Origin of the sequence: Novosphingobium sp. PC22D (assembly GCF_002556635.1) — a bacterium.
In the GTDB taxonomy this organism is placed as follows: Bacteria; Pseudomonadota; Alphaproteobacteria; order Sphingomonadales; family Sphingomonadaceae; genus Novosphingobium.
The window spans coordinates 1-57,671 of record NZ_MWMO01000021.1 but is presented as its reverse complement, the minus strand read 5'-3'; the positions used below and the strand labels follow the sequence as shown (position 1 = coordinate 57,671).

Here is a 57,671-nt window from a genome sequence, read left to right as displayed (position 1 = left end):
CGTCGACCGAGGCTTACGCCACCTCGCGATCGCCGTAACGTGCTGGAATCGCGCTGACTCATGCAACCGCGCGCATTTGCGTGGGTTATATGCGTCATGAAGCACGATAGCGACCACATCCAGGATCATTGCCGGAGCGGTGCCACCTGCTTTGTCATGCCTGCGGTCGTCGCGCTGCTCGCGGCCTTCATCGCGATTTTCCTCGCCCCCTTCGCCAGCGAAGACACCGCCATCGCGGGGGAAACGCACAGCGCCGCCCCGCTCGAGCGCGCCGGCTAGCCGCCGGTGCCCGGCAAGCCGTCCTCTTCCAATGACCAGCCGCCCGCCGTGGCGACGTAGAGCCGCGCGACATTCTGGTATTGCCGGGTACGCGTCTCGATCAGCGCCAGTTCGGCGCGTTGCGAGGTTCGGCTGGCATCGACCACCTGCAGAATGCCGCTGTACCCGACCTCGAAGCTGCGCCGCGACAAGTGCAGCGAGCGCGCCGCGACGTCCTGCGAGCGCTTGCGCGCGGCGAGTTCCCGGCTGTCGCTCTCGAGCGCGGAGAGCAGCGTCGAGACTTGTCCGAAGGCTTCGACCACAACTTGCCGGTACTGCGCCGCGATCGCGCGCGCTTCGGCCTCGGCGCCGCGCTTCTCCGCGCGCCGCGTTCCGCCATCGAAGATCGGCGCGGTGAGGCCCGCGAACAGATCGAAGGCATTGTACTTGGTGTCGAAGACCTTCTCGGCTTCCGAGGTCGATTGCGTGACAGACGCGCCAAGCGTCACGTCGGGATAGAGTTCCGCCGTCGCCACGCCGATCGCCGCTGTGGCGGCATGGAGACGCGCCTCGGCCTCGAGAATGTCGGGACGCTTGCGCACGAGTTCGGAGGGGACGGCCACCGGAATGCGGGCGGGAAGCGTGAAGTCCGCAAGCGAGAATCCGGTATCGCCGAGTTCGGCGGGTGAAATCCCGAGCAGCACCGCCAGCATCGCGCGCGCTTCGGCGAGTTGCCATTCGAGCGCGGGAATTCCGGCGCGGTCGCTCTCGAGCTGGCCCTGCGCGGTCAGCACTTCGACCGTGGTCCCGTCGCCCGCCCTGCGTCGCGATTCGGTGAGCGAAACGTTGCGCTCGTCCTCGGCGATGAGCTTGCGCTCGGTCGCGATACGGTCATTGAGCGCGGCGATGGCGAGGACTTGCGCCACGACGCGGCCGGCGATCACGAGATGCGCGGTCTGCGTTTCGCGCATCTGCGCTTGCGCTTCGGCCGCGGCCTGTTCGAGCGCGCGGCGGTTGCGGCCGAACAGGTCGAGATCGTAAGTCACGCCCGCGCCGACGGTGTAGAGGTCGAATTCGGGATTGCCGATGCCGCCGCTGCCGAAGCGGTCGCCAAGCCCGAAGGCCTGAAGGTTGAACTTCTGGTACTCGCCGCGCGCGTCGGCGGTGACTTGTGGCAGGCGCCGGCCAGACACCGCGGCGATGCGCTCGCGCGCCTTCGCGAGCGTGGCGCGGCTGGCGGCGAGGCTGTGGTTGCCCGCGATCGCCCGTGCGACCAGATCGTCGAGCCGAGGCGAACCGAACGCCCGCCACCACTCCGCCTCGGGCCCTTCGCCGAGCACCGCGCGCGTGCCGCCGTCGCTGGCATAGCCCGACTGCGGCGGCGGCGCGGCCGGCCGCTCGAAATCGGGACCCATCGTGCAGCCAGTCGCGGCGATCGCGAGCAGGAGCGGCAGAGACTTGTTCATCGCGTCATTCCCCAAGGTGCATGGGCGGTTCGTTCACCGCACCGCCTTTCCTGGTCCGCATGAGCAGGATCAGCGGCAGCATGGCGAGGGCGATCAGAAACACGAGGTGGTAGATCCTGACGTCTCCCACCATCGCCGATTGCCTCGCGATCTCGGCGTTCATTCTCGCGAGCGCCTCGACCGAGTTGAAGTCGAAATCGGGCATCGCGTAGCCGATCGCCGGATTGTCCGGCCGCACCGCCTCGACGAGGCGCTGCCGCGAGTTCGCGGCATAGTGGACATAGAAGAACTGCAGCGCCGAAATGCCGATGGCGTTGCCGACATTGCGGGTGAGCGAGTACATCGCCGCGCCCTCGTTGCGCAGGCGCTGCGGCAGCGTCGAGAAGACGATCACCGACAGCGGCACGAACATCAGCCCGCCGCCGACACCTTGGACGAAGCCGGCCACCAGAAGGCCCCACTCGTCGACGTAGAGGTCCATCCGCGAATACATCAGCATGCTGTATCCGGTGATGGCGAGACCGGCGATCAGGATCATGCGGATGTCGACGTAGCTGACCAGCCGGGTCACGAGCAGCATTGAAACCAGCGTCCCGATCGCGCGGGGCAAGCCGACGAGGCCAGTGTGGAAGGCAGAGTAGCCGAGAAGCGTTTGCGTCATGACCACGACCATCGGGATCGTGGCGAAGGCGACGACCCCGATCAGCATGCTGAAAATCGAGCCGATCGCGAAGTTGCGGTCCTTGAACAGCTCGGGCCGGATGAAGGTGTCCTTGGCGGTGAACATGTGCACGAGCGTCAGGTAGAAGCAGATCCCGGCGACGAGGGCATAGAGCTGTATTTCGAGCGAATCGAACCAGTCGAGATGCTCGCCGCGATCGAGCATGAGCTGGAAAGCGGCCAGCGCGATCGAGATCGTAGCGAAGCCGAACATGTCGAACTTGCTCGAACTCGTCTCGTCGCTCGAGGGCAGGAACACCAGCATGCCGAGAAACGAGAGGACGCCGAACGGCAGGTTGATGAAGAACACCCAGCGCCACGAGAGCGCATCGGTGAGATAGCCGCCGAGCGTCGGGCCGATGACCGGGCCCGCCATCGAGCCGAGCGCGAAGATCGCCATGGCCTTGGCATGTTCCTCGGGCGGGTTGATGTCGAGCAGGATGGCCTGGCTCAGCGGGATCAGCGCCGCGCCACACGAGCCCTGGAGGAAGCGCGCCAGCACGATCGTCTGCAGGTCCGTCGCCATGCCGCACAGTGCCGAGGCCAGGGTGAAGCCGCCGACCGAGACCACCATCACCAGCTTGCGGCCGAAGCGCCCGGCGAGCCAGCCGCTGAGCGGGGTCGCGATCGCGCCGGCGACGAGATAGGACGTCAGCACCCACAGGACCTGTTCCTGCGAGGCCGAGAGGCTCGCTTGCATATGCGGCAGCGCGACGTTGGCGATGGTGATGTCCACCGCGACCATCATCGACGCGAGCATCGACGGGACGGTGATCAGGAACCGGCGCAGGGGGGTGGGGTATTCGCTCACGTTGCCAGGTCTTGCTCAGCCCGGTGCCGCCGCCGCGACGGCGCGGGTCATTTCCCCGCCGGCGCGGCTGCGACCGTGTCGGGCCCGAACAAGTGACGCTCGTGACCGGTGTCGACTTCGACTTGCGCGGATAGGCCCGCGCTCATCGGCAGGCCGGACGGAACCTCCGCGATGGCGATCTGGACCGGCAGGCGCTGGACTACCTTGACCCAGTTGCCGGTGGCGTTCTCGGCCGGAAGCACCGAGAAGCTCGATCCGGTGCCCGGACTGAAGCTTTCGACCCGCCCCTTGAGGACGTGGTCGGGGAAGGCGTCCACCTTGACCTCGGCGGGCTGGCCGACGCGCATGTAGCGAAGCTGGTCTTCCTTGAAATTGGCCTGGACCCAGAACCGCAGGCCGGTGAGCATGAAAACGGGCTTGCCCGGCGAGACATAGCTGCCGACCTGCAACTGGTTGACGCGCGTGACGATGCCGTCCTTGGGCGCGCGCACCTCGGCGTCGCCAAGCTTGATCTTTGCCTGCGCGAGCCGCGCCGCCGCGGCGCGCACGCCGGGTTCCGCGTCGATCCCGCCGCCGGCCATCTTGGCGAGCTGCGCGCGCAGGCCCTCGGCCTTCGCCTGCGCGGCGGCGATCGCATCGCGCGCAGTGCGCACTTCGGTCTGCGCCGCGTCGTACTGGGCGCGGCTGGCGATGCCCTCATCGAGCAGCGAACGCTGGCGCTTCGCGTCGTTGCGGGCAAGATCGTAGCGCGCCCGCGCCGCGCTGATCTGCGACTGCGCTTCCTTGTAGTCGGCTTCGAGCGAGGCCACGTCGCTGCGTGCTTCGACCAGTTCGGCCTCGGCGAGCGCGACTTCGTTGCGCAGCGTATCGGCCTTGATGCGGAACAGCAGGTCGCCCCGCTTCACCCGCTGGTTTTCCTCGACCGCGATCTCGACGACCGTACCGGCGACATTGGGGCTGATCGCGACCATCCCGGTCTGGAGCGAGGCATTGTCGGTCGATTCGATGCGTCCGCCCGTGAGGTAGAAATAGAGCGCGACGGCGATCACGAGCGCCGGGCCGCCGATCATCAGCACGAGGCGAATGCGTCTCCGCTGGGCGGTGATCCGCGAGGATCGTGCGGTTTCGGCCTTGATCGGGCTTTCGGCGTTCATCAAGCTTCCTGCAAAACTTTGTATCACGCCGATACTAAGCATGGCTACTATCGGCAATAGGAAAGCCTGGAATGACCCATACCGAACCCTCTTCGCGCGTCATCGAGCTGGAAGGCGTGCACAACTTTCGCGATTTCGGCGGCTATCGGGTCGCCGGCGGCGGCCGGTTGCGGCGCGGCATCCTGTGGCGCTCTGGCCAGCACAGCAAGGCGAGCGAGGCGGACCTCGCGGCGATCGACGCGCTCGGTCTGAGTTCGGTGTTCGATCTGAGGACCGATCGCGAGCGCGCGAGCCATCCCTGCCGCCGTCCGGCGGGCTTTTCGGCGACGATCCACCACGCACAGGACCCAGGCGAGCGGCACGCGCCGCATATCGATTCGGCGAAGGGCCTTGGCGGCGAGGGCCCCGAATCGGTGCGGCGCCGCATCGTCGAGGTCTACGGCGTCATCGCCTTCCGGCCCGAGCTACAGGCGATGGTCGGCAAGCACCTTGTCGAACTGTCCGAAGATCGCGGCCCCTCGCTGGTGAACTGCATGGCGGGGAAGGACCGGACAGGCATCGCGGTCGCGATCGTCCAGCTCGCCGCGGGGGTGCATCGCGACGATATCTTCGAGGACTTCATGCTGACCAACACGGCCGGCAATTCCGAAGCGCGCGTGGCGGCGGGGATGGAGACGATTCGGGCAATCTCGCCCGATGCCGACGAAGCGGCGATGCGCGTGCTTATGGGCGTGGAACCGCAATATCTCGAAGCGGCCTTCGCCGCGATCGAGGAGCGGCATGGTTCGACCGATGCCTTCCTGGAAGCCGGCCTCGGGTTCGGCGCGGCTCGCCGCGAACGGTTGCGAGAAGCGCTCGTCGAGAGTTGACCTCCGGGCCCCAACGACGCGAACCGCGTGGCCGGCTCGCCACGTCCGTGCCGAGCGAATCGGCGCGATCTCAGCTCAGGAAAGCCCTTACGTCGGTCATGAAGCGGTCGAACTGGTCGTGGTGCAGCCAGTGCCCGGCGCCTTCGTACTCGATCAGCGTGGCATCGCGAAAGTTGTCGAGCCGGCCGTCACCCGCCGGGCTCGCGGCGAAGCTGTCCTTGCCCCACAGGAGCAGCACCGGGCAGGCGATATCGCGCCACAGCGCGGTCTTCTCCTCGTAGGGAATGTCGGTCGCGTTCCAGACGTTGAGGTAGTTGTCGAACTTCCACGCCCAGGTGCCGTCCTCGTTGCGGCTGGCGCCATGAATGGTGAGGTGGCGCGCCTGCTCGTCGGTGAGGAAGCTATTTTCCGCCTTCATCCGCTCGTAGGCGGCGCGCAGCGTGTCGTAACGGCGCGGCACGCGCCCCGAAGCGGCGCGCTTGCCCGCGATCCATTCGCGCAGGCGGTCCGCCGTCGGACCCGCCTGCATCGGATGATCCTGCGGCGGCCCAAGTCCCTCGATGTTCACCAGCTTGGCGACCTTGTCGGGATAGAGCCCGGTAAAGCGCGTCGCGATGTTGCCGCCTAGCGAGTGCGATACGATCGTCACCTGCTCGTAGCCGAGCGTGTGCACGAGCTGGGCGAAGTCATAGACGAAGGCGTCCATGCCGTAATGGCCCTCGGGCGACCACTGGCTGTCGCCGTGGCCGCGCAGGTCGGGGGCGATCACGTGCCAGTCGCGGCGCAGCTCGTCGGCGACCCAGTCCCAGCTCCGGCAATGATCGCGCCCGCCGTGCTGGAGGATCAGTGGCGGCGCGTCGGTATTGCCCCAGTCGACGTAATGGAGGTTGAGCCGCTGCGAGACGAAGCGGTTCGAGGTCGGTCCGGCGAGGTCTTTCATGGCCCCGCACCTGCACCCGCCCGGCGCAAAGTTCAATCCGCCGCTTGATCGCGCGCGCGCGGGAGCGAAGATTGCCGCTCAAGGCCTCGTTTTCGGGAACGAATAAATTCCATCGGCGCGTTCGACTTGGCAAAACGGGGCTGCGCGCTCTATCTCGCCTCGCGGAAGGAACTGGAAAAATGGCGACACATACCACCCGCATGCTCATCATCGGCTCTGGCCCGGCGGGGCTGACCGCGGCGATCTATGGCGCGCGCGCGGGCATGGAACCGATCGTGGTGCAGGGTCTGCAGCCGGGCGGCCAGCTTACCATCACGACCGACGTCGAGAACTATCCCGGCTTCCGCGACGTGATCCAGGGCCCGTGGCTGATGCAGGAAATGCAGGCCCAGGCCGAGCACGTTGGCACCCGGATGATGTGGGACACGATCGTCGAGGTCGATCTGTCGGGCCCCAAGTTCCGCGCGATCGGCGACGGCGGCGACATCTACGAAGGCGATACGCTGGTGATCGCGACCGGCGCGCAGGCCAAGTGGCTGGGCGTGCCTGGCGAGCAGGAGCTTTCGGGCAAGGGCGTCTCGGCCTGCGCCACCTGCGACGGCTTCTTCTATCGCGGCAAGAAGGTCGTGGTGATCGGCGGCGGCAACACCGCGGTCGAGGAAGCGCTCTACCTCACCAATCACTCGGACGACGTGACCCTGATCCACCGCCGCGATTCGCTGCGTTCTGAAAAGATCCTTGCGGACCGGCTCATGGCCAATCCCAAGATTTCGGTCCTGTGGAACAAGCGGGTCGAGCGCTTCGTCGGTGATTCCACGACCGGCGAGCTGCGCGCGCTGGCGCTGATCGACACCGAGACCGGCGCGGAGAGCGAGATCGAGACCGACGGCGCCTTCGTCGCGATCGGCCACGCGCCCGCGACCGAACTGTTCAAGGGCAAGCTCGAGATGGACGCCTCGGGCTATCTGATCGTCGAGCCGGGCACGCCGCGCACCGCGATCCCCGGCGTCTTCGCTTGCGGAGACGTGATGGATCACACCTATCGCCAGGCCGTGACGGCGGCGGGCGTGGGTTGCATGGCCGCGCTGGACGCCGAGCGCTACCTCGCCGAAAAGGAGTTCGCCGAGGCCGCCAGGGAAGCCGCCGAATAGGCGCTTTTCAGCCGCGCAGGACCCTCAGCGCCTGTTCGAACAGCCAGTCGCGCGCGTGCGGCTCGACGTAGCTGTGCGTTGCGCCCGGGCATAGGCGGATGTCGGCGCCGGGTTCGGTCCAGGCCGAGAGGAATGCCTGCCCGGTGCGGTCGCGCTCGGCGACGAGGTAGACGACCGGCGCCGGAAACCGCGCGATTCCAGCGTTCATCTCTCCGACCAGCGAGGAGGGCGGGGACGCGGGCCTCGCCGCCGCGAACAGGCTGCGCACGAGCCCGCCAAGCGAGACTTTGCCGGTGAGCAGCCGCTTTATCGCGGCCGCGTCGGCAAGCCGCCCGCGATAATGGCGGCGCACGTCCTGCGGTGCGGGCGCTTCGCCGTCCTCGTCGAAGGTCCACGGATTGGAAAGGATCAGCGCGTCGAGCCCGGCACCGCCCGCGAGCATCAGTGCGCTCGCCGCGTCGCAGTTGCCCATGGCCACCACGCGCCCGAGCACCGGGCACTGCGCGCGGAACGCGCCGAGCGCCGCGGCGATGTCGGGCGCGCTGGCGCGGAAGCCGGCGTTGCGCCCCTCGCTGTCACCGGTGCCGCGCCGGTCGAAACGAAACACGGGAAAGCCCGAGGCGGCGAGGCGCGCGGCGAACTCAGACTGTCCGCCCCACGCGCCCGAGCGCAGCTCGTTGCCCCCGGTAACGAGCAGCAGTCCCGCCGGGCCGTCGCCCTCGTCGATCGTGCCGACGAGCTGCGCGCCCTCGCAATCGAAGGTGACGTGCCGCCGCGTCATCGCATGATCGCTTCGGCAACGATGCGGGCGAGGGCGTCGGCCTGCGCATCGCTCTCGCCCGGCTCGGCGCGCAGCCAAAGCCCGGGACCGCCGATGTCGGATTGCTCGATCACGCGGGCCGCATCGTCGGCGGGCTCCTCGATCGTCTCGAAGTCGCGGAAGAACGCTGCGCCGAGCCGGTGGCCCGAAAGCTCGATACCCTCGGCGAGCGCCTGCGCGCGGATCGTCTCGGTCGTCTCCTCGCGGCCCGCCTCGCGCGAGGCGAGGATGCGCGCGCGGATCATCTGGCGCAGCAGGCCCGAAGGCCGCGCGGGGGCGTAGTGCAAGCGGGGGAGTTCGGCGGGGGTGAACAGGCATCCGCCGCGCACGCCGAGCGCATGGCTCGCCGCGAAGGTCTCGGCGGCGGCCGCCATTGCGCGGGACCATCCTTCCGGCGTCTGCACGTCGAGCGCGCGCAGGCTCTCGTTGGTGCCGGGAAGATCGGGCAGCATGGTGTCGATCCCCGCTGCGTCGAGCCGGCGCATGACCTCGACGGTGAAGCGGCGCATCCGGTTCGCCTCGTCGAACAGCGCCGGAACGATCAGCAGGCGCAGCGCGCGCCTGCGGTCGCAGGCAAGCGCGTATTCGCCAGCCTTGCCGCCGTCGTCCGAGGGGCAGGGCCAGCGCAGCGGGGTCATGCCGGGTGCATCACGCGTGGGCGCGCTTGGCCTCGATGAACGCGAGCAGCGCACCGTAGGTCTCGAGCATCTCGCCCTCGATCTCGTCGTCCTCGATGAAGATATCGAGCCGGTCCTCGATCTCCGTGAGCAGGCCGGCGACCGCCATCGAATCCAGTTCGGGCAAATGACCGAACAGACCGGTATCGGCGTCGAATCCGTCCGCGCGGCCCGGCTTCAGGCCGAGCACGTCGGTCAGGATTGCGCGCAGGATCTGGTCGGTTTCGTCAGCCATTAACCCCTCGGATTTGCGGCAATGCGGCGTGGGGCATGGCGTCTAGCCCCGCTTGACCGTCGCGGCAAGGCGTCGCAGGCCGAATTTCGCCATGTCCGGCCAGTTGCGCGGAGCCGCCGGACGCAGCAGCGAGAGCCGGTAGCGCGGGCGCACGGCCTCCATCCAGTCGCGCTTGTAGGGATCGTCACCAGTACCGAAGTCGACCGTTTCGACCCGGTCCTCGTCGATGACGTGGCGAAACAGCGCCGCGCTCAGCACCGAGCCCGGGGAGAGGGGCCGCGCGCTTTCGCGATGGGCGAGCTTGTGAATCCAGGCGACCCCGGCTTCGATGGTCCACATTTGCGCCGCGACCGCGCGGCCATCCGCGCGGGCGATGCCGAGGCGCAGCCGTCCCGCGGCGCCCTCGGCCTCGGCGAAAGCGCGCAGGAAGTCGGGGCTGCCTTCCTCGGGCTTCCAGCTTTCCGCGTAGATCTGCTCGTAGTCGGCCCAGACAGCGGCATCGAAGCGCGTGAGCACGCGCGTTTCGACCTTGCCCGACTTGCGCTTGAGCGTCGTGCGCAGCTTGCCGGGGCGACCTGCGAGATAGTCGGCATATGTGCGGCCGGCGACCTCGAGGTAGTGGTTGACGTCGCACGGCTCGCGCACGACGAACCAGCCCTCCGCGCGGAAAGCCTCGGCGAGCCGGGTGGCGCAGCCATCTTCGTCGGGCAGGCCCGCGAGAGTCATCCGCTCCGTACGCGAGGCGAGATCGGACGCGAGCGTGCGCAGCAGCTCGGTCGAGCGCGCGCCCGGCATCAGGATCGGGCGAAAGCGGAAGGTGTACCAGTTGGCGAGCGCCGCGAGCCCGTCGCCCTGCCGCGCGAGCGGCAGCGCGGCCATGGCATCGCCGTCGCGGGCGACCGCCAGCAGGGGGTCAAGGCCGCAGTGGCGCGCGAGCAGGCGCCACCACGCGATCCGGTCGAACGGCCCCGCCTGCGAGGCGCGCGCGAGCAGGTCGCCAAGCACGGGGTCGCATTGCACTTCCTTAAGATCGGTATGATATTCGATCTCGACCAATCGCCATTTCCCCGAGACTTGCGGAGACCTCCACGGTAAATGTCCGGCGCGCCCGATCATCCGACCCGTCCGATCGACCATCTCCCGTTGCTGGGAGCCGATCGGGACCCGGCGCTCGTGCTGCGCTCGCACACGCTTAGCTACCAGGACTTAAGATCGCGTGTCGCTCTGCTGGCGGGCTGGCTGGCGCGCGAAGTGCCCGAGAAGGGCGCGCGCATCGCGACCTGGGCGGCCAAGGGCGAGCTGACCTGCCTGATGCCCCTGGCGGCGGCGCGCGCGGGGCTGGTGCATGTGCCGGTGAACCCGCTGCTCAAGCGCGCGCAGGTCGCGCATATCCTCGCCGACAGCGGCGCGGCGATGCTGGCGGGTACACCCGCGCGGCTCAAGACGCTGGAGGCGGGCGACGTGCCGGGCGGCTGCGCGGTGATCGAGGAGGAAGCCGCGATCGCAGCGGCCCATGAGGCGGGGGACGAGTGCGGTCCATCCGGGGCCGATCCCGACGATCTCGCCGCGATCCTCTACACCAGCGGTTCGACCGGGCGACCCAAGGGCGTCATGCTCAGCCATGCCAACCTGTGGCTCGGGGCCGAGAGCGTCGCCGGCTATCTTGGCCTCGAGAGCGACGACCGCACGCTTGCGGTGCTGCCGTTCGCGTTCGACTATGGACAGAACCAGCTCTTCTCGACCTGGTACGCGGGCGGCTGCGTCGTGCCGCTCGACTATCTCGTGCCGCGCGATCTAGTAAAGGCGGTCGGGCGTCACGCGATCACCACGCTCGCGGCGGTGCCGCCGCTGTGGGTACAGGTCTGCGAACTCGACTGGGCGCCCGATGTCGCGGCGAACCTGCGCCGCCTTACCAACAGCGGCGGCGCGCTCACCACCGACCTGGTGCGAAAGCTGCGCGCGGTGTTTCCCGAGGCGCGGCTTTTCGCGATGTACGGGCTGACCGAGGCGTTCCGTTCGACATATCTCGATCCCGCGCTGATAGATAGTCACCCGACCTCGATGGGAAAGGCCATTCCGCACGCGGAAGTCCTTGTTATCAATGATATGGGTCATATAGCTCAGAACGATCAGGAAGGTGAACTGGTGCATTGCGGCCCGCTTGTCGCGCAAGGGTACTGGCAGGACCCGGGGCGCACCGTCGAGCGCTTCCGCCCCGCGCCGTCCGGCTCCCGTTACGGCGGCACTGCGGTCTGGTCGGGCGACCGCGTGAGGCGCTCCGCCGAGGGCCTGCTCTACTTTGTCGGCCGGCGCGACGCGATGATCAAGTCGGCGGGCAATCGTATCAGCCCGCAGGAGATCGAGGAGGCCGCGCTCGCGACCGGCCTCGTCGCCGAGGCGGTGGCGCTCGGCGTGCCGGACGACCGGCTGGGGCAGGCGGTCCATCTCGTCGTCCGGGGCCACCCCGATGGTTCGGACCGATCCGATGAGTTGCAGCGTAACCTCATGCAGCAGTTACCGAATTTCATGCAGCCCACGCTCATCCACTGGCGTGATGCCATGCCTATCGGACCCAACGGCAAGATCGACCGGACCGGGCTCCAGGCGGAGCTTGCGGTGTGAAGCCGCTCGGTCCGATTCCCGAAGGGTACGCGGCGATCGAAGGCGTGCTCGCGGTGGACGGCCGCAAGGTCACCGAACTCGTCGAGGAGGCGGGCGGTACGCCGCTGTTCGTCTACGCTGGCGGTCTCGTGCGTCGGCGGATCGCCTCGCTGCGCGCGGCGCTTCCCGAATGCGTGGCACTGCATTACGCGGTCAAGGCCAATCCCTTCAGCCCCTTGCTGACCCTGATGGACGGCCTGGTCGACGGCTTCGACATCGCCTCGGGCGGCGAACTGGCGATCGTGCGTGATGCCGGGATCGATCCGGGGCGCGTCAGCTTTGCCGGGCCGGGCAAGCGCGACAGCGAATTGGAGGCGGCGATCGCTGCCGGGGTCACGCTCAACCTGGAATCGGAAAACGAGGCGTCGCGCGCGCTGGCGATCGCCGACGGGCTTGGCGTGGCTCCCCGGCTCGCGATCCGGGTCAATCCCGATTTCGATCTCAAGGGCTCGGGCATGAAGATGGGCGGCGGCGCCAAGCCCTTCGGCATCGATGCCGAGCGCGTTCCCGCGCTGGCACGGCGGCTGGTCGAGGCCGGGGCCGAGTGGCGCGGCTTCCACATCTTCGCCGGCAGCCAGGCGCTCGATGCCGACGCCATCGCCGAGACTCAGGCACAGACCCTTGCGTTAGCCGCGCGGCTAACGCGCGAGAGCGGTGTTCCGCTGCCGCGATGCAACCTCGGCGGCGGCTTCGGCATCCCCTATTTTCCGGGCGACACGCCGCTCGACCTCGGCATGGTTGGCGCGAGGCTGGGCGAGGCGATGGACGCGCTGCCGCCAGAACTGGCCGAGACCGCGTTCTGCGTCGAACTGGGCCGCTATCTGGTCGGCGAGGCGGGCGTCTATCTCGCCCGGATCGTCGACCGCAAGGTGAGCCACGGCGAGGTCTTCCTTGTCACCGACGGTGGCCTTCACCACCAGCTCGCGGCGTCGGGAAACTTCGGCACGGTGGTGCGCCGCAACTATCCCAGCGCGATCGCCACGCGCTTCGGCGCCGGGCCCGAGGAAGCCGCCACCATCGTCGGGTGCCTGTGTACGCCGCTCGACCGGCTCGCCGACAAGGGCGGCTTCCCGCAGGCCGACGTGGGAGACCTCGTGGCCGTGTTCTGTGCCGGGGCCTATGGGGCCAGCGCCAGCCCCGCCGCGTTTCTCGGCCAAGGCCCCGCGCGCGAAATGCTCGTTTGAAATCTTCTTAAACAATCAGGGGGATGGCCGTCCCGATCTGGGACCGTGACCAAGTTTGCCAGTCAAGGCTAACGCATTGTTCACCCTTTTTGGCGATAGCGCAGGCTGGCTTTCGCCTGCGTTCGCAGCAGTTCGGCTATCGCGACCCGGATTGCGGCGCCAGGCGCGGAAAAGGATGTGCCGATGCCCAAGTCCCGTTTCCTCCGCTTTCTGGGCGGAACCGCGCTGGCCAGCCTCGCGCTGACCGGCTGCGCGGGCGGGGCGAATGGCCCCGAGCTTCCACCCGCCGCGTTCGTCGCGATGCAGGAGGGCCCCGGCGAGGAATACGTGATCGGCCCGCTCGATGAGCTTACGATCTTCGTCTGGCGCAATCCCGAACTCGGCGCGAAAGTGCAGGTCCGCCCGGACGGGCGCATCACCACGCCGCTGATCACCGACATGCCGGCGGTCGGCAAGACGCCCTCGATGCTTGCCGAGGACATCCGCCTGCAGCTCTCGCAATATATCGAGGAGCCGCTGGTCTCGGTGATCGTCAACAAGTTCGCGGGCACCTTCAGCCAGCAGATCCGCGTCGTCGGCGCGACCGAGAAGCCCGCCTCGATCCCTTACCGCGCGAACATGACCGTGCTCGACGCGATGATCGCGGTGGGCGGCCTGTCCGAATTCGCGGCGGGCAACAAGGCGCGGCTGATCCGTTTCGACAAGGAAAGCGGCAAGCAGCGCGAATTCGCGCTCCGGCTCGGCGACTTGCTCAAGAAGGGAGACAGCTCCGCGAACGTGATGCTCACTCCGGGCGACGTGATCATCATCCCCGAAAGCATGTTCTAAGGACGCCGCCGCTCACATGAACATGCTCTACGAAGAACTGCTTTCGGCCATCCACAGCGTCTGGCACCGGCGCTGGCTGGCGCTTGCGGTAGCCTGGGCGGTTTGCCTGCTCGGCTGGCTGGTCGTTGCGCTGATCCCCAACAGCTACGAATCGCGCGCGCGGCTCTTCGTTCAGCTCGACGATGCGCTGGCCGAACAGGTCGGCATCGGCGTCGCCGACCGCAAGCGCGACATCGAACGCATCCGCCAGACGCTGACGAGCGCGGTTAACCTCGAGAAGATCGTCCGCTCGACGCCGATCGGCGACACGGTGGAGAACCCCAAGCAGCTCGAAAGCAAGGTTCTGGCGCTCGCCGAGAACATCAAGATCGTCAGCCAGCAGGACAACCTGTTCGAGATCACCGCGGTTTCGAGCGATCCGTCGTTCTCCGACGCGGAGAACGCGAAGATCGCACAGCAGATCGCCCAGAAGCTGATCGACATCTTCCGCGAGGAAAACCTCGCCGGAAACCGCGGCGAGATGAGCGAGACCATCGAGTTCGTGAACCAGCAGCTCAAGCAGCGCGAGACGCAGCTCGAGCAGGCGGAGCAGCGCCGCCTCGCCTTCGAGGCGCAGCATCCCGAGCTGGCGCAGGGAGCGGCGGCCAATGCCCAGCGGCTGGAAGGGTCGCGCTCCGAGCTGCGTGGTGTCGAAGCCGATCTTGCCGCCGCGCAGAGCGCGCTCGCGGCGATCGATGGCCAGCTTGCGGGCACGCCGCAGTCGCTTCCGGGCGGGACCACCGGCAGCGCCAGCGCCTCGCTGGCCAAGGCACAGGCCGACCTCGCCGGAATGCGCGCGCGCGGCCTGACCGACAATCACCCCGACGTGATCAGCACCAAGAACCAGATTCAGGGCCTTCGTGCCGCGGCCGAGCGCGAGCAGCAATCGGGCGGCGGGGTGCCCAACCCGGCCTACACCTCGCTCCAGTCGATCCGTGCCGAGCGCCAGGCCAACGTCCAGGCGCTCACCTCGCGCAAGGCCTCGCTCCAGTCGGAGGTGGCGAACCTTTCGGCGATGGCGATCGACAATCCCGAGGCGTCCGCCGAGTACCAGCGGATCAATCGCGACTACGACGTGCTGCGCCGACAGTACGACAAGCTCCTGCAGGATCGCGAGGAGCTCAAATTGCGCGGCGAGATCAAGACCGAGCGCGAGGCGGTGAAGTTCGAGGTGGTCGATCCGCCGACGACGCCGCGCACGCCCGTCGCCCCCAATCGCCCGCTGTTGCTGTTCGGCGTGCTCGTTGCCGGAATCGGCGCCGGCGCGGGCGCGGCTTTCGCGCTGGGCAAGGTGCGCTCGACCTTCGCGACGACCGCCGGGCTCGAGCGCGCGACCGGCCTGCCGGTGCTCGGTGCGATCTCGCAGACGATGACCGACGCCGCGCGGGCGCTGCGACGGCGCCGGCTGAAGTATTTCTACGGCGCGAGCGCCGCGCTCGGATGCCTGTTCGTCGTGCTGCTCGCCGTCGAATTCGTTCAGCGCGGCATGGTGGCCTGAGGAGGGGCGGATGACCAATCACAGCAAGATCCCGCTCCCCGATCAGGAACCGGAGAAGAGCGACACCGAACCCGGCAAGGCCGAGGGATCGGGTACGCTGTTCGAGCGCGCCGTAAAGCACTTCGACATCAAGAGCTTCACCGCGCCGCCGATCCCCAAGGATCGCATTCCGCCCACGCGCCGCAAGCTGCGCGAGGCATCCTCTCCGGCGAAGCCCGCCCCGCAGGCTGACCTCCCGGCCGAGGCTGACGCGGCGAAGGATGACGCGGACGGCGGATACGGCATGACGCCGAGGGCCGATTCCGGCGCGGAGGCTCCGGCGGACGCGCAGCCGCCGCGCGCCAAGCCGTCGGTCGTGGTCGGGCTCGACAAGGTGGAGCCGGTCCGCTTTTCCGGCCCGCACCATCCGGTCGATCGCGCGCATCTGCGCGAGCAGGGGCTGATCGTGCCCGAAGGCTCGGTTACCGCGCTGCTCGAGGAATTCCGCATCGTGAAGCGCCAGCTTCTCGTCCAGGCGGCCGACCTGCGGCGCCAGCAGGCGGGCGCGGCGGCGCAGCGAATCCTGATCTGTTCGCCCCATCCGGGCGAGGGCAAGACCTTCTGCTCGGTCAATCTCGCGCTCTCGATCGCGGCCGAGCGCGAAAGCGAGGTGCTGCTGGTCGATGCCGACACCGCCAAGCCGTCGATCCTCAGCACGCTGGGCCTCCCCGGCGGCCCCGGCCTGATGGACGCGCTGATCGACGAGAGCGCCGATCCGGCCGAATTCGTCATCGGCACCGACATTCCCGGCCTGTGGGTCCTGCCCGCCGGCGACACGACCAGTTCGGACAGCGAATACCTGCGCTCGACCCGGACCGCGCGCGTGCTCGACCGGCTGACGCAGGGCGCGCCGCACCGCATCGTCATCTTCGATTCGCCCCCGGTTCTCGCCGCTTCGCCTGCCGCCGAACTCGCGCGCCACGTCGGCCAGGCGGTCATCGTCGTGCGCGCGGACCGGACGGGGCAGGGCGCGCTCGACGACGCGATCTCGCTGCTCGACGCCTGCCCGAACATCCAGCTCCTGCTGAACGCGGCACAGTTCTCCCCGAGCGGACGCCGCTTCGGCTCATACTACGGATACAAGGCATGATCAGCGGCACGATCCGATCCGGGCGGTTCTCGCCCGTCCCCGCCGCGCTGGCGATCCTCGTCCTCGGCGCGTCGGCCGCGCCGGCGGCGGCGCAGTCGATCGGCTACGGCGATGTCAGCGACGGCGGCTCGGCAATGAGCGAACCCGACGGGGAATCCCCGCGCGCCTCGCGCCCGAGGGGGCAGGGCAAGACTTTCGAAGTCACGCCCTATATCGAGGCGGCGCAAGTCGTTACGGCGCGGCTTTCGCCGGGCGACGACGTGGTGACCTATTCGCAGCTCTCCGCGGGCGTCGACGGGGTCATCTCGGGGCGCAACACCGGCGTTGCCATGTCGGTTCGCTACACGCGCCAGTTCGGCTGGGGCAAGGATACGCAGGACGGCGATTCGATCAGCGGCCTCGTCAACGGCTATGCGACCGTGGCTCCGGGGCTGACGGTCCAGGCGGGGGGTCTCGCGACGCGCAGCGAGATCGACAACGGCGGCACCTCGGTGCCCGGCGGTTCGCAATTCGACGATACCGCGACGCAGATATATTCGGTCTACGCAGGGCCCTCGTTCGCGACGCGCGCGGGTGACGCCACGATCGCGGCGAACTATCGCATCGGCTACACGCGCGTCGAACAATCCGACGCCTTCGTCGCCACGCCCGGCGGGGCGGCCGCCGACGTCTTCGACGAGAGCGTCTCGCATGTCGCCGATGTCGAGGCGGGCGTCGCGCCGGGCACGGTGCTGCCCGTGGGCCTCGGCGGTGGCGCGAGCTACTATCAGGAAGACATCTCGAACCTCGACCAGCGCGTGCGTGACATACAGGTGCGCGGCATCGTCACCGTTCCGGTCGGCCGCACGCTGCAGGCCACGGGCGCGGTCGGCTACGAGGACGTCGAGATTTCCTCGCGCGATGCGCTGCGCGACGCCGACGGTCTGCCGGTGGTCGGCTCGAACGGTCGCTACGTCACCGACAAGAGCGCGCCGCGGCAGATCGCCTACGACGTCGACGGGCTGATCTGGGACGTCGGCGTGATGTGGCGCCCGAGCAGCCGCACCTCGCTCACCGCGCATCTTGGCCGCCGCTACGGCTCGACCAGCGTGACCGGCACGTTTTCCTACGCGCCCGACAGGCGCAGCCTGCTGAGTGTGGCCGTCTACGATAACGTCGCCGGTTTCGGCGGCCAGCTTACCCGCTCGCTCAATTCGCTCCCGACGGACTTCGAAGTGGTGCGCGATCCGCTTTCGGGCGACTTGCGCGGCTGCGTCGATTCGCTCGAGGGCAGCAACTGCCTCAACAGCGCGCTCGGCAGCGTGCGCTCATCGACCTTCCGCGCGCGCGGCGTGAGCGGCAGCTATACCGTCGCATTCGGCCGCGTCAGCGCGGGAATCGGCGCGGGCTACGATCGCCGCAAGTTCATCGCCGCCCCCGGAACCGTGCTGGCGGCGGCGAACGGCGTGATCGACGAGGCCTACTGGATGTCGGCTTTCGTGAGCAAGGAACTCGACATGCGCTCGGCGATCTCGGGCAACGTCTATGCTAGCTGGATCGACAGCAGCGATGCGCTCACCGGCGACGTGACCGGCATCGGCGCGACGGCGGCCTACAATCGTTCGCTGACACCCCACCTTTCGGCTTCGGCCGCGGTTGGCATCGATGGGACCAAGCGCGACGATGCGATCGACGACATTTGGAACGCGTCCGCCCTGCTGGGCGTGCGCTACAGCTTCTAGGACAGGGAATACCAGACCATGTTCGACGACTTTTACGGACTTGAGGGACGGCCCTTCCAACTCACCCCGGACCCCGCGTTCTATTTCGAGAGCAAGACGCACCGCAAGGCGCTGTCCTACCTCGGCTATGGTCTTGCGCAGGGTGAGGGCTTCGTGGTCATCACCGGCGAGGTCGGATCGGGTAAGTCGACGCTGGTCGCCCATCTGATGGCGACGATCGACCCGGCTCGGCTCACCGCCGCGCAGGTCGTGACCAGCAAGCTCGACGGCGAGGAGATCGTCCATGTCGTCGCGCAGGCGTTCGGCCTGGTGATCGAGGGGCACGACAAGGCCAGCGCGCTCGGCATGATCGAGAACTTCTTTCATGAGGAAGCGCGTGCGGGCCGGCGCTGCCTGCTGATCGTCGACGAATCGCAGAACCTCGAGATCAGCGCGCTCGAGGAGCTGCGTATGCTCTCGAACTTCCAGCTCGGCTCCTATCCCCTGCTGCAGACGCTGCTGCTCGGCCAGCCCGAGTTCCGCACGACGCTGCTCGAGCATCCCGAGCTCGACCAGCTCCGCCAGCGCGTGATCGCGGCGCACCATCTCGACGCGATGGACGCCAAGGAGGTGCAGCCCTACATCGAGCACCGCATGAAGTGCGTCGGCTGGAACGGCAATCCGACCTTCGACCAGCGCGTCTTTGCCGAGATCCACGAGGCGACCGGCGGCATTCCGCGCCGGATCAACCAGATCGTCAATCGCCTGCTGCTGCTCGGCGCGGTCGAGCAGCGCACGCGCATCGACGGCACCATGCTCCATCAGGTGCTCGAAGAGCTGACCGCCGACGGCACGCTTTCGCTGGTCAGCCCGACGCCTTCGCCGGCGGCGGGGAAAGAGCCTGAGGAGCCCGCACCCGCCGCGCAGGCGGAAGAAGGCAGGGCCGAAGCGCCGCGTCAGACCGTGGTCGTTCCGCCCGCAGACAGCGCGGCGATCGCGCGGCTCGAAGCGTCGCTCGCCGAGCGAGATGCGCAGATCCACGAGTTGCAGAACGCGGTGATCGAGCTTGCCAATTCGGTCGAGGAGGGCGCGGCCGCCGCATCGGCCGCCGATCGCTCCGCAGAAGATGCCGCCGAGATCGCGCGGCTCACCGCCGAGGTTGAGCGGCTCGAAGCGCGGCTTTCCGAACAGGACCGCACGCTTCGCCATACGCTGACGATGCTCATCGAATGGATCGAGAGCGGCGAGGGCCAGCGCGAGGCGGCCTGAACCATCTCGCGGGGTTTCGCGCCAGCGAAGGAGGTACGCGCATGACTGCCAGCGGACCGGCCAACGGTCTTTCGGTCGACGTGGAGGACTGGTTCCAGGTCGGCGCGTTCGAAACCGTGATCGACAAGGCGGACTGGGGTTCGCTCGTCGACCGGGTAGAGCGCAACTGCGACCTGATCCTCGCGATGTTCGACGAGGCCGAGGTCAAGGCGACGTTCTTCACACTCGGCTGGGTGGCGCAGCGCCATCCCGCGCTGATGCGCCGTATCGTCGAGCAGGGCCACGAGATCGCGAGCCACGGGCTCGAGCATGATCGGGTGTTCCGCCTCGGGCGCGAGGCCTTCGCGCGCGACATCGAGATCAGCCGCAAGGCAATCGAGGACGCGGCGGGCGTGCGCGTCGCCGGCTACCGCGCGCCGAGCTTCTCGATCGACCAGCGCACGCCGTGGGCCTACGAGATACTTGCCGAACATGGCTTCGCCTACAGCTCGAGCGTCGCGCCGATCGCGCACGACCACTACGGCTGGCGCGAGGCGCCGCGCTTCGCCTTCCGGCCGCTGCCCTCGTCTGATCTCGTCGAGATCCCGGTGACGACGGCGACATTCGCGGGGCGGCGGCTTGCGGCGGGCGGCGGCGGATTCTTCCGCGTGCTGCCCTACGGCTTTTCGCGCTGGGCGATCCGGCAGGTGAACCGCCGGGAAGGCCGGCCCGCGATCTTCTATTTCCACCCATGGGAGATCGACCCGGACCAGCCGCGCATGGCCGGCGCTCCGATCAGATCGCGCATCCGGCACTACACCAACCTTGAGCAGATGGCGCCCAAGCTGCGCCAGCTCCTCGCCGAGTTTCGCTGGAGCCGCATGGACGCGATCGCCGCGCGCGAGGCGGAGCGCGCGGTCGCGCTGGCGGCATGAACGCGCCGTTCTCCCCGCTTGGTGCCGGCGCGCGCACGATGGTCCGGCTTGCCGATCTGCGCGATCCCGACGAGCGGGCCGCGATCGAGCGCTTTGTCGCCGGTCACCCCGGGGGCACGCCGTTTCACCGACCGGCCTGGCTTGAGGCTGTGGCGCATGGCACCGGCAATTCCGCGCTGGCGCTCATCGGCGAGCGGGGCGGTGACATTGCCGCCTATCTGCCGCTCCACGAGATCCGCTCGCCGATCTTCGGCGCGGTGCTCGCTTCGAGCGGGTTCGGTGTCGGCGGCGGGCTTCTCGAAGGGCAGGGCGCCGATCCGGAAGCGATGTTCGCGGCGCTCGAGGAACTGGCCTCGCGCCGCTCTTGCCCGAGCGTCGAGCTGCGCGGCGGGACGGTGCCTGATCAGCGGGACGGCTGGACGCGGCGCACGGATTCGCACTGCGGCTTCGTGATCGCTCTCGCCGCCGACGACGATGCGCAGTTGAAGGCGATCCCGCGCAAGCAGCGCGCCGAAGTCCGCAAGGGGCTTGCCAATGATTTCACCATCGACGTCGGCTCGGGGCCGGCCGACCGCGAGGCGCACCACGCCGTCTATGCCGAGAGCGTGCGCAACCTCGGCACCCCGGTCTTCCCGCGCGCGCTGTTCGACGCGGTGCTCGACCGGTTCGGCGAAGACGCCGACGTCCTCACCGTGCGCGACCAGGGCCGCCCGGTTGCAAGCGTGCTCTCGCTCTACCATCGCGGCGCGGTGATGCCCTATTGGGGCGGCGGCGTATGGGACGCGCGGCGGCTGCGCGCCAACGACCGGATGTATTTCGAACTGATGCGCCATGCCCGCGCGCGCGGCTGCACGCACTTCGATTTCGGCCGGTCCAAGACCGGGAGCGGCGCCTACCACTTCAAGCGCAACTGGGGCTTCGAGCCCGAACCGCTCGCCTACGCGAGCTGGACCGCGCCCGGCGCCAAGCCGCGCGACGCCGATCCGACCAGCGCCAAGCACGCGCTCCAGATCGCGGTCTGGCAGCGCCTGCCGCTGGGGCTGGCCAATCGCCTCGGCCCATGGATTTCGCGGGGCCTGGGATGACGGGCGAAGTCCTGTTCCTCTCGCACCGGATACCGTTTCCGCCCGATCGCGGCGACAAGATCCGCTCGCATCATATCCTGAAGCACATTGCCCCGCATGCGCCCGTCCACGTCGCGACTTTCGCCGATGACGAGCACGACCTCGCGGAAGAGCCAGCGCTGGCCGAACTCGCGGCGAGCCATTGCCTCGTCGAGCGCACCAAACCGCTCGCGCTTGCGGGGGCCGAGGCGATCGTCGCTCGCAAGCCGGTGAGCCTGACCGCGTTCCGCAGCGCCCGGCTGGCGCACTACGTCGCGCGGCTGATCGCGACGCGTCCGATCGCGACGATCTACGTCTTTTCGGGACAGATGGGACAGTATGTCCCCGCTGGTTACAGCGGCCGCGTCGTCACGGACTTCGTCGACGTCGATTCCGCCAAGTTCGAGGCCTATGCCGCCGAGGGCTCCGGTCCGCGCGCGTGGATCGATGCGCGCGAAGGGCGCCTGCTCGCGGCGGAGGAAGCGCGGCTCGCCGTGCGCAGCAAGGTCAGCCTGCTCGTCAGCGAGGCCGAGGCGGAACTGTTCCGCGCGCGCCTGCCCCTTGGCGTGAGCGCGGACGTTCGGGCGATGGGCAACGGTATCGACACCGCGTTTTTCGATCCCGCGGCGGTTTCGGCCGAGCCGGCAATGCTCGAAACGGCGGGACCGCGGCTGATCTTCACCGGACAGATGGACTACGCTCCCAACATCGCCGCTGCCGAACGCGCGATCGGTGCGATCCTGCCGCGCGTCCGCGAACGCTTCGCCGATGCGACCTTCCACGTCGTCGGGCGCAATCCGCCGGCGTCGTTGCGCGCGCGGCACGGGCAGGGCGGGGCCTATGTCTGGGGCCGCGTCGCCGACATTCGCACGTGGATAAAGACCGCCGATCTCGCGCTGGTGCCGCTCTCGATCGGGCGCGGCGTGCAGAACAAGGTGCTCGAGGCGATGGCGATGGAACGCGCCGTCGTGCTCAGCGGCGAAGCCGCGACCGGCATCGCGGCGGCCGACGGGCGGGACTTCCGGGTTGGGCGCGACGACGCGGCGCTAGCCGATGCCGTTTGCGCGCTCTTGTCGAGCCCCGAACGCGCGCAGGACATCGGCCGGGCCGCGCGACGCTACATCCTCACTGCCGCGAACTGGGACGCGCAGCTACGCGACTTGCCCGCGATGCTTGGCCTGGCGGAGGGCGCGGCGCGCAATGCGGCCTGATTTCGCCTTGCGGCCAAGCGCCGCGCGTGCCGCCTGGAGTGGCCTGACGCCTGCATGGCGCGGCGCGATCGCGCGTCTCGCGGCGGTCTGGGCCGTTTTGATCGTCGTCTTCTGGACGGACTGGCGGGCGATGGCCTTGCAGTGGTGGGATTCCTCCACCTACAACCACGTGCTCCTCGTCCCCGCGATCCTCGTCTGGCTCGTCTGGCAGCGGTACGAAGAGCTGGTGAAGATAGCACCGCGAACGTGGTGGCCGCCGCTGCTGGCGATCTTCGCCGCCGGCTTCCTCTGGCTGCTCGGCGCGTTCTCGGGGCTCGATCTGGCGCGGCAGGCGGGGGCGGTGGGGCTGCTGATGGCCTCGGTACCCTTGCTGCTGGGCCCGCGCGCGAGCCTGGGGCTGCTGTTTCCGCTCGCCTACATGGTCTTCCTCGTTCCGTTCGGCGACATCTTCGTTCCCGCGCTGCAACTGGTGACCGCCGAGATCACGATCTTCCTCGTCAACCTCTCCGGCATTGCGGCGCATATCGACGGCGTCTTCATCGACACGCAGGCAGGCCTGTTCGAAGTCGCCGAAGCTTGTTCGGGTGTGAAATTCCTGATCGCCATGGTCGCTTTCGGCGTGCTCGCCGGCAATGTCTGCTTCGTGAGCTGGCCACGCCGGTTCGCCATGGTCGCGGCCTGCATCATCGTGCCGATCCTCGCTAACGGCGTGCGTGCCTGGGGCACGATCTACGCGGCGCAATATGTCGGGGTCGAGCGCGCGGCGGGGATCGACCATCTCGTCTACGGCTGGATCTTCTTCGCGCTCGTGCTTGCGCTCGTCATCGCCGGGGCCTGGCGCTTTTTCGACCGGCCAGGTGACGTTCCGCCGATCGATGCCGCCGCGATCCGCGCGATGCGGCTGCCGGGCTGGATCGACGCGGGCACAATGCGCCCCGCGACCGCGCTCGCCGCCTTCGCGGCGATCCTCGCGGTGTTCCAGCTCTGGGCGTTTCGCGCCAATGCCCTGGAAGCGCCGCTGCCCGGGCATATCGACTTGCCCGAAGTGCCCGGCTGGCACCGCGTCGATTATACGCCCACCGTATGGTGGGAACCACGCGCGGGCGGAGCCGACCACCGCTTGCTGGGCCGCTATGCCGACGGCAAGGGACGCACCGTAGACATCTTCTTCGCGCTCTATGGTTCGCAGGCGGAAGGCAAGGAAGCCGGCGGCTTCGGCGAGGGCGCGCTGACGCCCGATACCGATTGGTCGTGGCAGTCCCCCGCCGCCGCGATCGAGGGCGGCCGGTCCGAGCGCCTGATCGCGCGCGGGGTCGGCCGGCTCGCAGTGACCTGGTACCGCTCGGGCGACCTCGTCACCGGCAGCAATGCGCGGCTCAAGCTCGATGCGATGCGCGCGCGGCTGCTGCTCGACGAGGCGCCGACGGCGATGCTGATCCTGTCGAGCGAGGCTGGCGGCGCGGTTGCGCCGGCCGAATCGATCGCCGCCTTCCGCGCGGCGACGGGACCGCTCGGGCCATGGATGGACCGCGTGTCCGGCATCGAGTAGGTCGCACGGCGCATGTGCGGGATCGCCGGGATATTTCACTGTGAGACGGCCAAGCCGGTCGATCCGGCCCGGGTCGAGAGGATGTGCGACGCGATCGCGCATCGCGGGCCCGACGGCCATGGCGTCTGGACCGCGCCCGGCGTGGGGCTCGGCCACCGCCGGCTGTCGATCATCGACGTCGCCGGTTCACCCCAGCCGATGCCCTCGAGCGACGGCCGGGTGATGCTCGTCTTCAACGGCGAGATCTACAACTACCGCGAACTGCGCCGCGAGCTCGCCGCCGAAGGCGCGACATTCCGCACCGACGGCGACAGCGAGGTGATCATCGCCGCCTGGCAGCGCTGGGGCGCCGATTGCCTCTCGCGCCTCCACGGCATGTTCGCTTTCGCGATCTACGATCTGGAAGCGCGCACGCTGTTCCTCGCGCGCGACCGCCTCGGCGTGAAGCCGCTGTTCTACGCGCCGCTCGCCGATGGCAGCGTGATTTTCGCCTCGGAGCTCAAGGCGCTGCTGGCGCATCCCTCGCTGCGCCGCGAGATCGATCCGCTCGCGATCGAGGACTATCTCGCCTGGGGCTACGTTCCCGACCATGCCGCGATCGTGAAGGGCGTGCGCAAGCTGGGCGCAGGCCACTTCCTGCTCCTGCGCCAGGGCGGAGGATTGCCCGCTGAGAGCCAGTGGTGGGACATCTCCTTCGCCGAGCGGCGGCGCGGCTCGGTGGCCGATCTCGAGGCCGAACTGGTGCACTTGCTGCGCGACGCGGTGACTTCGCGCATGGTCGCCGACGTGCCGCTCGGGGCCTTCCTTTCGGGCGGGGTCGACAGTTCCAGCGTGGTCGCACTGATGGCCGAGGCCAGCGCGAACCCGGTCAAGACCTGCTCGATCGGCTTCGATGTGGCCGCCGTCGACGAGACCAGCCATGCCCGCGCGATCGCGCAGCGTTTCGGCACCGACCATCGCGAGCGGCTCGTCTCGCCCGACGATTTCGCGTTGAGCGAGCGGCTTGCCGCCATGTTCGACGAGCCGTTCGCCGACGCCTCGGCGCTGCCGACCCTGCGGGTCTGCGAACTCGCGCGCGAGACGGTCACGGTCGCGCTTTCGGGTGACGGTGCCGATGAGGCTTTCGCCGGGTATCGCCGCCACGTGTTCCAGCGCGCGGAGGACCGGGTTCGCGCGCTGCTTCCCGCCGGCATGCGGCGCGGCGTCTTCGGCGCGCTTGGCGCGGTCTATCCCAAGGCGGACTGGGCGCCGCGGGCCCTGCGCGCGAAGTCGACCTTTCTCGCGCTCGCGGAGGACGGTCCTTCCGGATACGCGCGCGCCGTCGGCGTCACGCCCTCCGAATTGCGTACGCAGATCTATTCCGAACAGTTCGAAAGACTGCGCGGCGCCTACCGCGCCGAAGATAGGATGTGCGCGCTGATGCGTGGCGCGCCCGCGCGATCCGACCTCGACCGGGCGCAATACGCCGATCTCAAGGTCTGGCTACCGGGCGATATCCTGACGAAGGTGGATCGCACCAGCATGGCGGTGAGCCTCGAGGCGCGCGAACCGCTGCTCGACCATCGGCTGATCGAATTCGCCGCGACCTTGCCGGAAGGGCTGCGGATACGGCGCGGGCAGGGCAAGTGGCTGATGAAGCGCGCGATGGGCCGCTATCTGCCCGACGACATCCTCTATCGCCCGAAACAGGGGTTCGTCACGCCGATCGCACAGTGGTTTCGCGGACCACTCGCGGATACGGCGCAGGCGATCGCCACGAGCGGGTTCCTCGCGCGCTCCGGATGGTTCGACATGAAGCGGATCGGCGCGCTGGCCCAGGCCCATATATCCGGCCGCGCGGACCACGGACGCCTGCTGTGGCAATTGCTGATGCTCGATCGGTCGCTGCACTCATTAGGCATTTCCGGCTAAGGATTTCCGGGCGATTCCGAACCGGCGCAGGGTCCGGCTTCATCCATCCTTTACCATCTGCCTGTTAAGCACGAGCGCCAAACGGGGTTCGATGCACGCCGCCAATGTTTAAATACGCCAAATCACCGCTGGTATTGGCTCTCGCCATGGTGGCCCTGTCGGTCATCGGCGAATTCTCGCAGATGCTCGAGCAGATGTACTGGAACGTCTGGTACAAGATCCACTCGGAGCCCGCGAGCAGCGAGTATGTCCTGGTGTCGCTGGACGACGGCGAACCGATGGCGCCGGATTCGGTGGGGGTCTCCACGGCCAAGCAGGCTCGTTTGCTCGATCTCGTCGCCAAGGCGCGCCCCAAGGCCATCTACATCGATTTCCCGCAAGTGATCGGACGCGACGAGGCGGGAGATGCCGCTCTGGAGGCGGCTTTGGCCCGCTCGAAGGGCATCAGTGCGATCGTCTACCGCGCTGAATTCGAGAAGTACGGCTTCGTGTCACTTCCAGCGAAGTCGGACTTCAAGTTTGCGCCGGGCACGCCCGCGCTGGCCTCGACGTGGAACGTTAACTTCATCAGCTACGTCGAGAGCGCGCCCGCCTACGTATTCGCGCGGAACGGCCGGCCGATCGAAACCGTGGCCGCGCGCGGCGCATCGCGGCAGATCGACCGCGCGATCGTCCCAAACTTCGCAATGAACCCCGACGACATACCCAGGCTCAGCGGTCGCGAAATTCTTGCCAGCGGCGTGCCACCCGGCGATCTTTCAGGACGCATCATCTTCATCACCGTGACCAGCCCAAGCGCCGCGAGCGCTATGGGCTATTTTGGTCACAAGAGACAGCCGGGGGCAATCCTCGATATCGCCGCGACCGAGGGCCGCAAGGAGGGCTCCACGTTACGGCTTGGCGGCATTCCGCTGCTGCTGATCTTCATGGTCATGTTCGTAATCGGCCAGCGATACGTCAACGGCCGCTGGAAGCTCCTGCACTACGGCGTCCTGATGCTCATTCTCCTGGTCCTGCCCGCAAAGTTCCGCTCGCTCGGAGTCCTCATAAATCCCGACTTCGCGCTGCTGGCGGCGATCACCTATTTGCCGCTGCGGTTCGCCGAGAAATGGCGCGAAAGGATCAAGCTCACCAACGCGGCATCTGGGCTTCCCAGCATCGATGCGCTGGCCTCCGAGCCGCAGTTGCAGAGCCACGACGTCGTCGCGGCCTCCATCAGCCAGTACGAGCAGATGCTGGCGACACTCCCGCGCGAACTGCATGGCGAGTGCGCCAGGCAGATCGCGCGCAGGCTCTCGCTCGGCTCGAACGATTCGGTCATCTACGACAACGACAACGGTCACTTCGTCTGGCTGGAAACCTCGCGCACGCTCGAGGAACTGGTCGATCACCTCGAAGGCCTGAAGGCCCTGTTCTCCTCGCCGCTGCAGATCGAGCAGCACGTTCTCGACACCAACATCCACTTCGGCCTCGACCGCAACTGGCAGAGCAGCCCGATCAGCCGCATCCAGGCGGCGCTGGCCAGTGCGTCGGAAGCGCAGGGGAAATCCAAGCTTTACGAGGAGTTCGGTCGCCAGCGGCTCGAGATGTCGGGCTGGGAACTCTCGATGCACGCCCGCATCGACGAGGGCTTGCGCACCGGCGCGATCTGGCTGGCTCTGCAACCGCAATACGAGCTCGCCAGCCATTCGATCTTCGGTGCCGAGGCGCTGATCCGGTGGAACGATCCCGAGCGCGGCTTCATTCCGCCTGACGAGTTCATTCTCCAGGCCGAGCGCAGCGGCCGGATCGAGGACCTGACATACTGGACGTTCGAGCGCGCGATGGAGATGTCCGGCGCGCTCAACCGGATCATGCGGATTCAGATCAGCGTGAACCTGTCCGCGCGGATGGTCGATCACCCGGCGCTGGTACGCCGGATCGCGGCGATCGCCGAGCGGCACCATTGCGATCCGCACATGATCACGATCGAGGTCACCGAGACCTTCAGCATGACCAATCGCGAAAAGGCGAAGGAGAACCTGTCCGAACTGCGCGAGCTGGGTTTCAAGCTATCGATCGATGACTTCGGTACGGGCCAGGCGAGCCTGTCATACCTTTCCGAGATTCCCAGTGATGAAGTGAAGATCGATCGGCGATTCATTAACGGAATCGTTCACAACGAGCGACAGCGCGCGATCGTCGAGAGCGTGGTGCACCTCTCGCATGCCCTCGGTCAGCATGCGGTCGCCGAGGGAGTCGAGGACAGTGCGACGCTCGAAATCCTGCGGAAAATGGGCTGTGACTATGCCCAGGGCTACCATCTCGCGATGCCCATGAAGTTTTCCGAGTTCGTCGATCTGCTCGCACGGGCGCGCACGAGAAATGGAGATTTGGTGCCCAAATCTGGTTAAAGACTTGTTAACGGTCACGAAGGACGCTAAAGCTTAACTCCTCTGGTGAATGAGGAGTTAAAGTCATGCTTGCTTGGCTGATGAATCTGTTCTTTAACTGAGCGCTCTCCGGCAAGCCCGGGTCGCTACAGGTGTCGCGCCATAAGGTGCTGAAAAACAAAGCCTATCCGTCTCGGATAGGCTTTTTTCATGCCTCGGATCAGGCCTCGCCGTGGCCGAGCGCAAGGTAGTCCGCGCTCTGCATTTCGTTAAGGCGACTCACCGTGCGCTCGAATTCGAATCGGCCGGTTCCCGATTCGTAAAGATCTTCCGGCGCGGCATCGGCGGCGGCGATCAGCTTGACCTTGTTCTCGTAAAGCGCGTCGACCAGCGTCACGAAGCGCGCGGCCTCGTTGCGCTTGTCGGGGCCCATCCGCGGAATGCCGACGATGATCACGGTATGGTAGGCGCGCGCTATCGCGAGATAGTCCGACGCGCCGCGGGCTTCGCCGCAGAGCCGCTTGAAGCTGAACACCGCGACGCCTTTGAGCGACTTGGGAACGTGCAGCTTGCGCCCTCCGCCCACGTCGAGCTCGCCGGACGGGACGTGGTCACTGTCTTCGGGCGGATAGTCGGTCAGCCGGAAGAACGCCTCGCGGGTCTGCTCGGTCGCGTCCTCGCCCAACGGCGTGTGCCACGTCGCCATTCCCCCCAGCCTCTGCAGGCGATAGTCGGTCGGCCCGTTGAGCGTCATCACGTCGAGGTCGTGTTCGATCAGCGCGATGAACGGCAGGAAGTGCTCGCGGTTGAGCCCGTCCTTGTAAAGTTCCGAGGGCGCGCGGTTCGAAGTCGTGACGATGGTCAGCCCGTGATCGCGGATCAGGCTGGTGAACAGCCTGCTCATGATCATCGCGTCGGCCGAATTGTTGACGACCATCTCGTCGAAGGCGAGGCAGCGCAGGTTGCGCGCGATCTGCGCGGCGACCGGGAGGATCGGATCGCCCTGTTCCTTCTTGCGCTCGTCGCGAAGCCGCTCGTGAACTTCGAGCATGAAGGCGTGGAAGTGCACCCGGCGTTTCTCGCTGATCGCAAGCGTGGCGTGGAACAAGTCCATCAGCATCGACTTGCCGCGTCCGACGCCGCCCCACATGTAAAGGCCGCGGGGGCTTTCCGCCTTCTTGCCGAGCAGCTTGCCGATCAGGCCGCTCGAGGATTGGCGGGCGAGCTGACGCTGGAGATCCTCGAGCCGCTCCGCCGCCGCCGCCTGTTCGGGATCGGCGCGCAGCTCTCCCGTCGCGACCAGCGCCTCGTAGCGTACGAGGATGCCGGTCACCGCACGCTCGGCTTGCGCAGGGTTCCGGAAAACGCGGCGATCGGATCACCGTCCTGCTCGACCATGCCGCGCGCGAAGATCAGCCGCCTGGTCTCACGCAGGATCTCGGTCACGACATCGACCGGCCGTTCGAGGCTGCCCGAGCCCAGAAACTGGCAGTTCAGGTCTATCGTGACCGATGCGGCGGTGTGGCCGCCACAAACGACGTAAGCGCTGGCGAACATCGCGATGTCGGCAAGGGCGAGGGTCACGCCGCCGTGGAGGCGGCCGTGCAGGTTGGCGTGCCTGTGGCCCGGCTCGAGCATCCGCATCCGCGCGCTGCGTTCACCTTGGGCACGCACGATCAATCGGCCGATAACCGCCGGGTTGAAGCGCTCGGGATCGTCGATGTCCCAGACGGTCCAGCCGGGATTGTCCGGGGCCGGCCGGTGCACGAACTCGGCGGTGGCAATCACGTCAGACGTGCCGTTCGGCCTGCATCTTCTTGATTTCGGCGATCGCGCGCGCCGGGCTGAGACCCTTCGGGCACACGTTGGCGCAGTTCATGATCGTGTGGCAGCGGTAGAGGCGGAAGGGATCTTCCAGCTCGTCGAGCCGCTCACCGGTCATTTCGTCGCGGCTGTCGGCCAGCCAGCGATAGGCCTGGAGCAGGATCGCCGGACCGAGGAACTTGTCGGAATTCCACCAGTAGCTCGGGCACGAGGTCGAGCAGCAGGCGCACAGGATGCACTCGTAGAGCCCGTCGAGCTTTTCGCGCTGTTCGGGGCTCTGGAGGCGTTCCTTGCCCGAAGGCGTGTTCGAGACGGTCTGCAGCCAGGGCCGGATCGAGGCATACTGCGCGTAGAAGTGGGTGAAGTCGGGCACGAGGTCCTTGATCACGTCCATGTGCGGCAGCGGCGTGATGCGGATGTCGCCCTTGAGGTCCTCGATCGCGGTGGTGCAGGCGAGGCCGTTCTTGCCGTTCATGTTCATCGCGCACGAACCGCAGATGCCTTCGCGGCACGAACGGCGGAAGGTCAGCGTGGGGTCCTGCTCGCTCTTCATCTTGATGAGCGCGTCGAGCACCATCGGGCCGCAGGCCTCGAGGTCGATCTCGAACGTATCGTAGCGCGGATTCTCGCCGCTGTCGGGATCGTAGCGGTAGACGGTGAACTTCTTGACCTTGGCGGCGCCTTCGGCCTTGTGGACCTTGCCCTTCTTCTTGATCTTGCTGTTTGCCGGGAGGGTGAAGGTCGCCATCGGTCGTGTCCCCGTTTGATGCACTGCGGCATTCGCCGCATCCTATTGGGGTCTCTCTAGCGATTCGCAGGCCCGGGGCAAGGGCACAATTAGGGAGGTATCCGCTCAACGGCGCGTCGGGCGCAGCAGCGGAATCAGCGGGACCAGTGCGAAAGTGATCACGCAAAGCAGCCAGAACCCGTTGACGTAAGCGACCATCATCGCCTGACGGCCGATCTCCCCGCTCATCCTCGCGATCGATCCGATCGCATCGAACGAGAAGTCGGGAAAGCGGAAGCCGAGGACAGGATTGTCGGGCCGCACGCCTTCCGCCAGCCGCGAATGCACCACCGCCTCGCTGCGGATCGTGAGCGTCTGCATGATCGAAATCCAAACCGATCCGCCGAGCGCGCGGAGCAGCGAATTCATCGCCGCGCCCTCGTTGCGCAGCTTTTGCGGAATCGTCGCGAAGACCACGGTCGTCACCGGAACGAACAGGAAAGCCGCGCCGACGCCCTGGACGAACCCCGAAATGATAACCGCGGTCTGGTCCATCTGGAGCGAGAACTGCGACATCAGCAGCGTCGAGATGCCCGAAACGACCATGCCCACGAGGATCAGGATGCGCGGGTCGTGGCGGTTCACCAGGAGGCCGACGATCGGCATGCAGATCAGCGTGCCCACGCCGCGCGGCGCCATCACCAGGCCCACGATGAGCGCCGGATAGTGCATCAGTTCTGCGAGCATCGGCGCGGTGAGTGCCATCACCGAATACATCAGGCCGCCGAGGAAGAAGCCGAAGACCGAGCCGATGATGAAGTTCCGGTCCTTGAAGATGGCCACGTTCACGAAGGGTTGCCGGGCGGTGAGCGTATGGACGATGAAGATGTAGAAGGCGGTCGCCGCGATCGTCGCCTCGAACCAGATCTCGCGCGAGTCGAACCAGTCCTGCGATTGCCCGCGGTCGAGCATGAGCTGAAACGCGCCGATCGCCAGCGCGAGCGTGGCGAAGCCGAACAGGTCAAGCGAGACTCGTTGCTCCTCGTCGAACGCGGGCAGCACCGCCGCGAGGCCCAGGAACGAGATGACCCCGAACGGCGCGTTGATGAAGAACACCCAGCGCCAGTCGAACGATTCCGTCAGCCAGCCGCCCAGGACCGGCCCGCAGATCGGCCCGATGATCACGCCGATGCCCCAGATCGCCATGGCCGAGCCGTGTCGTTCGGGCGGATTGATGTCCAGCATGATCGCCTGGCTCATCGGCAGGAGCGCGGCGCCCATCATGCCCTGAAGCATGCGAAACAGCACGAGCTGTTCGAAATTGGCGGCGAGCCCGCAGAGCATCGAGGCCACGGTGAAACCGGCCACCGAGGTGAGGAACAGCCGCTTGCGGCCGAAACGGCTCGCCAGCCAGCCCGAGAGCGGAGTGAAGATCGCGGCCATGATGATATAGCTTGTCAGCACCCAGGTGATCTGTTCGCGCGAGGCCGAGGTGCTCGCCTGCATGTGGGGCAGGGCGACGTTGGCGATGGTCGCGTCGAGTTGTGTCATGAACGCCGCGGCAAGCGTGAACACCGTGATCACGCGGCGGAGCCGGGGCGCGGGGTAGGCATGGTCCATTGTGGACCCGCCATCTTCGCAAACGCAGCGAAGGGCAAGCGCGCGATATCGTCGCCGCGGCTTGCCTGTGGAACGTGACGGTGGGATCGTCCACGCAAATCGCCGGGAGAGACGCGCATGGGCGGCGGAGCCAGAGCATGAATCACAAGGGGGACATCGCGCCGGACAAGGCGGTCGCGGGCAAGAGCGCCTATCCGCCGCCCCACGACGCCCCGGTCGAAGGCCGCAAGACCTGGATGCTGACGCGGCAGTGGAAGCTCACCCAGTTCGGCGTCAACATGGTGGAGCTGCCGCCTGGCAAATGGTCGACCCAGCGCCACTGGCATCGCAACAACGACGAACTCGTGGTGGTCGTCTCGGGCGAACTGACGCTGGTGACCGACGACGGCGAGGAAGTGCTTGGGGCAGGGGACTGCGTCGGCTTCAAGGCCGGCATCGCCAATGCCCATCATTTGCAGAACCGGGGCAATGTGCCGGCGGTCTACTATGATATCGGCGGGCGCGATCCGTGGGACGTCTCGACTTTCCCCGAGATGGGGCTGGAAGCGTACACGCATCAGGAACTGCGCTTCCGCGAAATCCGCGAGCCTTGATTCGGCTGTATTATTATCCCACGCTCAATGGCCACAAGGTCGCGATCGCGCTCGAGGAAATGGGCCTCGGCTACGAGATCGCGATCGTCGATATCCTCAAGGGCGGGCAGGACGATCAGCGATTTCGCGCGGTCAATCCCAACGGACGCATCCCCGCGCTGGTCGACGGGACGGTCGAGGTCTTCGAATCGGGCGCGATTCTCCAGTATCTCGGCCGCAAGTCGAAGCATTTCTATCCCGTGGACGAGGCGGTGCGGGCGCGCATCGATTCGTGGATTCACTGGCAGATGGCGGGGCTCGGGCCGATGTCGGGGCAGGTGAACTACTTCACGCGCGCCGCCGGAAACGCGGACCGCGATCCGGCCGAAACGCGCTATGCGATCGATCGCTTCCGCAGGGAGACGGCACGCCTGTTCGCCGTGCTCGAAGGCGCGCTTTCGGGCCGCGACTATCTGTGCGGCGACTATTCGATCGCCGACATGTGCGTCTGGCCCTGGATCAACAAATATCCCGACAACGGGGGCGGTCTCGCGGCGCATCCGGCGATCGCCGCCTGGCACCGCCGGATTCTCGAGCGGCCCGCGGTGGCCCGCGCGCTCGAAGCCGGGCTCGACCTGCTCGCGGTTTCCGACGAGGACAAGGCGAAGTGGGTGAAGCCCGGGTGAGCCGCTGCTAGCATCGCGGCCGGGAGAAAGCACCTGCATGAGCCAGACGGTCAAGACATTCTGCCGCAATTGCAGCGCCTTGTGCGCGATGGAGATCGACGTCGACGAGGGGCGCATGGTGCGCGCCCGGCCCGACGGCACGGCCTCGCCTTACGGCGCCTATTTGTGCCCCAAGGGCCTTTCCTCGATCGACTTTCACAATGGTGCCGAAGGCCGCCTGCTTCAAAGCCTGGCGCGCGGGCCCGATGGCGCGCTCGCGCCGGTTGCCAGCGAAATGGCGATCGAAGCGATTGGGGCGAAGCTGAAGGCTCTGGTCGACGAGCACGGTCCGCGCAGTGTGGCCGTCTACCACGGCACGGGCGCCTATCGCTGCGTGCTCGGCGGGCTGATGGAGCGGGCCTTCGTCGCCGCGCTGGGCACACCCAACTTCTTCTCGACCATGACGATCGACCAGTCCGCGAAATGGGTGACCATGGCCCGGCTTGGCACCATGGCCAGCGGCAAGAATGCCTTGCGCGACTGCGATGTCGCCCTGCTCGCGGGCGGCAATCCGCTCGTCACGCATCAGGGCGCTCCCTTCGCGGTGGCCGAGAGCGGCGCGCCCGCCAGGGGGTTCGAAGCGGCGCGTGCGCGCGGCTGCAAGCTGATCCTGGTCGATCCCCGACGTACGGAAACCGCGCGCTTCGCGGACCTTCTGATCCAGCCGCTGCCGGGCCATGATGCGGAGATTTTCGCGGCCATCGCCCATATCCTGCTTCGCGATGAGACCTACGACGCGGCTTTCGTCGGGAAATGGTGCAACGGGCTCGAGGCCCTTCGCGAAACCCTTGCGCCGTTTACGCCCGAACTCGCCGCGAAGCGCGCCGACGTGCCGGTCGAGCAGATCGAACTGGCGGCGAAATGGCTTGGCGAGGGCAGGCGGGTCTGCGCCGGATCGGGCACCGGGCCCTCGTTCTCGGCCCATTCGAACACCGCCGATCACATGATCGAGGTGGTCAACGCCTTGTGCGGGGGATACCGCCGCGAAGGCGACCGGGTGCGCAATCCGGGGACGCTGCGAACCAGGCCCGCCTACGAGATGGCGGTCGCGCCCTCGCGCAGCTTCGAGCACGAACCCAAGTGCCTCAGCGAAGATGTCGGCCCGCTGCTGGGCGAACTGCCCTCGGCGCTGATTCCGGGTGAGATCATGGCCGATTCGCCCGACCGCATCCGGGCGCTGATCGTCTTCGGTGGCGATCCGCTGATGGCGATGGGCGATCCCGCGCTTGCCCGACCCGCCTTCGAAGCGCTCGACCTGCTGGTTTCGCTCGACTGCCGGATGAACGCGACGGCCGGACTGGCCGACTATGTCATCGCCACCAGCCAGCCGTTCGAGCGCCATGAGATCTCGATACCGGGTGACGCGCTCTATCCCGCGCCCTTCGCGCAGTACACGCGGCCCGTGGTCGCGAGGCCCGAGGGTGTGATCGACGACTGGGCGTTCTTCTGGGCGATCGCGCGGCGCATGGGCGTGCCGCTGACCTTCAAGTTCTGGAACTATGGCCTCAACTTCGCGGATATCCCCGGCGGGCTCGACCTGAGTGGTCCGACGCCGCCCGATGCCGAAGCGCTCTGCCGCTTCCTTGCCGCCGACAGCGCGGTTCCCTTCGACGAACTGCTCGCGCACCCCGAGGGCGTCCGTCCCGACTTACCGGCCAGCTTCGTGCAGCCGGCTCCGGCGGACATGGGGCGGCTCGAACTCATGCCCGCCGATGTCGCGGGCGAACTCGCTGCGATCCTGCGCGAAGCCGGGGAGCCGGGCTTCGCCTTCCGCCTGATCAGCCGCCGGACGCTCCACACGCTCAACGGCGCCTACCGGAACTCCGCCGCGGCGCGCCGGCGCTATCCGGTCAACTGGGCCTACATGAACCCCTCGGACATGGCCGAGGCGGGGCTGGAAGACGGCGATCCAGTTGAGATCGCGAGCCGGCACGGCACGATCCGGACGCTCGCCAAGGGCGAGGACCGCCTGCGCCGCGGCGTGGTGTCGATGACCCACATGTTCGGACCGCTGGTGTCGAACGGCGATCCCGTCGCTGAGGGCGGGGCGAACGTCGGCCAGCTCTGTTCGTTGACCGAGGTGATCGAGCCGATCAACTTCATGCCGCGCTTCTCGGGCATTCCGGTGAACATCGCCAAGACCGTTTCCTGAGATCGTCCTGATCCGATCCTCGTTCGCGCGGCCCCTGCCGGCGGATCGACACCAGAGTGCTGGCATTTCAAGACCCGGGGCCTTTGTCCGGCGCTGGAGGGCAGCGCCTGTCCGCATTGCATGAGGCCGTCTCGAGCGCTCGCGTCAGTATGAAGTATTAATAATACTATCGGAATAATCCTGATTGCGGCAGAAAAACGGAAATATTATGATTTACAGATCTGAAAATTAAATAAAACCACGTAAATAATGATGGCACCTAAGCGTTAATACGGAGCGAAGTTGAAAATGTAACTTTTTCGCCCCTGTGGTGGGCATTTCGGGGAGGGAGCATTGACCATGTCATCGGATACTTACGCGGCCGCCGGGTCCGAGCGCGCCGGAACGCTGAAGCGGGCCGAGCAGCGCGCCGATCAGGTCGCTTCCGATTTCGAGAACCTGCTGGCCGTTTTCGTCGGCGGTCGAATCGCGTCGAGCGCGGCGGAGGCTGCTGTCGTGGAGGGCGGCGAGCCACAAGCCGCAGCCCCTCCGGATGCCGTCGTTCCCATCGTGAAGGCGCTGCTGTCGCATGTGATGCAACATGGCGGGAACTACACGTTGCTGGACAGCGGCATCATGGAACGTCGCGCCGCCTGTTTCCACAAGCGCTTCCCGAACGTCGTGACGCCGCAGGTCATGGCGGCGATCATGAGCATGCCGCAGGAAGTTGAGGCGCAATGCTTCAGCCGCCTCGCGCCGGGCAAGCCCTATCCGCTACGCTCCGAACTGGTCAGCTATCTGACCTATCCCGCGAAGCATCTCGTCACCGGCAAGACCGGAATCATGTTTCCGGCGAACGATGTCGAGGGCGAGGTCGATGCAAGCAATACGTTCGTCGGCCAGTTCATCGACCACGACCTTACGCGCGGCGCCGTCAACCTGTTCGAGCCGATCTTCCGAGACGCCGATCCGGATTCGCTGCCCGACAATCTTGCCTCGCCCACGCTCGATCTCGACAGCGTCTACGGCGGGCGCGAGGACCCGGCCGACCGGAGCAAGCGGATCGTGGTGCCCATCGACGAGGCGAGCGGAAAATTCGAACTCCGTCCGATCGAGCAGGGCGGTCAGACCATCGGCTACGACGTGCCGCGGACCTGTACCGGGGCGGCACTGATCGGTGACGCACGCAACGACGAGAACCAGATCGTGCTGCAGGTCCACATCCTGCTGATGCGGTTGCACAATGCCTTCGCCGACAGGACTCCCGAAGGCGAGCGACCCTTCGACTGGGCGCGCAAGCGGACCATCGAGCATTGGCAGGCCTTCGTGCGCCACCACTACCTGCCCGCTGTGTGCCGCCAGGACTACATCGATCAGATTCTTCCCAAGCTCAGGAAGACCGGCGCGGCCGGGCCGATCCATCAGCCCGAAGCGGACGGCAAGCTGCGGATGCCGCATGAATTCGGGATCGGGTTCCGTTTCGGTCACAGCCAGATCCGCAATCGCTACAGGATGAACACGAACGCGGACTTCCCGCTGTTCAACAGCGTCTCGGACGGGCGTGACGATTTGCGCGGCGGCAAGCCGCTCGACGCGGACCGGGTGATCGACTGGTCTGTCTTCGTCACCCAGAAGTCGATGGCGATCGATACCAAGATCAGCGAGGTCGCCTTCGACTTGCCGCAGTCGGCCGAGCCCGACGACGTCAAGCTCGTCGGCAATCTCGCTTTCCGCAATCTGCAACGCAGCGTCGACGTCGATCTGTGCGCCGGTGAGGATCTGTGGGCGCTCTATGACGCGCGGTACACCGGCGTGACCGAGTATGGACCGGGCGAAATCGAAGCCGAGCGGCCGGAACTCTTCCGCTTCGATCAGGCCCGTTTCCGCACGCCGCTCTGGTATTATCTCCTGCGCGAAGCCGAACTGGCGCAGATCGCGGACGAGCAGGCCGGCTGCGGCGGTCTGAGGGGAAGGCTCGGGCCGCTCGGCAGCTTGCTCGTCGGCGAAGTGATCCTCAACGCCATTTGCTACGCCGATGTCTCGATCTTCGGCACCGCTCTGTGGGAGCAAGACGACGCGGGAGACTACACCTTCGCGAAACTGGTTGCCATTGCCGAAGAGAAGGAAGTGAGTTCTGCGCCGAGCTAACACGAAAAGGCCCGCCCCGAACGTGTCGGAGCGGGCCTTTCGTGTGAGCCGAACCTGGCCTAGTCGCCGAAGGTGCGCTGCCACCAGCCTCGGCGCGGCTTGTCGGTCGAGGTCTCGTCTTCCGAAGAAGCGGAGATCTCGGCGTCCTCGTTCGCGCTGGCGGCCTGCGCGACCGGGGTGGCCTCGTCCTGCGTCACCGCCGGCTCGATCATCGCCGCTTCAGCCGTCGGCGCGGGCGTTTCGGGCTCGGCGGTCTCGGCCTGCGCCGCGTCCTCGGCGGGAGCGGTCGCGGCCTTGGTCCGGCGCGTGCGCTTGGGTTTCGGCTTGGTTTCAGTCTCGCCCGCTTCGGCGGTCGGGGTTTCCTCGGCCTTCTTGCGGCGCGTGCGCTTGGGCTTGGCCGGCGCGGCTTCGGCATCGTCGGCCGGAGCCGTAGCGGTGGCCGCGGCGTCATCCGGAGCCGCCTCGGCCGTTTCCGCTTTCTTGCGACGCGTGCGCTTGGGCTTGGGCGTTTCTTCCCCGGCTTCGGCCGAAGGCTCTTCGGCCTTCTTACGCCGGGTGCGCTTGGGCTTGGCCGCTTCGGCGGCAGGCTCGGGTGCCGGGGCCGTTTCGGCCTCGTCGTCGGACGCCGGGGCGGCCATCGCTTCCGGAGCCGCGGCCACTTCGCTCACGCTCGTGACGGCAGGGCCTTCGGCACCCTCGTCTTGCTCGCGCTCGCCGGCGTCGCCGACCTCGCGATCGTCGTCGGAGCCGTCGAAGTCCTCCTGCGAGGTGCCCTCGGCGTTGTCGCGGCCACGACCGCGCCGCCTGCGACCACCACGGCGACGGCGCTTGCGCGGCGCATCGCCGGTTTCGTCGCGCGCCGCGTCGTCGCTGTCGGCGTCATCCGAGGACTCGTCCTCGCCGGTCTCGTCGTCGCTTTCGTTATCCGTCTCGCTCTGCTCGTCACGGCGATCGCGGCCGCGACCGCCGCGACGACGCTTGCGCCGGCGCCGGCGCGACGAACCGCCCGAGTTGTCTGAAGTCTCGTCTTCGCTCTCGTCCTCGGCGTCCTCGTCGAAGATTTCCTCTTCGTCATCGTCGTCGTCGATGATCGGTTCGAACGTCGGCGGATTGGCGACACGCGGGCCGGAGGAGGCGACGCGCATCTTGGCGCCCTCGTTCTCGCCCTCGGGCACGACCTCGACCGCCACGCCGTAGCGGCTCTCGATCTCGGCGAGATCGGCGCGCTTGGCGTTGAGCAGGTAGACCGCGGCCTCGGTGCTTGCGAACAGCGAGATCACGCTGCCGCGGCCCTTCGCGGCTTCGTCCTCGATCAGGCGCAGCGCCGAAAGCCCCGCCGAGCTGGCGGTGCGAACGAGGCCGGTTCCGTCGCAGTGCGGGCAGGCGCGCGTCGTCGCCTCGAGCACGCCGGTGCGCAGGCGCTGGCGGCTCATTTCCATCAATCCGAAGCTCGAGATCCGGCCCACCTGGATGCGGGCGCGGTCGTTCTTGAGCGCGTCCTTCATCGCCTTCTCGACCTTGCGGACGTTCGAGCCGTATTCCATGTCGATGAAGTCGATCACGACAAGCCCGGCCATGTCGCGCAGGCGCAACTGGCGCGCGATCTCATGCGCGGCCTCGATGTTGGTGTTCACCGCCGTCGCCTCGATGCCGTGCTCCTTGGTCGAGCGGCCCGAGTTGATGTCGATCGAGACCAGCGCCTCGGTCGGGTTGATGACGATGTAGCCGCCCGAGCGGAGCTGCACCACCGGATCGTACATCGCGGTAAGCTGATCCTCGGCGCCATAGCGCTGGAACAGCGGCACCGGATCGGCATAGGGCTTCACCCGCCGTGCGTGGCTGGGCATCAGCAGCTTCATGAAGTCCTTGGCGGCGCGATAGCCATCCTCGCCTTCGACCACGACTTCCTGGATGTCGCGATTGTAGATGTCGCGGATCGCGCGCTTGATGAGGTCGCTGTCCGAATGGATCAGCGTCGGCGCGGACGATTTGAGCGTCTTTTCGCGAAGCTCGTCCCAGAGCCGCGCGAGGTAGTCGAAGTCGCGCTTGATCTCGGTCTTGGTGCGCTGGAGCCCGGCGGTGCGCACGATGCAGCCCATCGAGCGCGGGAGCTGCAGTTCGGAGATGATCTGCTTGAGCCGCTTGCGGTCGCTCGCCGAGTTGATCTTGCGGCTGATGCCGCCGCCGTGGCTCGAATTGGGCATGAGCACGCAATAGCGGCCCGCGAGGCTGAGATAGGTGGTCAGCGCGGCGCCCTTGTTGCCGCGCTCTTCCTTCACGACCTGGACGAGCAGCACCTGGCGGCGATGGATAACGTCCTGGATCTTGTAGCGGCGGCGCAGTGCCATGCGCTTGGCGCGCACCTCGTCGGCGGCCTTCGAGCGACCCTTGCCCTGACGGCGGCGGCCACGGCGCGGCTGCGAGGATTCTTCCTCGTCCTCGGCGCTCGCCTCTTCGCTGTCCCCGTCTTCGCTGTCGTCCTGGCCGGCTTCGATCGTCGCGACCTGGTCCTTCTCGGAGGTGTCGACCTCGGTCAGGCCACCGTCGTCGAAGTTGCCTTCGTCCGATTCCTCGTCGATGTCGTCATCGTCTTCGTCCGGGTCTCCGGCGCGCAGCGCGGCTTCCTCGGCCGCGGCCTCGGCTTCTTCGGCGAGCAGCGCTTCGCGGTCTTCCTTGGGAATCTGGTAGTAGTCGGGGTGAATTTCGCTGAAGGCGAGGAAACCGTGCCGGTTTCCGCCGAAATCGACGAAGGCAGCTTGCAGGGACGGTTCTACCCGCGTGACTTTCGCGAGGTAGATATTGCCTTTTATCTGTTTGCGGTCAGCCGATTCGAAATCGAATTCTTCAATCCGGTTTCCCTTGAGTACCGCCACCCGTGTTTCTTCCGGGTGGCGCGCATCTACGAGCATGCGCGTTGCCATTTTGAATTCTCCAGGCGCGCCGCGTCCGTTCCGGATATGGCGATGCAGCGCGATCATTTTCGGGATTGCCGCGCGACGGCGAGACGGTCCGGGCCAAGTGTGCCGGCCTCATCGTGTCGCGGGCGAGGGAGAGCTTTGGGGACCGGCGATCCGGCGCCATGCCCCGAGCTTGCGTGTCTGCGAGAAGGAGAATGCGCGTCGCCTTGGTCTGCGCACGGGCTTGCAACAGGGCCGCCGCGTCCGATGACGTCGACTGGCGGGGCTGCAAGGAAATTCTCATGTCTCGCGTCAACCTGTAGGAACCGGCAAGTCGAACGCCGACCGGCCATGACGGAGGGATTTCGCTGCGATCCTGCTCACTCTGTGGACGGTTTGAACCGTGCTTCGAGACTGCAACGACCGACAGCCAAAGTACCCCTGTCACAAAGGCCTAGCATTCATAATCTTGGCGAGCAAGTTCATTGCCCAAGGCAATGGTCGAGCGACACCCGGGTCCATGCCATGCGGTCATGCGCGCGACGTGGTTAGCGCCAAGTTAAAGAAAGCTAGGGATTTCGCGCCGTCCGGCAATTGCCGTGGGGCGGTGCCCGGCCTAGTCAGGTCCGATGGCTCGCGCGTTCCTGATCGTGCTCCTTGTGGTGGCCCCGCTCGCAGTGTTTCTCGGTCTCGTCGCGCTCGACCGGCACGTCGCGCCGGGCGGGGACCGGGACTATGTGGTGCGCATCGCCTTTCCCCTGAAGGACGCGGCGGTCGACTTGCCGCGGATCGACGGTCCGCCCGACGCGACGCGCCCGCTCGTCGTCATCGATCCTGGGCATGGCGGCTTCGATCCGGGTGCGGGCGCGGGAGACATCCGCGAGAAGGACGTGGCGCTCGCGATCGCCAAGGCGCTGCGCGCGCGGCTGCTCGAAGGCGGCGGCATCCGCGTGGCGATGACCCGCGAGGACGACAGGTTCATCACTCTGGGCGAACGGCCCGAGATCGCGCGCAAGCTGGGGGCCGACCTGTTCGTCTCGATCCACGCCGACAGCGCCGAAAGCAACAGCGCGCGCGGCGCCAGCGTCTACGTCCTGTCCGAGCGGGGCACGGACCAGGCCGCGGCCAGGCTCGCCGAGCGCGAGAACAGCGTCGACGTCGTGAACGGCGTGTCGCTTTCCTCGAGCGACGATGCGGTCAACGCGATCCTGCTCGACTTGTCGCAGCGCGAGGCGCAGGAAGGATCGGTCGATGCCGCGCGTCTGGTGCTGCGCGAGGCCGACGGAGACCTGCGCCTGCATCGCGGCGCGGTGCAGGCGGCCGCGCTAGCGGTGCTCAAGGCGCCGGACATCCCCTCGATCCTGTTCGAGACGGGCTATATCAACAACGCCGAGGACGGCGCGTTTATCGCTTCGGACAGCGGCCAGCGCAAGGTCGCGCAAGTGGCCGCGCGCGCGATCCGCGCCTTTTTCGCGCGCCGTTCAGGCGCATGACGGCGAAGCGCTGGCATATCCGCGAAGCGCCGTGCTAGAGGCCCCTTGCGATGACCGATACTGCCGATCCCGAAAACGAAACCCTGAGCTATCGCGTGCGCCGCGACGCGGGCTGCGTGCTCGCCTCGCTCGGCGCGGAATGGCGCGCGCGCAGATGGCTGCGGCTTCTCGTTTATCTGGGGCTCGCCGTATTCCTGGCGTTCCTCGTGTTCTGGTTCCTCATCACCCGCGATCTGCCCGACGAGAAGAAGCTGCTCGCCTACCAGCCGCCGCTGCCGACGATGGTGCGCGATATCGATGGCGCCATCGTCTACAGCTATGCGCGCGAGCGTCGCGTGCAGTTGCGCTTCGTCGATTTCCCGCGCCCGCTGATCAACGCGTTTCTCTCCGCCGAGGACAAGACCTTCTGGACGCACGGCGGCGTCGACTACACCGGGCTGCTCGGCGCGGTTGTCGACTACGTCTCGAAGTTCGGCTCGGGCGAGCGCGCCAAGGGCGGTTCGACGATCACCCAGCAGGTCGCCAAGAACATCCTGATCGGCGACGAGTACTCGGTAACGCGCAAGCTCAAGGAAATGATCGTCTCGCGGCGGATCGAGGACGTGCTCACCAAGGAGCAGATCCTCGAGCTCTATCTCAACGAGATCCCGCTCGGCCGGCAGAGCTTCGGCGTGCAGGCGGCGGCGCGGGCCTATTTCGACAAGGACGTCGGCGATCTCGACCTCCACCAGGCCGCGTTCCTCGCGATTCTGCCCAAGGCGCCCGAGAAGTATAGCCGCGCCAGGTACGCCGACGAGGCGATCGCGCGCCGCAACTACGTGCTCGACCAGATGGTCGATAACGGCTGGGCGACGCGCGCCGAAGCCGATGCCGCCAAGGCGCAGCCGCTCGGCCTGATCCCCCGGCGCGGGCAGAGCTACGATCCCGGCAACGGCTATTTCGTCGAGGAGGTCCGCCGCCGGCTCATCGACCGGTATGGCGAGACCGCCGAGGACGGCCCGCAAAGCGTCTATGCGGGCGGGCTGTGGGTGCGAACCTCGCTCGATCGCGAAATGCAGTCGGCGACGCGGGACGCCTTGCGCGCCGGGCTGCTGCGCTTCCACGGCGGGCGGAGCTGGACCGGGCCGATCGCGCATATCGACGACATGGACACCTGGCAGTCGCAGCTCATCTCATCGTACAAGACGATCGACTACGAGGACTGGCGCGTCGGCGTCGTTCTGGCGACGGGCAGCGGCACCGGGCAGATCGGGTTTTCCGACGGCGATACCGCCACTCTCACCAACATTCCCGACAAGGCCCGCGTCGGCGATTTCGTCGCCGCGGAGCCGATCGGAGCCGATGCCTACGCGGTCCGCACGATTCCCGAGGTTTCGGGCGGCATGGTCATCGAGCAACCCTACAGCGGCCGCATCCTCGCGATGCAGGGTGGTTTCGATTCCGGGCTCGGCTCGTTCAACCGCGCGACGCAGGCGATGCGCCAGCCCGGCTCCACGATCAAACCCTTCGTCTACGCGACCGCGCTCGACAATGGGATGACGCCCGCGACGCAAGTGCTCGACGGCACCTTCTGCGTCTATCAGGGCGCGCGCCTCGGCCAGAAGTGCTTCCGCAACTTCGGCAACAGCGGCGGCAGCGGCAATCACACGCTGCGCTGGGGCCTGGAGCAGTCGCGCAACCTGATGACGGTGCGCATCGCCAACGATGTCGGCATGAACAAGGTCAACCGGACCTTTCGGAACATGGGCATCGGCGAGTACAAGAACTACCTCTCCTTCGCGCTCGGCGCTGGCGAGACCACCGTAGAGCGGATGGTCAACGCCTATTCGGCGCTCGCCAACAACGGCGTGCAGTTCCCGTCCTCGGTGATCGACTATGTGCAGGATCGCAACGGCAAGGTGATCTGGCGCTCGGACAACCGCCGCTGCATGGGCTGCGACATGGCCGAGTGGGACGGCAAGCCGATGCCGCGCCTCCCGCGCCAGGGCAAGCAGGTGATCAACGCGGACACCGCGTTCCAGACCGTGCATATGCTCACCGGCGTCGTGATCCGCGGCACCGCGGTGATCCTGCGCGACCTCAAGCTGCCGCTGTTCGGCAAGACCGGCACCACCACCGGGCCGACCGACGTGTGGTTCGTCGGCGGTTCGCAGGACATCGTCGCCGGGGTCTATCTCGGCTACGACACGCCGCGCTCGCTCGGGGGCTATGCGCAGGGCGGCCGCATCGCCGCGCCGATCTTCAAGCAGGTGGTGCAGAACACCAAGGAACGCTGGAGCCACACCCCGTTCGTCGCACCGGCGGGCGTGCGCATGGTCCGGATCGACCGCGTGACCGGCAAGCAGGTGACCGGCGTCGAACCGAGCAATGAGCCCAAGGCGGCGATCATCTGGGAAGCGTTCAAGCCCGATACCGAGCCGCGCCAGTACACCGCCGAGGACGAGTTCGCCAAGCGCCGTGACGCGCTGATCGCGCAGATCCGGGCCTCGCAGAAGGCCATGGCCGATGCGCGCGCGGCGGCGCGCCAGTCCGAGCCCCGCGACTTCGCCGAGGAGCAAGGGGGGGTTTACTGACGGCGGCAAACGCCGAGGGAGAAGGGGGAGAACGAGGATGCCGGGGATTTCGCCAGGAAGGTTTGCAGCCGCATGCGCCGCGCTGGCGCTTGCAGGGGCGGGGCTCGGCGCGCAGGCGCCGGTCCTCGCGCAGGCGGCTGTCGCGGCACAGGACAAGGCCGCGCCCTTCGTGCGTCCCGACACCGCGGCCTATCTTGAGGCGTTCAACGCCAGGACCGTGCCGCCGCTGACGCGCGACGTGCTCGAGCAGCTCCACAAGCTGCCGCCCGAAGCGATGGCGGCGATGGCGCAGCAGGATCTGCCGGTCGGCGAGATGGCGGTCGAGAAGGACCTCGAGATGGCCGGGCCGGGCGGACCGATCCGGCTCAAGCTGTTCGACGTGCGCGCCGAGCGGAAGCCCGGGCCGGTCATGGTCTTCTATCACGGCGGCGGCTATGTGCTCGGCTCGATCGTGACTCACGCCGGGCTGGCCGCCGAGATCTCGCGTCGTCTCGATTTGCCGGTCGTCTCGGTCGAATACCGGCTCGCGCCCGAGAACCCGTTTCCCGCGGCCATCGACGACGGCGAGGCGGCGGCACGCTGGGTCGCCGCGAACGGTGCGGCGCTAGGGCTCGAGGTTACCGGACTGGTGCTGGCCGGCGACAGCGCGGGCGGAAACCTCGCGCTCGTCACCGCCGCCGCGCTGCGCGACGCGTCGGCCGCCGTACCGGTGGTGCTGCAACTCCCGATCTATCCGGCGACCGACTTCGCCGGAATCTATCCCTCGCAGGAAGCATTCGCGAAGGGCTATGCGCTCGACGCCACGACAATGGCGCTGATGACCGAGCACTATGCCGCCGATCCGAAGGACCCGCGCGCTTCGCCCATTCTCGGCGATCTGTCGGGTCTACCGCCGACGGTGTTGGTGACCGCCTCGCTCGATCCGCTGCGCGATCAGGGCCGGGCCTATGGCGCGAAGCTGATCGAGGCTGGCGTGCCCGTGGCGTTCTACGAGGCAAAGGGCCTGATCCACGGCTTCGCCACATACCGCAAGGCGATACCCTCGGCGCAGGCCGAAACCGAGGCGTTCCTCGCTCTCGCCAGGACGATGCTCGACGAGGTGTCGGCGAAGAAAATTGACACGATCGTGTCAAAGTGAAACGCTCGCGATGTGGAGAGAAAGCCTGATTCGCGACACCCTCTCGTGGGGTTGTCGGATGAGCTGATTCGTCTCAACGGACGGCTCAAGAGCCTTTTCGCCGATGCGCGGCGGACGGTGGGCCTCAACGATTCCGAACTTGCCGTGCTCAATGCCGTCGTCGAGGCGAGCCGGCCGCCGACGGTGCCCCAGATCGGGCGATCGTTCGGACAGCCGCGCCAGAACATCCAGCGCGCGGCCAATTCGCTGATCGCCGCCGGGCTGATCGAGCCGCTCGACAATCCCGATCACAAGCGCGCCGTGCTGCTGCGCGCGACCGGCGAGGGGGTCAAGATAAAGCGCGATCTCGACCGGCGAGCCGATGCCCTCGCCGCCGAGATCGCCGAGCCGCTCGATGAACGCAGCGTCGCGGCCGCCGCCGAGGCGCTGCGTAAGGTGCGGCAGGCACTGGAAGCACGGTTGCGCGTGCGGGAGGACGACTGAATGGATGCGGATCTCGATCGGATCGCGCCGCCGGGGCCATTGACCGAATGGCTCGACGCGCATGTGCCCGAGCTGGGCGACGGCCCGTTGCGGACCTCGCTGCTCTCTGGCGGCACCTCGAACGTCGTGCTTACGCTCGCCCGGGGCGAGAGGCCGATGGTCATGCGCCGCCCGCCCGCGGTGCCGCCGCCCGGCGCCGAGCGCGGCGTGCTGCGCGAGGCGCGCATCCTGACAGCGCTCAACGAGACGGAAGTGCCGCACCCCGTGTGCTACGGTTCGTGTGCGGACGACAGCGTCGTCGGCGCACCGTTCTACGTCATGGAGAAGGTCGACGGCTGGGCGCCGAACCTGCGCGATGAGAAGATCCACAACGAGCCGCCGTTCGACGCAATGCCCTACGAATACGGTATCCCCTTCGCGATCGTCGACGGGCTGATCGCGCTCGCCAATGTCGATTACGAGGCGATCGGGCTCGGCGACTACGGCAAGCCGGGCAAGTTCCTCGAGCGCCAGGTCGATCGCTGGGCGGGCCAGCTCGCCAGCTACAAGCAGCGCTACGGCTACGAGGGCCGCACGCTGCCCGGCTATGCCGAGACCGAGGACTGGCTGCGCCACGCGCGCTTGCCCGAGGAAGTGCGCGGGATCATCCACGGCGACGTCGGCACGCCCAACATGATGTTCAAATGGGGGCCGCCCGCGCGGCTCGCGGCGATGATCGACTGGGAGCTCTCGACGATCGGCGATCCGATGATCGACATGGGCTGGTTCACCGGCGGCATGCGCGACGAGGCCGATCCGGATCGCACTTTCGAAACCGCGCTCAACAATCCCACGCACTTTCCCACCAAGCAGGAACTTGCCCGCTATTACTGCGCCGGCACGGGCCGCGACATCCGCGACTTCGAGTGGTTCTCGATCCTCGCCAAGTTCAAGTCGGGCTGCCTGATGGAATACAAGGTGGCGCAGGCCGAGGCGGGAATGCTGCCCAAGGAGACCGGGCGGTTCTTCGCCCGGATCGTCGAAAACTGTTTCAAGGAAGCGGCCGAGCAGGCCCGGAGGGCGTCATGATCGATTTTTCCGTCGACCCCGAGTTTCAGGCCAAGCTTGACTGGATGGAGACCTTCGTCCGCGAGGAATGCGAGACGATGGACCTGCTGTTCCCCGAACAGGGTGCGCAGTTCGACCCGGATTACGCGGAAGCCAAGCGCCATCTCAAGCCGTTGCAGGACCAGGTCAAGGCGCGGGGGCTATGGGCCTGCCATCTCGGGCCCCATCTCGGCGGACCGGGCTACGGCCAGATCAAGCTCGCGCTGATGAACGAGATCATCGGGCGTTCGAACTGGGCGCCGGTCATTTTCGGTTGCGCCGCGCCCGATACCGGCAACGCCGAGATCCTCGCGCTGTTCGGCACGCCCGAGCAGAAGCAGCGCTACCTCGGCCCGCTGATGGACGGCGATATCGTCTCGTGCTTCTCGATGACCGAGCCGCAGGGCGGGGCCGACCCCGAGGTCTTCACCTGCAGCGCCACGCTCGAGGGCGACGAATGGGTGATCGAGGGCGAGAAGTGGTTCTCCTCTAACGCGCGCTTTGCCACGTTCCTGCTGGTCATCGCGGTCACCGATCCCGAGGCGCCGCTGACCGAGCGGATGAGCATGTTCATCGTGCCCGCCGAAACGCCGGGGATCGAGATCCTGCGCCACGTCGCCATCGCCGGCGACACCGATCCGGAGAACGGCCATCACGCGCATATCCGCTACAATCGGGTGCGCATTCCCTACGACCACATGCTCGGCGAGCGCGGCGGCGGCTTCAAGGTCGCGCAGGCCCGGCTCGGCGGCGGGCGCATCCACCACGCGATGCGCACCGTGGGCATGTGCAACCGCGCGCTCGACATGATGATGGAGCGCGCCGTCTCGCGCACGACCAAAGGCAAGATGCTCGGCGAGCACCAGATGGTGCAGGCCAAGATCGCCGATTCGATCATCGAGCTCGAACAGTTCCGGCTGCTCGTGCTCAAGACCGCGTGGATCATCGACGAGATCGAGGCGGGCCGGATGAAGCATGGTGCCAGCCGCAAGCACATTGGCATGTGCAAGGTGGCGATGGCCTCGGTCTACGCCAATGTCGTCGGGCGCGCGCTCGAGATCCACGGCTCGCTCGGCATCTCGCTCGATATGCCGCTGGCCAAGTGGTACGCGGGCAACATGGCGCTGGCCTTCGCCGACGGACCGACCGACGCGCACAAGTCGCAGCTCGCGCGCGCCTATCTCAAGCGGGTGAAGCCCGCCGAAGGGATGTTCCCCTCCGAACACATACCGACGCGCACCGCCGCCGCCCTCGAACGCTACCCCGATGCGCGCAAGCCCGTCGTCGGGGACTCCTGAAATGGACCCGCTGTTCGATTTCACCGGCAAGATCGCCGTCGTTACGGGCGGCTCGCGCGGGCTCGGCTACCGCATGGTGCGCGCGCTGGCGGAGCGCGGCGCCGATGTCGTGGTCGCCAGCCGCAAGATCGAGGCTTGCGAGACGGTCTGCGAGGAAATGCGCGGCCTCGGCCGACGAGCGCTCGCGGTCTCGATGCATGCCGGGCGCTGGGACGAGTGCGATGCCTTGCTCGACACAGCGTGGGACCACTTCGGGGCTGTGGACATCCTTGTGAACAACGCGGGGATGAGCCCCGCCATGCCGAGCCACGAGGTGACCGAAAAGTTGTTCGATTCGGTCGTGAACCTCAACTTCAAGGGCCCGTTCCGGCTCGCCGCGCAGGCGGCCAAGCGGATGTTCGACCGCGCCGAGGCGGGCGGGCCGGGCGGCTGCATCATCAACGTGTCGTCATCGGGCTCGCTGATGCCGTTGCCGCAGACGGTACCCTACGGCTCGTCGAAGGCCGCGCTCAACGCGATGAGCCGCAGCCTCGCCTGGGAATACGCACCGCACGTGCGCGTCAACACGCTATCGCCGGGCGCGTTCAGGACCGACATCGTCAAGGCCTGGCCCGACCAGGGCGAGGGACCGATCCCGACGCCGCGCGGCCATGCCGCCGATCCGGACGAGATCGTCACCGCCGCGCTGTTCCTCGCCAGCCCCGCTTCCATCAACGTCACCGGCTCGCTCGTCCGCTGCGACGGCGGCCAGCACTGAAGGAAACCGCAATGCCCCGTGCCGTCCTCGCCGATGCCTTCGGGCCACCCGAAAGCTACGCGCTGCGCGAGTTCGATCCCGGCGCGCCGGGCGAGGGCGAGGTGCGCGTGGCGCTCCGGGCCGCCGGAGTCTCCTATGTCGACGTGCTCACCGCGATGGGGCAATACCAGTTCCGCCCGCCGCTGCCCTTCATTCCCGGCAGCGAAGCCGCAGGCGTGGTGGAGGCCGTGGGCGAGGGTGTCACAGAGCTCGTCGTCGGCGACCGCGTGTTCTGTGGCGGCCTGGGCGGGCTCTTCGCCGAGGCGAACCTGTTCAAGGCAGCGGGCCTTTCCAAGATTCCCGAGGCGATGGATCTCGAGACCGCCGCGGTCTTCCCGGTCAACTACATGACCGCTTACTATGCCCTGGCCTATCGCGCCCGCGCGCAGGCCGGCGAGACGCTGCTCGTGCTCGGCGCGGCGGGCGGCACCGGCTACGCGGCGGTGCAGGTGGGCAAGCACCTGGGCCTGACCGTGATCGCCTCGGCTTCGAGCGAGGAGAAGCGCTCGGTGGCGCTGGCGGGCGGCGCCGATGCGGTGGTCCGGACCGGCGCGGACGACTGGCGCGATCAGGTCAAGGCGGCGAACGGCGGGCGGCCGGTCGATATCGTGTTCGATCCCGTCGGCGGCGATGCGACCGAGCTTGCCTTCCGCAATCTCGGCTACGACGGGCGTCATCTGGTGATCGGCTTTCCCGCGGGGATCGCCCGGCTGCCGACCAACCTGCCGCTGCTCAAGAGCGCCAGCCTCGTCGGCGTGCAGATGCGCGACCATGCCCTCAAGCGTCCCGCCGAAGCCGAGCAACTGCGCCGCACGGTCATGGCGCTGGCGGGCGAGGGGATATTCTCCCCCGCGATCGCCGAACGTCACGACATCGAGGATTTCGCTGCCGCCATGAACGCGGCCTTCGGCGGAAGGACCGCCGGCCGCGTCGTGCTCCGCATGGCGTCAGGCGGCTAGCGGCACGCAGGCCAGTCCCTCGTCGTGGCGCGAGGGAGTGCCGGGCGGGCGCGCCCGGTCGCGCGTCCCGGCCCGCTGACGGGGAAGCACCGCGAGCGCCAGAACATAGCCGAGCACTGCGCTGCCGCTGTAGCCCACCATCGGCGTCGGGTAGTTGCCCAGCGCGGCGGCTGCAATCAGCGCCAGCCACACGGCGCCGAACACGCGCAGCGGCGTGTGACCGGGATGATCGGTGAGCAGCGCGGGCAGGGCCGGCGCGAGCAGCAGCGCCGAGCCGCCCAGAACCGCCAGCCCCGCGGGCAGGCCGACGTCGAAAGCGGTGTAGAGGATCTGGTCGACCCACGGCATCGCGGGCTGGGTATCGGGGCGCAGCATCGTCACCGCGAAGGCCGCCAGGCTTGCGGCGAAGGGGAGGCGTCTGCGCGCGGCGCCGTTCGACAGGCGCAGCACGGCAAGGCCCGCGACGAGCGCGGCGGCCATCGCTCGGTCGGGTTGGAGCGCAACAGCCAGCGCGGCCAGGATCATCGCGCCATCGCCCAGGCGGCCCGGCCGTTTCGCATGCGCGACGAGCATGGCGGGCAGCACCACGAGACTCGGTTGAACTGCCAGCGGGCCGATCAGAAGCCAGCGCGAGGCGCCGCCGACCGGCTGCGCGAAGAGCGCGCTCGCCAGGAGACCAACCGCCAAGACCAGCGGCAAGGCCCCGCTCGGGACATCGTCATTCACGCCGGCCCGGTCGATCGCCGGAAGGAGCAGGAGTCCGATTGCGAAAGCGCCGCCGTTGACGGCGAAGTACCGCAAGGGCGCGCCCGCCAGCGCCATGTAAGCCATGCCCAGCAGCAGCGCCGCGAAGGCGCAGGTCAGCGCGAGCGGTCGGGGGCGCGGAAGCGAGGTCATGCCGGCATTCTCCTGATCACGGGAACGGGCCGCGCGACTCTGTCGCGCGGCATGCAAGCGAGGTTATGCCCGCCCCCGATCCGCACCAAGCCGGCTTTTCACGCGCTTGTGGAGTACTGCGCAAGGTTTGGAAAAGCGGCGCTTTTCCGAAAGAGTGGCGTTAGTGCCCCGTGCGGAACTGCTGCGGGGTCATGCCGGTCCAGCGCTTGAAGGCGCGGCCGAAGCTGGTCTGTTCACCGTAACCGAGCCGATCGGCGATCTCGTCGAGCGACAACCGGTTTTCGGCGAGGTGCGCGCGCGCCAGCTTTTCGCGCTGTTGCTCGACCAGCTCGGAAAAGCGCGTGCCTTCGGCCGCAAGTCGCGATTGCAGCGTGCGCACCGAAGTGCCCATCTTTTCGGCACAGCGCTCGATCGTGCACTTGCCCGAGGCGAGCGAGCCGCGGATGTAGCTGTCCACCCGATCGACGATCGACTGGCTGTGCTCGGTCTTCACGCGCTGCAGATAGGAGCCGAGCAGCTTGTAAAGCAGGCGGTTGGCGCTCGGCACCGGCTGTTCGAGTTGCTGCACCGGAAATCCGACCGAATTGCGGTTGCGGCGGCTGAGCACCTTGCAGCCCAGTTCGCGCTCGAGTTCGGGCAGATCGCAGCCGCGCGGCTCGGCCGAAAGGCTGATCCAGCTCGGCCGGAAGGCGGGTCCGCCCATCGCCTTGAGCAGCTTCACGTTGAGCATGGCCGCCTGGTAATTCGCCTGGTCGTTGGCGCCGATGTCGGTATTGACCAGCCAGGCGAGTTCGGCCGTCTCGCGGCCCTCCATCAGCACGACCTCGCAATCGGGCGCGTGGACCACCGGCAGGAAATCGATCAGGCAACGGATTCCCGCGCGCACTGTCGGCGCGGCGCGGCACAGCGCGGTGACGCAGCCGAACACCTCGGGGTCTTGCAGCGTCGCGATGTGCAGGCCGAACAGCGCATCGTCGAACACGGTGCTGCAATATTCGAAGGTATCCGCGACCTGCTGCGGCGCGATCAGGCTTTCGGGATCGGTGAGCACGCGCGCCTCCATGCCATGGCGTTCGACAATGCCGCGCGCATCGCGGCCCAGTGAACGCGCGACATTGGCAAGGCCTGCGAAGTTGGCCGCGCGAACCTGTCCGCCGCCCGGCGCGACGTCGAGCGGTCCGTCGAGGCTGAAGAAGCTGCGTTCAGTCATCGCATCGGCTCCCGTTACCCGGCCTTCGTGATGGGTCAGTACGTGCTGCCGGTTGGCACGCATTATCGAGATGTCTGCATTCATTGCCAATACCCCCCTGCTTGCCTGTGGCAGCACCCGGGCGAATACGAACGCGCCGATCCCGCGAGGTCGGCCAATCGGGAGAGGGAAATGGACACGATTGCCGAGCACAAGAAGGCCGCCGAGGCGCATGTGCTCTATGAGAAGGACCCCGCGACCAAGATCGCGACGATCACCTTCGACCGGCTGGACAAGCACAACACGGCGACGATCGGCATGCGCGCGCGCTTTGCCGAGCTGGTTTTCAGGGCGAACATCGACGACGAGGTCAAGGTCCTCGTAATCCGCGGCAATGGCGACAACCTAGGCAGCGGCGGCGATCTCGACGAGCACGGCGATCTCTACCTCAATCCGCAACCGGGAGACAGCTTCCTGGTCGACCTCGAGATCGAGGACAAGGACGTGAAGTACCCGCCGCCCGGTTCGTTCCGTTACCTTCACGGCCTTACCGACTACTACGCGAAGGCGCGCTCGGGAAACCGGCCGCTGCAGGAATTCAAGAAGATCTCGATCATCGAGTGCAAGGGCTATTGCTACGGCTGGCACTTCTATCAGTGCGCCGACGCCGATCTTGTCGTCGCTTCCGACGACGCGCTGTTCGGCCATCCCTCGTTCCGTTACGCCGGTTGGGGGCCGCGCCTGTGGCAGTGGGCCGACATGATGGGGCCGCGCAAGTTCATGGAGATGCTGTTCACCGGCCGCCCCTTCACCGCCGAGGACATGAAGGTCTGCAACTTCGTCAACTCGGTCGTGCCGCGCGAGAAACTCGAAGAGGAAACCGCGAAGTACGCGCACGCCTGTTCGATCACGCGGCCCAACGACACCGTCGTGGTCCAGAAGACCTTCATGGAACTCTACAAGCAGTACCGCGGCGAATACATGGGCAGCCTGCTCACCGGCTTCGTCGAGGGCATGCTGCCCGCGATGACCGACGACGGCGCGGCGGACGTCAATCTGGGCAAGGACGACACGTTCAAGCAGGGGATCGGCAAAGTCGTTAAGGGGCACGACGAGAACTATCCCGCCGACTGGCGGCTCTCGAAGCGCGGCCGGGGCAACTATTGATGAAAGGGCGCGCAATTTCGACTGCACGTGTTGCAGATGAGCTTGCGCGCCTTGCACAATGGGGCAAGTTCGTGGCATTAGCTGCGGAGTCATTCAACTCCGGCATGTTCGGAAAGAAACGTTTCGGGACGGCGCGCAACGCAGAACAAGGCGCCGCCCGACTTCGGGAGAGAGGAAATGGCTGAGACCTTGTTTTCACTCGATTCGCGCAACTATCGCGAATGTCAGAGCGTGTTTCGCGGGGATCACGAGCAGGAATATTACCGCGGCGACTTCTGGATCGAGGATGCGTCCAAAATCGATGTCGTGTCCGAGCGCCGCGCGGTCGGCCCGATATCGATCATCCGCCAGCGCTCCGCGTCGAATCTCTATTTTCGCCGGTCGCGCCAGCATATCCGCGAGGACGCGACCGACATCGCGATCATCTGGTTCGTCAGGCACGGCGAACTCGTGCTCTCGAACCAATGCGGCAACAAGGTCGCGCAGCCCGGCGATCTGGTGATCACGCGCTCTATGACACCCTTCTTCATCGAGTGCCGCACCGATGGCTCCGGGGTGCACGAGGTGCTGCACGTCACGGTGCCCACCCACATCCTGCGCGAGCATCTGCGCCAGGACATCAGCACCGGGCTGGTGATGCCGCTGGAGCGGCGCGAATTCGCGATCGCGCAGAACATTCTCTCCGAGGTGTTCGAGGACGACGGCAAGCTGGTCGACGCCTCGGCGCGGCTCCTGGTGGAATCGGCGCTCGGGCTGATCGGCAATGCCGTCCAGGCGAGCGCAGAGGCGCCGCCCGCACGCCAGACGATCGCCGATCGCCGCCTGCGCGACGTGCTGCGCTTCATCGAGGTGCACTTGTCCGATCCCCAGCTCTCGACCGCGATGGTCGCCAAGGGCTGCGGCATCAGCCCGCGCTATCTCTCCTTCCTGCTGCGGCTCAAGGGCACCTCGTTCTCGGAACTGGTCTGGGAGCAGCGGCTGGAGATGGCGAAGTCTTGGCTGGCGACGTCCGACCCGCGCGACATATCGATCAGCGAGATTGCCTATAGCGTCGGTTTCAAGAGCCCCGCGCATTTCAGCCGCATGTTCAAGCGCGTGTTCGGGGTCAATCCGCGTGAATATCGCGGAGACTGCGTCGATCTGGAAGATCGCGAGAGCGACACCGGCACCTTCACGACACTCAGCGAAGGCAGCAAGCTGTTGCAATGACCTTGCCCGGTTCGCGGCGAACGGGCGCGCTTGTTCGCCGTCGCGATGGGCGAAGCGATGCGGCTTGCCAAGCCGCGCCGCTTGGGGTCTATCCATGCTGAACAGGTGCGCAGCACGAACTGCGCCGGCGCGGGAGGATGAGAGGCATGGCAGAGTTCGACGAGACGTTCGACTGGATCGTCGTCGGTAGCGGAGCGGGCTCGATGGCCTCGGCGCTGCTGATGAAGCAGGCGGGCAAGACCTGCCTCATCCTCGAGAAGTCCTCCTGGGTCGGCGGCACGACGTGCAAGTCCGGCGGGGTCATGTGGATTCCGAACAACCGCTACATGGACCCGGGCGAGGACAGCCTGGAAAAGGCGGTCGAATACCTTGACGCGGTGGTCCCCGATGGTCCGGATTCGCCAGGCACGAGCCCGCAGCGGCGCAGGACCTACGCCGAACAGGCGCCGCGCATGCTCGATTTCATCGTCAGCCAGGGCGTCGAGATGGAGCGCGGCTCGCGCTTCTGGCCCGACTATTACGACGAGCTTCCCGGCGGCGTGAAGACCAGCCGCACCGTTACGGCCCTGCCTTTCGACAAGGCCGAGCTGGGACCGTGGGCCGACAAGCTGCGGCAGGGCTTCTTCGAACTGCCGATCCGCCTCGATGACGGCATGAAGATCCCCTTCATGAAGCATAGCTGGGACATCAAGAAGATGTTCGCCAAGGTCGCGTTCAAGACCGTGGTCGGCAAGCTGACGGGCAAGAAATGGGTCACCGCCGGGGCCGCGCTGCAAGGGCGCATGCTCAAGGCCGTGCTCGATCGCAAGGCCGCCGAGATCCGCGTCGATTCCCCGGTTTCCGAGATCCTGGTGGAGAACGGCAAGGCGCTTGGCGTTATCACCGTCGCCGACGGCAAACCGCGCCGCATCGGCGCGCGGCTCGGCGTGCTGGTCAACGCGGGCGGCTTCTCGCAGAATCAAGCGATGCGCGACCAGCACCTGCCGGGCACGCGGGTCGAGTGGTCGAACGGGATCGAATCGAACAACGGCGACATGCACCGCGAACTCGAAAGGGTCGGCGGCACTCTGGCGCAGATGGACGAGATGGTCGGCTTCCAGATGACCATGGCGCCGGGCTGGGACACCGACTACGTCAAGCCGGGCACGCAGAGCACCACCGCCAAGCCGCACGCGATCCAGGTCGACCAGAGCGGGCAGCGCTACATGAACGAGGGCGGCTCGTACGAGCTGTTCTGCGAGACGATGCTCAAGCACGACCGCGAGGTTCCCTCGGTTCCGAGCTGGGCGATCATGGACCAGCAGTACATGGACAAATACCCGCTGGCCGGAAAGATGGGTGTGAAGCGCAACCTTTCGAAATGGATCGAGGCGGGCTGGGTCAAGACCGGCGATTCGATCGAGGGGCTCGCTGCGCAGATCGACGTTCCGCCCGCGGCACTACGCGCGACCGTCGATCGCTGGAACGGCTTTTGCGCCAAGGGCATCGACGAGGACTTCCATCGCGGCGAACGCGCTTACGACGATTTCCTCGGTGATCCCTTCCCGCAGGGAACCGGGCACTCGCTCGGTCCGATCGACAAGGCGCCTTATTATGCGATCGCGATCTATCCGGGCGACGTCGGTACCTTCGGCGGCGTCGTCTGCGACGTCGATTCGCGGGTTCTCGGCCCCGGCGGCGCGCCGATCGAGGGCCTCTACGCCTGCGGCATCACCACCGCCTCGCCAATGGGCCGCGTCTACCCTGGCGCGGGAGCGAGCGTGGGCCCGTCGATGACCTTCGGCTGGATCGCGGCGAAGCATGCCGCCGGGCTCGGCAACCAGGTTTGAGTCCGCGCCCGGTCTGAGTGATCGCGCGGAGCGGGCTGAATCGTCCGCGCCTCGCGTTGCCTCCAGCGGCGCATTGCCCTGACTGAAGCGCCCGTGCGGCCTTCCGCGCGTTCACCGGCCCGGAAGCGCGTGATAGTTCGAACACTTCGCGCCGGACCATGCGCGCCGCTCGCGGCGGAAGGGAGGGAACGTGGATCGATCACAATTGTCGCTCGTCGTGGGAAGCCCGCTCGCCGAGGAGCCGGGGCAGGGCGCCCATACCATCGGGGGCTATCTGCGCGACGTCGCCGCGCGTTACGGTGCCGCCGAAGCGGTGGTGATGCGCAAGGGGGAAGCGCGGCTCTCGTGGAGTTACGACGATCTGGTCGTCCGTGAACAATGCGATTTTGGCTCTGGGACGGCGCAGGGCCATTCGCGGCGGGCTGTGGCGAGCTGTTGTGG

The 57,671-nt window shown here is 67.1% G+C and carries 46 protein-coding genes and 1 pseudogene; 32 read left to right on the top strand and 15 right to left on the bottom strand.

The features are described from left to right. Nucleotides 1-96: 96 nt before the first annotated feature. Complete coding sequence (locus B2G71_RS21335) at nucleotides 97-279, top strand: hypothetical protein (protein WP_098108686.1); 183 nt, start codon at nucleotides 97-99, stop codon at nucleotides 277-279. Here B2G71_RS21335 and B2G71_RS21330 read toward each other — a convergent pair. From B2G71_RS21330 to B2G71_RS21320, 3 genes are read right to left on the bottom strand one after another with little or no spacing between them, the layout of a single operon-like run. Then, nucleotides 276-1,724, bottom strand: a complete 1,449-nt coding sequence (locus B2G71_RS21330; RefSeq protein ID WP_098108685.1) for an efflux transporter outer membrane subunit — start codon at nucleotides 1,722-1,724, stop codon at nucleotides 276-278. The two genes, B2G71_RS21335 and B2G71_RS21330, sit on opposite strands and share 4 nt — an antisense overlap. 4 nt (nucleotides 1,725-1,728) lie before the next feature. Next, nucleotides 1,729-3,255 (bottom strand): DHA2 family efflux MFS transporter permease subunit, encoded by a 1,527-nt coding sequence (locus tag B2G71_RS21325; protein WP_276306936.1) that lies wholly within the window; start codon nucleotides 3,253-3,255, stop codon nucleotides 1,729-1,731. A 47-nt stretch (nucleotides 3,256-3,302) separates the two neighbouring features. Next, on the bottom strand, nucleotides 3,303-4,409 hold the full coding sequence (locus B2G71_RS21320; protein WP_098108684.1) for an HlyD family secretion protein: 1,107 nt from the start codon (nucleotides 4,407-4,409) through the stop codon (nucleotides 3,303-3,305). A 71-nt stretch (nucleotides 4,410-4,480) separates the two neighbouring features. Between B2G71_RS21320 and B2G71_RS21315 the strand changes: the two genes are divergently transcribed. Then, the gene (locus B2G71_RS21315; protein ID WP_098108683.1) at nucleotides 4,481-5,278 is read left to right on the top strand and encodes a tyrosine-protein phosphatase; all 798 of its coding nucleotides are present in this window, start codon (nucleotides 4,481-4,483) and stop codon (nucleotides 5,276-5,278) included. 70 nt (nucleotides 5,279-5,348) lie between these two features. On the opposite strand, the gene B2G71_RS21310 is transcribed toward B2G71_RS21315, so the two are convergent. Further along, entirely contained in the window at nucleotides 5,349-6,218 is an 870-nt protein-coding gene (locus B2G71_RS21310; protein ID WP_098108682.1) for an alpha/beta hydrolase, read from the bottom strand. A gap of 179 nt (nucleotides 6,219-6,397) precedes the next feature. On the opposite strand from B2G71_RS21310, the gene trxB reads away from it, so the two are divergent. Beyond that, nucleotides 6,398-7,369: a thioredoxin-disulfide reductase gene (trxB, locus tag B2G71_RS21305; protein ID WP_098108681.1), complete on the top strand. Its 972-nt coding sequence runs from the start codon at nucleotides 6,398-6,400 to the stop codon at nucleotides 7,367-7,369. Nucleotides 7,370-7,376: 7 nt separating this feature from the next. Here trxB and B2G71_RS21300 read toward each other — a convergent pair whose 3' ends face one another. Genes B2G71_RS21300 through B2G71_RS21285 form a run of 4 tightly spaced genes read right to left on the bottom strand, consistent with a single transcriptional unit; the run spans nucleotide 7,377 to nucleotide 10,157 of the window. Beyond that, nucleotides 7,377-8,150 carry a hydrolase 1, exosortase A system-associated gene (locus B2G71_RS21300; protein ID WP_098108680.1) on the bottom strand — a complete coding sequence of 258 codons (774 nt, stop codon included), beginning with the start codon at nucleotides 8,148-8,150 and terminating at the stop codon, nucleotides 7,377-7,379. After that, nucleotides 8,147-8,827: a hypothetical protein gene (locus tag B2G71_RS21295; protein WP_098108679.1), complete on the bottom strand. Its 681-nt coding sequence runs from the start codon at nucleotides 8,825-8,827 to the stop codon at nucleotides 8,147-8,149. Before B2G71_RS21295 ends, B2G71_RS21300 begins: the two co-directional genes overlap by 4 nt. 10 nt (nucleotides 8,828-8,837) lie before the next feature. Further along, nucleotides 8,838-9,101 carry an acyl carrier protein gene (locus B2G71_RS21290; protein WP_098108678.1) on the bottom strand — a complete coding sequence of 88 codons (264 nt, stop codon included), beginning with the start codon at nucleotides 9,099-9,101 and terminating at the stop codon, nucleotides 8,838-8,840. 42 nt (nucleotides 9,102-9,143) lie between these two features. Then, a complete protein-coding gene (locus tag B2G71_RS21285; protein ID WP_240530273.1) occupies nucleotides 9,144-10,157 on the bottom strand; it encodes a GNAT family N-acetyltransferase in 1,014 nt (337 codons plus the stop codon). Nucleotides 10,158-10,196: 39 nt separating this feature from the next. On the opposite strand from B2G71_RS21285, the gene B2G71_RS21280 reads away from it, so the two are divergent. The 13 genes from B2G71_RS21280 (at nucleotide 10,197) to B2G71_RS21220 (ending at nucleotide 28,490) form a co-directional block, all read left to right on the top strand. Further along, nucleotides 10,197-11,723, top strand: coding sequence for an acyl-CoA ligase (AMP-forming), exosortase A system-associated (locus B2G71_RS21280; RefSeq protein WP_098108677.1), 1,527 nt, complete (start codon nucleotides 10,197-10,199; stop codon nucleotides 11,721-11,723). Further along, on the top strand, nucleotides 11,720-12,946 hold the full coding sequence (locus B2G71_RS21275) for a pyridoxal-dependent decarboxylase, exosortase A system-associated (RefSeq protein WP_098108676.1): 1,227 nt from the start codon (nucleotides 11,720-11,722) through the stop codon (nucleotides 12,944-12,946). Before B2G71_RS21280 ends, B2G71_RS21275 begins: the two co-directional genes overlap by 4 nt. Before the next feature lie 183 nt (nucleotides 12,947-13,129). Continuing rightward, nucleotides 13,130-13,774, top strand: a complete 645-nt coding sequence (locus tag B2G71_RS21270; protein WP_098108675.1) for an XrtA/PEP-CTERM system exopolysaccharide export protein — start codon at nucleotides 13,130-13,132, stop codon at nucleotides 13,772-13,774. 16 nt (nucleotides 13,775-13,790) lie between these two features. After that, a complete protein-coding gene (locus tag B2G71_RS21265) occupies nucleotides 13,791-15,311 on the top strand; it encodes an XrtA system polysaccharide chain length determinant (RefSeq protein WP_098108674.1) in 1,521 nt (506 codons plus the stop codon). 10 nt (nucleotides 15,312-15,321) lie between these two features. Then, entirely contained in the window at nucleotides 15,322-16,440 is a 1,119-nt protein-coding gene (locus B2G71_RS21260; protein WP_098108673.1) for a capsular biosynthesis protein, read from the top strand. Then, nucleotides 16,437-18,161: a preprotein translocase subunit YajC gene (locus B2G71_RS21255; RefSeq protein WP_168176438.1), complete on the top strand. Its 1,725-nt coding sequence runs from the start codon at nucleotides 16,437-16,439 to the stop codon at nucleotides 18,159-18,161. The genes B2G71_RS21260 and B2G71_RS21255 overlap by 4 nt, the downstream gene beginning before the upstream one ends. 18 nt (nucleotides 18,162-18,179) lie before the next feature. After that, nucleotides 18,180-19,409, top strand: a complete 1,230-nt coding sequence (locus B2G71_RS21250; protein WP_098108672.1) for an XrtA/PEP-CTERM system-associated ATPase — start codon at nucleotides 18,180-18,182, stop codon at nucleotides 19,407-19,409. A 41-nt stretch (nucleotides 19,410-19,450) separates the two neighbouring features. After that, a complete protein-coding gene (locus tag B2G71_RS21245; RefSeq protein ID WP_098108671.1) occupies nucleotides 19,451-20,323 on the top strand; it encodes an XrtA system polysaccharide deacetylase in 873 nt (290 codons plus the stop codon). After that, nucleotides 20,320-21,408 (top strand): FemAB family XrtA/PEP-CTERM system-associated protein, encoded by a 1,089-nt coding sequence (locus B2G71_RS21240; RefSeq protein ID WP_098108670.1) that lies wholly within the window; start codon nucleotides 20,320-20,322, stop codon nucleotides 21,406-21,408. The genes B2G71_RS21245 and B2G71_RS21240 overlap by 4 nt, the downstream gene beginning before the upstream one ends. After that, nucleotides 21,405-22,637 carry a TIGR03087 family PEP-CTERM/XrtA system glycosyltransferase gene (locus B2G71_RS21235; RefSeq protein WP_098108669.1) on the top strand — a complete coding sequence of 411 codons (1,233 nt, stop codon included), beginning with the start codon at nucleotides 21,405-21,407 and terminating at the stop codon, nucleotides 22,635-22,637. The genes B2G71_RS21240 and B2G71_RS21235 overlap by 4 nt, the downstream gene beginning before the upstream one ends. Beyond that, a complete protein-coding gene (gene xrtA / locus B2G71_RS21230; RefSeq protein ID WP_098108668.1) occupies nucleotides 22,627-24,186 on the top strand; it encodes an exosortase A in 1,560 nt (519 codons plus the stop codon). The genes B2G71_RS21235 and xrtA overlap by 11 nt, the downstream gene beginning before the upstream one ends. A 12-nt stretch (nucleotides 24,187-24,198) precedes the next feature. Further along, nucleotides 24,199-26,097 carry an XrtA/PEP-CTERM system amidotransferase gene (locus tag B2G71_RS21225; RefSeq protein ID WP_098108667.1) on the top strand — a complete coding sequence of 633 codons (1,899 nt, stop codon included), beginning with the start codon at nucleotides 24,199-24,201 and terminating at the stop codon, nucleotides 26,095-26,097. A 104-nt stretch (nucleotides 26,098-26,201) separates the two neighbouring features. Then, complete coding sequence (locus B2G71_RS21220; RefSeq protein WP_098108666.1) at nucleotides 26,202-28,490, top strand: EAL domain-containing protein; 2,289 nt, start codon at nucleotides 26,202-26,204, stop codon at nucleotides 28,488-28,490. Nucleotides 28,491-28,689: 199 nt separating this feature from the next. Here B2G71_RS21220 and zapE read toward each other — a convergent pair whose 3' ends face one another. From zapE to B2G71_RS21200, 4 genes are all read right to left on the bottom strand, one after another. Continuing rightward, nucleotides 28,690-29,802 (bottom strand): cell division protein ZapE, encoded by a 1,113-nt coding sequence (zapE, locus tag B2G71_RS21215; protein ID WP_098108665.1) that lies wholly within the window; start codon nucleotides 29,800-29,802, stop codon nucleotides 28,690-28,692. After that, nucleotides 29,799-30,257 carry a PaaI family thioesterase gene (locus B2G71_RS21210; RefSeq protein WP_098108664.1) on the bottom strand — a complete coding sequence of 153 codons (459 nt, stop codon included), beginning with the start codon at nucleotides 30,255-30,257 and terminating at the stop codon, nucleotides 29,799-29,801. Before B2G71_RS21210 ends, zapE begins: the two co-directional genes overlap by 4 nt. Before the next feature lies 1 nt (nucleotide 30,258). After that, entirely contained in the window at nucleotides 30,259-31,041 is a 783-nt protein-coding gene (locus tag B2G71_RS21205; RefSeq protein WP_098108663.1) for a succinate dehydrogenase iron-sulfur subunit, read from the bottom strand. A gap of 105 nt (nucleotides 31,042-31,146) precedes the next feature. Next, nucleotides 31,147-32,640, bottom strand: coding sequence for a DHA2 family efflux MFS transporter permease subunit (locus B2G71_RS21200; protein WP_098108662.1), 1,494 nt, complete (start codon nucleotides 32,638-32,640; stop codon nucleotides 31,147-31,149). A gap of 137 nt (nucleotides 32,641-32,777) precedes the next feature. Here B2G71_RS21200 and B2G71_RS21195 point away from each other — a divergent pair, with 137 nt between their 5' ends. The 4 genes from B2G71_RS21195 (at nucleotide 32,778) to B2G71_RS21180 (ending at nucleotide 38,216) form a co-directional block, all read left to right on the top strand. Further along, entirely contained in the window at nucleotides 32,778-33,233 is a 456-nt protein-coding gene (locus B2G71_RS21195) for a cupin domain-containing protein (protein WP_098108661.1), read from the top strand. Then, nucleotides 33,230-33,898, top strand: coding sequence for a glutathione S-transferase N-terminal domain-containing protein (locus tag B2G71_RS21190; protein WP_098108660.1), 669 nt, complete (start codon nucleotides 33,230-33,232; stop codon nucleotides 33,896-33,898). The genes B2G71_RS21195 and B2G71_RS21190 overlap by 4 nt, the downstream gene beginning before the upstream one ends. Before the next feature lie 37 nt (nucleotides 33,899-33,935). Beyond that, nucleotides 33,936-36,089, top strand: coding sequence for a molybdopterin dinucleotide binding domain-containing protein (locus B2G71_RS21185; RefSeq protein ID WP_098108659.1), 2,154 nt, complete (start codon nucleotides 33,936-33,938; stop codon nucleotides 36,087-36,089). A 339-nt stretch (nucleotides 36,090-36,428) separates the two neighbouring features. After that, nucleotides 36,429-38,216 carry a peroxidase family protein gene (locus tag B2G71_RS21180; RefSeq protein ID WP_098108658.1) on the top strand — a complete coding sequence of 596 codons (1,788 nt, stop codon included), beginning with the start codon at nucleotides 36,429-36,431 and terminating at the stop codon, nucleotides 38,214-38,216. A 59-nt stretch (nucleotides 38,217-38,275) separates the two neighbouring features. Here B2G71_RS21180 and B2G71_RS21175 read toward each other — a convergent pair whose 3' ends face one another. After that, the gene (locus B2G71_RS21175; RefSeq protein WP_098108689.1) at nucleotides 38,276-41,137 is read right to left on the bottom strand and encodes a ribonuclease E/G; all 2,862 of its coding nucleotides are present in this window, start codon (nucleotides 41,135-41,137) and stop codon (nucleotides 38,276-38,278) included. A gap of 605 nt (nucleotides 41,138-41,742) precedes the next feature. Between B2G71_RS21175 and B2G71_RS21170 the strand changes: the two genes are divergently transcribed. Genes B2G71_RS21170 through B2G71_RS21135 form a run of 8 tightly spaced genes read left to right on the top strand, consistent with a single transcriptional unit; the run spans nucleotide 41,743 to nucleotide 50,939 of the window. Next, on the top strand, nucleotides 41,743-42,606 hold the full coding sequence (locus B2G71_RS21170; RefSeq protein ID WP_098108657.1) for an N-acetylmuramoyl-L-alanine amidase: 864 nt from the start codon (nucleotides 41,743-41,745) through the stop codon (nucleotides 42,604-42,606). Nucleotides 42,607-42,656: 50 nt separating this feature from the next. Then, nucleotides 42,657-45,179, top strand: coding sequence for a transglycosylase domain-containing protein (locus tag B2G71_RS21165; protein ID WP_098108656.1), 2,523 nt, complete (start codon nucleotides 42,657-42,659; stop codon nucleotides 45,177-45,179). 37 nt (nucleotides 45,180-45,216) lie between these two features. After that, nucleotides 45,217-46,317 carry an alpha/beta hydrolase gene (locus B2G71_RS21160; protein ID WP_098108655.1) on the top strand — a complete coding sequence of 367 codons (1,101 nt, stop codon included), beginning with the start codon at nucleotides 45,217-45,219 and terminating at the stop codon, nucleotides 46,315-46,317. Between the two features lie 45 nt (nucleotides 46,318-46,362). Next, the gene (locus B2G71_RS21155) at nucleotides 46,363-46,800 is read left to right on the top strand and encodes a MarR family transcriptional regulator (RefSeq protein WP_240530272.1); all 438 of its coding nucleotides are present in this window, start codon (nucleotides 46,363-46,365) and stop codon (nucleotides 46,798-46,800) included. Then, nucleotides 46,801-47,868, top strand: a complete 1,068-nt coding sequence (locus tag B2G71_RS21150; RefSeq protein ID WP_098108653.1) for a phosphotransferase family protein — start codon at nucleotides 46,801-46,803, stop codon at nucleotides 47,866-47,868. Beyond that, nucleotides 47,865-49,184 (top strand): acyl-CoA dehydrogenase family protein, encoded by a 1,320-nt coding sequence (locus B2G71_RS21145; RefSeq protein ID WP_098108652.1) that lies wholly within the window; start codon nucleotides 47,865-47,867, stop codon nucleotides 49,182-49,184. Before B2G71_RS21150 ends, B2G71_RS21145 begins: the two co-directional genes overlap by 4 nt. A 1-nt stretch (nucleotide 49,185) precedes the next feature. Beyond that, nucleotides 49,186-49,941, top strand: coding sequence for an SDR family oxidoreductase (locus B2G71_RS21140; RefSeq protein WP_098108651.1), 756 nt, complete (start codon nucleotides 49,186-49,188; stop codon nucleotides 49,939-49,941). Nucleotides 49,942-49,952: 11 nt separating this feature from the next. Next, nucleotides 49,953-50,939 carry an NADPH:quinone oxidoreductase family protein gene (locus B2G71_RS21135; RefSeq protein WP_098108650.1) on the top strand — a complete coding sequence of 329 codons (987 nt, stop codon included), beginning with the start codon at nucleotides 49,953-49,955 and terminating at the stop codon, nucleotides 50,937-50,939. Here B2G71_RS21135 and B2G71_RS21130 read toward each other — a convergent pair. Together B2G71_RS21130 and B2G71_RS21125 are read right to left on the bottom strand one after the other, a co-directional pair. Continuing rightward, nucleotides 50,928-51,836: a hypothetical protein gene (locus B2G71_RS21130; protein ID WP_098108649.1), complete on the bottom strand. Its 909-nt coding sequence runs from the start codon at nucleotides 51,834-51,836 to the stop codon at nucleotides 50,928-50,930. The two genes, B2G71_RS21135 and B2G71_RS21130, sit on opposite strands and share 12 nt — an antisense overlap. A 160-nt stretch (nucleotides 51,837-51,996) precedes the next feature. Continuing rightward, nucleotides 51,997-53,046, bottom strand: coding sequence for an AraC family transcriptional regulator (locus tag B2G71_RS21125; RefSeq protein WP_098108688.1), 1,050 nt, complete (start codon nucleotides 53,044-53,046; stop codon nucleotides 51,997-51,999). A gap of 171 nt (nucleotides 53,047-53,217) precedes the next feature. On the opposite strand from B2G71_RS21125, the gene B2G71_RS21120 reads away from it, so the two are divergent. From B2G71_RS21120 to B2G71_RS21105, 4 genes and pseudogenes are all read left to right on the top strand, one after another. Next, the gene (locus B2G71_RS21120) at nucleotides 53,218-54,192 is read left to right on the top strand and encodes an enoyl-CoA hydratase/isomerase family protein (RefSeq protein WP_098108648.1); all 975 of its coding nucleotides are present in this window, start codon (nucleotides 53,218-53,220) and stop codon (nucleotides 54,190-54,192) included. Nucleotides 54,193-54,369: 177 nt separating this feature from the next. Next, complete coding sequence (locus B2G71_RS21115) at nucleotides 54,370-55,401, top strand: AraC family transcriptional regulator (protein ID WP_098108647.1); 1,032 nt, start codon at nucleotides 54,370-54,372, stop codon at nucleotides 55,399-55,401. A gap of 146 nt (nucleotides 55,402-55,547) precedes the next feature. Further along, nucleotides 55,548-57,230, top strand: coding sequence for an FAD-binding protein (locus B2G71_RS21110; protein ID WP_098108646.1), 1,683 nt, complete (start codon nucleotides 55,548-55,550; stop codon nucleotides 57,228-57,230). 190 nt (nucleotides 57,231-57,420) lie between these two features. Further along, a pseudogene (locus tag B2G71_RS21105) lies at nucleotides 57,421-57,671 on the top strand (hypothetical protein); the annotation flags it as partial.

Bases quoted from the DNA above. Each gene is read 5' to 3' on its own strand.
- B2G71_RS21270 (WP_098108675.1), top strand. From the start codon at position 13,130: ATGCCCAAGTCCCGTTTCCTCCGCTTTCTGGGCGGAACCGCGCTGGCC.
- B2G71_RS21200 (WP_098108662.1), bottom strand. From the start codon at position 32,640: ATGGACCATGCCTACCCCGCGCCCCGGCTCCGCCGCGTGATCACGGTG.
- B2G71_RS21120 (WP_098108648.1), top strand. From the start codon at position 53,218: ATGGACACGATTGCCGAGCACAAGAAGGCCGCCGAGGCGCATGTGCTC.
- B2G71_RS21170 (WP_098108657.1), top strand. From the start codon at position 41,743: ATGGCTCGCGCGTTCCTGATCGTGCTCCTTGTGGTGGCCCCGCTCGCA.
- B2G71_RS21260 (WP_098108673.1), top strand. From the start codon at position 15,322: ATGACCAATCACAGCAAGATCCCGCTCCCCGATCAGGAACCGGAGAAG.
- B2G71_RS21220 (WP_098108666.1), top strand. From the start codon at position 26,202: ATGTTTAAATACGCCAAATCACCGCTGGTATTGGCTCTCGCCATGGTG.
- B2G71_RS21295 (WP_098108679.1), bottom strand. From the start codon at position 8,827: ATGACCCCGCTGCGCTGGCCCTGCCCCTCGGACGACGGCGGCAAGGCT.
- B2G71_RS21235 (WP_098108669.1), top strand. From the start codon at position 21,405: ATGACGGGCGAAGTCCTGTTCCTCTCGCACCGGATACCGTTTCCGCCC.
- B2G71_RS21175 (WP_098108689.1), bottom strand. From the start codon at position 41,137: ATGGCAACGCGCATGCTCGTAGATGCGCGCCACCCGGAAGAAACACGG.
- B2G71_RS21265 (WP_098108674.1), top strand. From the start codon at position 13,791: ATGAACATGCTCTACGAAGAACTGCTTTCGGCCATCCACAGCGTCTGG.
- B2G71_RS21135 (WP_098108650.1), top strand. From the start codon at position 49,953: ATGCCCCGTGCCGTCCTCGCCGATGCCTTCGGGCCACCCGAAAGCTAC.
- B2G71_RS21110 (WP_098108646.1), top strand. From the start codon at position 55,548: ATGGCAGAGTTCGACGAGACGTTCGACTGGATCGTCGTCGGTAGCGGA.
- B2G71_RS21310 (WP_098108682.1), bottom strand. From the start codon at position 6,218: ATGAAAGACCTCGCCGGACCGACCTCGAACCGCTTCGTCTCGCAGCGG.
- B2G71_RS21185 (WP_098108659.1), top strand. From the start codon at position 33,936: ATGAGCCAGACGGTCAAGACATTCTGCCGCAATTGCAGCGCCTTGTGC.
- B2G71_RS21330 (WP_098108685.1), bottom strand. From the start codon at position 1,724: ATGAACAAGTCTCTGCCGCTCCTGCTCGCGATCGCCGCGACTGGCTGC.
- B2G71_RS21115 (WP_098108647.1), top strand. From the start codon at position 54,370: ATGGCTGAGACCTTGTTTTCACTCGATTCGCGCAACTATCGCGAATGT.
- B2G71_RS21180 (WP_098108658.1), top strand. From the start codon at position 36,429: ATGTCATCGGATACTTACGCGGCCGCCGGGTCCGAGCGCGCCGGAACG.
- B2G71_RS21205 (WP_098108663.1), bottom strand. From the start codon at position 31,041: ATGGCGACCTTCACCCTCCCGGCAAACAGCAAGATCAAGAAGAAGGGC.
- B2G71_RS21315 (WP_098108683.1), top strand. From the start codon at position 4,481: ATGACCCATACCGAACCCTCTTCGCGCGTCATCGAGCTGGAAGGCGTG.
- B2G71_RS21255 (WP_168176438.1), top strand. From the start codon at position 16,437: ATGATCAGCGGCACGATCCGATCCGGGCGGTTCTCGCCCGTCCCCGCC.
- B2G71_RS21300 (WP_098108680.1), bottom strand. From the start codon at position 8,150: ATGACGCGGCGGCACGTCACCTTCGATTGCGAGGGCGCGCAGCTCGTC.
- B2G71_RS21335 (WP_098108686.1), top strand. From the start codon at position 97: ATGAAGCACGATAGCGACCACATCCAGGATCATTGCCGGAGCGGTGCC.
- B2G71_RS21280 (WP_098108677.1), top strand. From the start codon at position 10,197: ATGTCCGGCGCGCCCGATCATCCGACCCGTCCGATCGACCATCTCCCG.
- B2G71_RS21125 (WP_098108688.1), bottom strand. From the start codon at position 53,046: ATGACTGAACGCAGCTTCTTCAGCCTCGACGGACCGCTCGACGTCGCG.
- B2G71_RS21245 (WP_098108671.1), top strand. From the start codon at position 19,451: ATGACTGCCAGCGGACCGGCCAACGGTCTTTCGGTCGACGTGGAGGAC.
- B2G71_RS21290 (WP_098108678.1), bottom strand. From the start codon at position 9,101: ATGGCTGACGAAACCGACCAGATCCTGCGCGCAATCCTGACCGACGTG.
- B2G71_RS21240 (WP_098108670.1), top strand. From the start codon at position 20,320: ATGAACGCGCCGTTCTCCCCGCTTGGTGCCGGCGCGCGCACGATGGTC.
- xrtA (WP_098108668.1), top strand. From the start codon at position 22,627: ATGCGGCCTGATTTCGCCTTGCGGCCAAGCGCCGCGCGTGCCGCCTGG.
- B2G71_RS21225 (WP_098108667.1), top strand. From the start codon at position 24,199: ATGTGCGGGATCGCCGGGATATTTCACTGTGAGACGGCCAAGCCGGTC.
- B2G71_RS21145 (WP_098108652.1), top strand. From the start codon at position 47,865: ATGATCGATTTTTCCGTCGACCCCGAGTTTCAGGCCAAGCTTGACTGG.
- trxB (WP_098108681.1), top strand. From the start codon at position 6,398: ATGGCGACACATACCACCCGCATGCTCATCATCGGCTCTGGCCCGGCG.
- B2G71_RS21165 (WP_098108656.1), top strand. From the start codon at position 42,657: ATGACCGATACTGCCGATCCCGAAAACGAAACCCTGAGCTATCGCGTG.
- B2G71_RS21320 (WP_098108684.1), bottom strand. From the start codon at position 4,409: ATGAACGCCGAAAGCCCGATCAAGGCCGAAACCGCACGATCCTCGCGG.
- B2G71_RS21160 (WP_098108655.1), top strand. From the start codon at position 45,217: ATGCCGGGGATTTCGCCAGGAAGGTTTGCAGCCGCATGCGCCGCGCTG.
- B2G71_RS21195 (WP_098108661.1), top strand. From the start codon at position 32,778: ATGAATCACAAGGGGGACATCGCGCCGGACAAGGCGGTCGCGGGCAAG.
- B2G71_RS21130 (WP_098108649.1), bottom strand. From the start codon at position 51,836: ATGACCTCGCTTCCGCGCCCCCGACCGCTCGCGCTGACCTGCGCCTTC.
- B2G71_RS21150 (WP_098108653.1), top strand. From the start codon at position 46,801: ATGGATGCGGATCTCGATCGGATCGCGCCGCCGGGGCCATTGACCGAA.
- B2G71_RS21250 (WP_098108672.1), top strand. From the start codon at position 18,180: ATGTTCGACGACTTTTACGGACTTGAGGGACGGCCCTTCCAACTCACC.
- B2G71_RS21140 (WP_098108651.1), top strand. From the start codon at position 49,186: ATGGACCCGCTGTTCGATTTCACCGGCAAGATCGCCGTCGTTACGGGC.